The following is a 57,671-nucleotide window of genomic DNA, read 5'->3' on the forward strand; positions in this document are numbered from 1 at the left end:
CCTGCCTATAGCCATAGGAATATTAATGGCTTCTGGACAGATAAAATATAAAGAATTAGATGATTTTATAATATTTGGTGAGCTTTCTTTAAGTGGTGATTTAAAAGGAATAAAAGGTGCACTACCTATAATATTAGAAGGTGTTAATAAAGAAAAGAGAAATTTTATTTTCCCCTTAGAAAACTTAAGAGAAATTGCTGAAAATGGAGAAGGAAATTTTTATCCATTTAATAATTTAAAGCAAGTAATAACTTACATAACTAATGATGATTTATTACCTTATAAAGAAAATATACATAAAGAAAAGGTAGGTAAATGCAAAATAAATTATAGCGAAATTATAGGTCAGTTAGAAGCTAAGAGAGCAATGGAAATAGCTGCAGCTGGTAGACACAATATCTATATGTTTGGTTCACCAGGTGTAGGTAAGACCATGCTAGCAAATGCAATTACTTCAATCCTACCACCTTTAACTAAGAATGAAGAGATGGAAGTTGCTAAAATATATAGTATAGCAGGGTTTAGTAGGGAAATGGAAACATTAGATATTCCTTTTAGAGCACCTCATCATACCATAACAAAATCTGCACTGATTGGTGGAGGAAGAGAATTAACCTTAGGAGAAATAACTTTAGCCCATAACGGAGTACTATTTTTAGATGAAATTTTAGAATATAAAAGAGAAATTTTAGAACTGTTGAGAAAGCCTATGGAAGAAGGTTATATCAGCATAACTCGTCAACATGAAAGGTTTATCTTGCCAAGTAAGTTTCTTTTAATATCTGCTAGTAATCCATGTCCTTGTGGAAACTGGATGAGCACTGAAGGAAAAAAATGCAAATGTACAGAAATGGAAATTCATAAATATATAAATAAGCTATCTAGTGCAATAATAGATAGAATGGATTTATTATGCTTTATTCCAAGAGTACGACCAGAGGAACTTTTAAATGGCAATGAAAAATATACCTCAGAAAAAATGAAAGAAAGGATTCTTTCAGCAATAGAGAGAGCAAGTTATCGCTTGAAGGATACAGATTATAGATATAATTCAGAAATAGTTGGAAAGGATATCTATAGATTATGTAGTATTACAAGCAAAGCAAGAAGAATTTTAGAAAAGTGTTATATGAGTTATGGCATTTCTTTAAGAGCTTATGGAAAGATTATTAAGGTAGCAAGAACCATGGCAGATTTGCAAGAAGAAGAAAAGATAACTGAAGATAATATAATTGAAGCCCTTGGGTATAGAAAAAATATTTTTGGAGAAATCGTATAGAGGTAGATATGAATAAATATGAAATACGCTTTGCATTAGCAAATATAAGCAATAAAATTAAGCTTAAATTATTACAAATGTATAATAATGAAGAAAATATTTATAATAATATTAATGAAATTCTTAAATCAGATATGATGAGCCTTAAAGATAAGGTAAAATTTAAAGAGCACTCATATGAAGATGAAATGAATTTTCTAAAAGCTTTAAATGACAATTCTATTGAAATTGTAAAAATAACAGAAAAACACTATCCAGAAAAACTAAGAAATATAGATAATCCACCTTATATATTGTTTTATAAAGGTAAGCTTTCTTTAGCTTACGATAATATGATTGCTGTTGTAGGTTCAAGAAAGAGTAGTATATATGGATTAGATGTTACAAAATATCTGGCAAGAGAAATTTGTCGGGTAGGTTATGGAGTAGTAAGTGGGGTAGCTTATGGCATAGATACGGCAGCTCATAAAGAAGTGCTTATAAGTGGTGGGAAAACCATTGGAGTCCTAGGTTGTGGATTAGATATAATATATCCTAAAAGTAATAAAAAGCTTTATGAGGAAATATATAATAATGGATTGTTAATTTCAGAATTTCCTATGGGAGTGCAGCCGATGCCTTATAATTTTCCACGTAGAAATAGGATAATTAGCGGCCTGAGTAGTGGTGTTATCGTTGTTGAAGCATCAGTGAAAAGCGGTTCTTTAATTACAGCAAATTTAGCTTTAGAACAAGGAAAAGATGTGATGGCTATTCCAGGATCAATTTTTAGTAACACAAGTAGGGGGTGTCATCAATTGTTGAGAGATGGCGCGAGAATTTTTACTGGTTTAGAGGATTTACATTCCTTTCTTAATGTAACTAAAAAAGAAAGTGAAAAAACAATAAAAAACCACAGTAGAAATTTAATAATGACAGTTATAAAAAATGAACCAATACATTTTGATAAAATATTTGAAAGTGTAAATATTGACAGGATAGCTTTATATGAGTTATTATTTGAAATGCAAAATAAAAATGAAATTATTTGCCTTCCAGGCAATTATTATGCAAAGTTAAGTTAGGATTTAAGGGGGTGCAAACTCCTAGTAATTTTTTTAGGAGTATTAAATATGGGACAAAATCTTGTTATAGTAGAATCACCTGCAAAGGCAAAGACTATCAGTAAATATTTAGGCAAGAATTACATAGTCGAAGCTTCTATGGGACATGTAAGAGATTTACCTAAGAGTAAATTAGGTGTTGATATAGAAGACAATTTTACGCCAAAGTATATAACAATTAGGGGAAAAGGTGAATTAATAGATAAATTAAGAAAAGCTGCTAAAAAAGCAGATAAGATATATCTGGCAACGGACCCTGATCGTGAAGGGGAAGCAATTTCCTGGCATTTAGCATATATATTAAAAATATCAGAAGAGGAAAATTGTAGAATAGTATTTAATGAAATTACCAAGTCCGCTGTTAAAGCTTCTATTAAAGAGGCTAGAAAGATAAATGTAAATCTTGTTGATGCACAGCAGGCAAGAAGAATTTTAGATAGATTGGTAGGTTATGAAATAAGCCCAATTTTATGGAAAAATGTAAAGTGGGGATTAAGTGCAGGTAGAGTGCAATCAGCTGCTTTAAAGCTTATATGTGATAGAGAAGAAGAAATAAAAGCGTTTATTCCTAAGGAATACTGGACTGTTGATTGTTCATTAAAGAAGGAAAGAAAGAAATTCCCTATTAGACTTACACAGCATGAAGGAAAGAAAATTGAGATAAAAAATGAAGAAGAAGCTAAAAAGATTATTAATGACTTAGAACAAGGAAACTTTGTAGTTAAGACAGTTAAGAAAGGGAAGAGGATGAAGAATCCATTACCTCCATTTACAACTAGTACACTACAACAAGATGCTTCTAAAAAATTAAATTTTATAACTAAGAGAACCATGTCTATAGCACAAGCATTATATGAAGGTGTAGAAGTTAAGGGATATGGAACTGTAGGGCTTATAACTTACATGAGAACAGACTCTGTAAGAATATCTGAGGAAGCTCAAGGAAAGGCCGTAAATTTCATAAAGGATAATTATGGTGATGAATATGTGCCAGAGCAGCTTAGAGTATATAAAAGCAAAAAGAATATACAAGATGCCCACGAAGCTATTAGACCATCATATATAGAAATAACTCCTGAAATAGCTAAAGTTAGCTTGACACCAGAGCAATATAAATTGTATTCATTAATATGGAAGAGATTTGTAGCAAGCCAAATGTCTTCATGTGAATTAAGTACAAATAGCATAGACATAATGAATGGAAGCTATAAATTTAAGGCTTCAGGTAATACAATAAAGTTTGATGGATTTATGAAGATATATGATTACTTAACAGAAGCTGATGAAGAAGATGTTGTTTTACCAGAATTACAGGAGGGTGAGGAATTAAAACCTGCTAGCATAGAAGGGAAACAACACTTTACACAACCACCAGCAAGATATACTGAAGCATCATTTGTAAAGCTACTTGAAGAAAAGGGAATAGGAAGACCAAGTACTTATGTTCCAACAATTTCTACATTATTAAGTAGAGAATATATAGTAAGAGAAAAGAAAAATCTTATGGCAACGGAGCTTGGATTTATAGTAAATAATATTCTTTCTGAATACTTTAAGCAAATAGTTGATGTTGATTTTACAGCTGCTATGGAAGGTAAATTAGATAATATTGAAGAAGGTAGCGAATATTGGACTAATGTTGTTGAAGAGTTCTTTGCTCCTTTAAAAGTTGCCATAGATAAAGCTGAAAAGGAAGTATCTAAAGTAGTAATTGAAGATAAAGTAAGTGATATTCCATGTGATAAATGTGGTAAAATGATGGTGATTAAACATGGAAGATACGGTGATTTTCTTGCTTGTCCTGGATATCCAGAATGTAAGAATGCAAAACCCATAGTTGAAGAGCTTGATGTAGATTGTCCTAAATGTGGAGGAAAAGTTCTTGTAAAGAGAAGTAAGAAAGGTAAAAAGTTCTTTGGATGTTCTAATTATCCTGAGTGTGATTTTGTAAGTTGGAATGAGCCAGTTAAAGATAAATGTGAAGAATGTGGTAGTTACATGGTATTGAAATATAGCAAAACAAAAGGTAAATATGCACAATGTTCTAATTCAGATTGTGGTAATATAAAGATAGTAGAAGAAAAAGAAAATTAGTAAAAAGTCGATGACATAAAATCATATCCAAAATGTCGAATATGTATTAAAAATGTTGAAATAGATTTTTGAATGTGATAGTATCAAAGAAGTAAGATAGTGGTGGATGAGGAGGATGATTAAATGTCATCGTTATTAAGTAAAACTAGAAGATTGAATCAGATTCTTCAAAAAAAAGGAACGGATCCAGTCTCATTTGATGATATATGTGCACTTTTAAGTGATGTATTATCATGTAATGTTTATATACTTGAAAAGTATGGTAGAGTTTTAGGGCATACGTTTTGTAAAGATTTTGAATGTGATATAATGAAAACATATGTTTTATCAGATAATAGATTACCAGTTGAGTATAATGACAAAATTTTAGATGTTACTGAAACAGTAGCAAATTCAAAGTCAAAAGGCACTTGTGTTTTTAAAGATGCTGGTGAATGTCCTATGGAAGAAAAGATATCAACAATAGTCCCTATACTAGGAAATAGAGAAAGATTAGGAGCTCTACTTTTAGCTAGATTTGGTGAAGAGTTTAATGATGATGATTTAGTAATCGCTGAATATAGTGCAACAGTAGTTGGTATGGAAATATTAAGAGGACAACAAAATGAAATTGAAGAAGAAGCTAGAAGTAAGGCAGTGGTTCAATTAGCAATAGGTACATTATCATATTCAGAGCTAGAAGCAGTAGAACATATCTTTAATGAATTAGGAGGCACAGAAGGATTATTAGTTGCGTCTAAAATTGCAGATAAAGTTGGAATAACTAGAAGTGTTATTGTAAATGCATTAAGAAAGTTTGAAAGTGCTGGAGTAATTGAATCAAGATCTTTAGGAATGAAGGGAACTCATATAAAGATATTAAATCCTAAATTATTAGATGAGTTAAAGAAAATAAGATAATGTTAAAATGCAGTTGACTTTAGTAGCAACTGTATTTTTTTTAAAAGAAAAAATGTAAAATGTCATATTAAGTAGAAAAACAGTATAAAATATAATGAAAACTTTTATTTAAAAAGATGTTGCCACAAATATGTAGCTGTGATATACTATCAGAGGTAACAAAATACACACACTATTGTAGTTAAAAAGTCGGTGCTTGTTTTAACAAGTAGCTTTTTAGCAATGCGAGTAGTGGAGGTAAAAACCAGGAGGTAGAAAAATGTCAGTAATATCAATGAAACAATTATTAGAAGCTGGTGTACACTTTGGTCACCAAACAAGAAGATGGAACCCTAAAATGGCTCCTTATATATTTACAGAAAGAAACGGAATATATATAATAGATCTTCAAAAAACAGTTAAAAAAGTAGAAGAAGCTTACAACTTCATAAGAGAAGTATCTTTAGAAGGAAAAGACATTCTTTTCGTTGGAACTAAGAAACAAGCTCAAGAAGCTATTCAAGAAGAAGCTATAAGATCAAACATGCACTTTGTAAACAATAGATGGTTAGGTGGAATGTTAACAAACTTCAAAACTATCAAAACTAGAATTGCTAGATTAGAAGCTTTAGAAACTATGGAACAAGATGGAACTTTCGATGTATTACCTAAGAAAGAAGTTATAAAATTAAAAGGTGAAATGGAAAAATTACAAAAAAACCTTGGTGGTATAACTAACTTAGACGTTAACAATATTGGAGCAATGTTCGTTGTTGACCCAAGAAAAGAAAAGAATGCTATTTCAGAAGCTAAAATATTAGGAATCCCAGTTGTAGCTATAGTTGATACAAACTGTGATCCAGAAGAAGTTGATTACGTAATACCAGGAAATGATGATGCAATTAGAGCTGTTAAATTAATAACTGCTAAACTTGCTGATGGTATAATAGAAGGAAGACAAGGCGAACAATTAGCTGAGTAATTTTTTGAAAAAAGGTAGGTGAAGTTAACTTCATTTACCTTTTACCCTAAGAAAAATGGTTTACATTTAATGTTTTAAGGAGGAATTGATTATGATAACTGCAAAATCAGTTAAAGAATTAAGAGAAATGACTGGAGCAGGGATGATGGACTGCAAAAAAGCTTTAGTACAAACAGAAGGAGATATAGAAAAAGCTGTTGAGTACTTAAGAGAAAAAGGATTAGCTGCTGCTGCTAAAAAAGCTGGTAGAGTTGCTGCTGAAGGTATAGTTAAAACTTTCGTTTCAGCTGATAAGAAAACTGCTGGTATGGTAGAAGTTAACTGTGAAACTGACTTCGTTGCTGCTAACGAAGAGTTTGTTTCTTTCGCTGACAAAGTTGCAGAAATGGTAGCTAACACTTCAGCTGCAAACGTTGAAGAATTATTAGCTGAAAAATTCGATGGAGAAGCTACAGTTCAAGAAACTTTAACTGCTTTAATAGCTAAGTTAGGTGAAAACATGACTGTAAGAAGATTTGCTAAATTCAACATCGAAAAAGGAGCTGTTGCTAGCTACATCCACGGTGGTGGAAGAATCGGTGTTATGGTAGAAGTTGCTTGTGACACTGAAAGCGAAATATTAGAAGAAGTTGCAAGAGAAGTTTGTATGCAAGTTGCTGCTGCAAACCCATTATTCTTAAGCAAAGAAGAAGTAGATAGCGAATCATTAGAAAAAGAAAAAGAAATCTACAGAGTTCAAGCATTAAATGAAGGAAAACCAGAAAATATCGTTGAAAAAATGGTAAATGGAAGAATTCAAAAATACTACAAAGAAGTTTGTCTTTTAGATCAAGCATGGGTTAAAGATGGAGATAAGAGCATAACTAAATATCTTCAAGAAAAATCTAAAGAAGTTGGTTCTCCAATAACAGTAACTAGATACTCTAGATTTGAAAGAGGAGAAGGAATCGAAAAGGTTGAAGAAGACTTTGCTGCTGAAGTAGCTAAGACTATGGGATTACAATAATGCCAAGAGAGAACACTTTAGTGTTCTCTCTTTTTTAAAGATATAAATTGAGGAATGCAGGAGGAATTAGAATGGAAAAGTGTACCTATAAAAGAGTTATGTTAAAGATTTCAGGTGAAGCATTATCAGGTACAAATGGATTTGGATTTGATTTTGATACTATTAGTAGAATAGCTAAAGAAGTTAAAGAGATAGTTGATATGGACATAGAAGTTGGTCTTGTTGTAGGAGGGGGAAATATCTGGCGTGGTAGAAGCAGTGAAGGAATGGACAGAACTACAGCTGACCATATGGGAATGTTAGCTACTTGTATTAATGCTTTAGCACTTCAAGATGCTCTAGAAGGTATAGGAGTTAAAACAAGAGTTCAGACTGCAATAGAAATGAAGGAAATTGCTGAACCATTTATAAGAAGAAGGGCAGTAAGACATTTAGAAAAAGGTAGAGTTGTAATTTTTGGAGCTGGTTCAGGAAATCCATATTTCTCAACTGATACTGCAGCGGCATTAAGAGCAGCAGAAATTGAAGCTGATGTAATTTTATTAGCTAAAAATGTTGATGGTGTATATGACAAAGATCCAAATAAGTTTTCAGATGCAAAAAAATATGATACACTAACATATATGGAAGTGATTGAACAAGGATTACAAGTTATGGATACAACAGCTACAACTTTATGCATGGATAATAATATTCCAATATTAGTATTCGGTATTGAAGCTGATGGAAATATTAAAAGAGCCATGTTAGGTGAAAATATTGGTACAATAGTATCTAAAAAATAGGAGGTTAATATGATTAAAGATGTTATTAAAGTAGCAGAAGAAAAGATGCAAAAAACTATTTCAGTTTTACATTCAGATTTATCAACTATGAAAGCTGGTAGAGCAAACCCAACAATGCTTGATAGAATTCAAGTAGATTATTATGGAAGCCAATGTCCATTAAATCAAGTTGCTAATGTATCAGCACCAGAACCAAGAATGTTAGTAATAACACCATGGGAAAAATCTTTATTAAAAGAAATAGAAAAAGCAATATTAAAATCAGATTTAGGAATAAACCCTTCAAATGATGGTGCTATTATCAGATTATTAGTTCCAGAACTAACAGAAGAAACAAGAAAAAATATTGTGAAAAATGTAAAAAAAGCTGGAGAAGATGCTAAAGTTGCATTAAGATCTATTAGAAGAGATGCTAACGAAAAAATAAAGGCTTTAAAGAAAGATGGGCATATTTCTGAAGATGAAGTAAAGAAAGCTGAAGAAAATGTTCAAAAAGTTACAGATAAATTTGTAAAAGAAATAGATACAGTAATAGCAGCTAAAGAAAAGGAAGTTATGTCAGTATAAAAAAACCTGCTTTGCAGGTTTTTTTCCTATATAACATAAAATTGGAGGAAATTATGATTAATTTATTTAAGCCTAAGAAAAATGGAAATGATTTAGAGTTAAAGATAGATAAAGATAATCTTCCAGAACATATTGCAATAATAATGGATGGCAATGGGAGATGGGCAAAGAAAAGAAATCTTCCAAGAACAATGGGACACAAGGCTGGAGTAGAAACAATTAGAAAAGTTATTAAAGAAGCCGATAGAATTGGAATTAAATATATAACTTTATATGCTTTTTCTACTGAGAATTGGAGACGTCCAGAGGAAGAAGTAACAGCTCTAATGAAGCTATTGGTACAATACTTAAAATCAGAAGTTAAAGAACTTCATAAAAATGATGTAGTTTTAAGAGTTTTAGGTGAAATAGATAAGTTACCAAAGGAATGTGAAAGAGAAATAAAAGAGGCTATTGAGCTTACAAAAAATAATAAAGGCTTGATTCTAAATATTGCTTTTAATTATGGTGGTAGAGATGAGATAGTAAGAGCAATAAGATTAATTGCTGAAGAATATAAGGATAATAACATTAATATTGAAGATATTAATAATGAGTTAGTAAATAATTATCTATATACAAAAGATTCACCAGATCCTGATTTAATTATAAGACCTTCAGGAGAGCAGAGATTGAGCAATTTCTTATTATGGCAATGTGCTTATTCAGAATTTTGGTATTCTAATGTCTGCTGGCCAGATTTTACAGAGTTAGATTTACAAAAAGCTATATACGACTACCAAAATAGAGATAGAAGATTTGGAGGAGTATAAATAAGAGGTGAAAAGATGAATATAAACAGTAGGTATATAGGAGCCTTAGTCATAGCTCCATTATTAATATTTATATTATTAGGAGGATTACCACTAAAAATATTCACAATTGCATTATCTATTTGTGGGCTATATGAGTTTTATAATGCTTTAAGAGCTAAAAAGATTAATGTAATATCAGTAATAGGATATGGATTATTGGTAGTGTATTATCTTATTGATAATAACTTTGAAATAATGATGCATGTACTAGTACTGGCAACAGTATTGGCTTTAATTATTCCAATAGTTACTTTAAAATACTCTTTTATTGATGTAGCAATATCAATTTTAGGATTTATTTATGTGGCAATACTATTTAGTTTTATACCATTAGTTAGTGAAAAGACGAATGGTAATTTTTTAGTTTGGCTTATATTCTTAGGATCATGGCTAGGAGATACAATGGCTTATTATTCAGGAAGAACATTTGGTAAGAGAAAGATTGCTCCAAAAGTTAGTCCTAAAAAGACTGTTGAAGGATTAATAGGTGGAGTATTAGGTGCAACATTAGGTTGTGGAATATATGGAATAGTCATAAGTAAATATGGAGTAGGAATAAATGTTATGCATTTCTTCTTGATTGGCGCTATTTGTGGAATGATGGGATTATTTGGTGACTTAGTTGCATCATCAATTAAAAGATATGTAGGAATAAAGGATTATAGTAATTTAATACCTGGACATGGTGGTATTTTAGATAGATTTGATTCTATTTTATTTAACGCTGTAGTAGTATTTTACTATTTAACATTTATTGTGGGAATATAAGAAAGCAGTAGGTTTACTACTGCTTTTTTACATGGGAAAATATCATTAATGTTCTTTCTAAATAATATAATTTTAATATAAATGTTAAAGGAGAATGTTATGAAAACTATAGAAAAATATAATAAAATACTTCTTCTTATAGAACTATTTGCAATTTTTACAGTAATAACATTAGGTATTAAATATTATTTTAAGCCATTTATAATAATAATTATTATGCTGATTATAGGAAGGTCTTTTTATGATTTTTTTCTAAAGTTTAATATTTCAAAGCGAATTTCTGGTGCATTAAGTATATTGTTGATAAATGTAATGTTTTTTTGTTTTGCATTTTACTTTGGCAACGAATTTATAGATATATTAAAGAAGATATATAATAATCATGCTGAAGGCTTAATAATATTAGAAAAAAATATTAAGTTGCTTTTTGGCATAGATATTGAAAAAATATTACAAAGAGCTCTAAAGAACATAACAAGTAATATATTAACAGCTGGTGCTAGCATAACAGGTGAAGGGCTTCTTGCATATATAATTGGAAATATTACTGTGTATTTTTTGTTGGTGGATAGAGAAAATGTAAGAGAACTACTATTGAAGGTAGTTCCAATCAATATTTTTTCTAAGATTTCAGAAAAGAAAAATAATTTAAGGCAGGTAATAAAAATTGAACTTATCCTAGTATGCGTAACAACTACTATAATAATAACTGGTTTTAGTATCTTACATATTCCCAGTGGATTTTTTTTAGGAATACTATGTGGAATATTAGATATTTTACCATATGTGGGAACAATAATTGTTTTTATACCAATTATAATATACAATATAGTAGTAAAAAAATATTTAATTGTAATAGGAATGATATCTCTATATATTCTTTCTCAGCTTATAAGAGAGATTTTAGAACTAAAATTTTTAAGCTCTAAATTAGAGATTCATCCGTTAGCTATAATGTTATCTATATATATTGGTGCTGAAATTTTTGGTTTTATAGGGATTTTAGTAGGACCAATATATTGCTTAGTAGCGAAAGATATACTTTATGGTTAGAAACATAGGAGGCAAATATGAAGAATATATCAATTTTAGGGGCTACAGGTTCTATTGGGACACAAACATTAGATGTAATAAGAAAATCATCAGGAACAATAAATTTAGTAGCAGTAAGTGCAAATTCATCTGTAAATAAAATTATCGATATAATCGAAGAATTTTCACCTAAATATGTAGCAATGATGGACAAAAAAGCTTATAAAGAAATTAAGGAATATTGTACTAATAATCAGAAGAGTATAAATGTTTATAGTGGAATTGATGGGCTTATTAAAGTAGCATCTCTAGATGAAATAGACACAGTAGTTACATCTGTAGTAGGTATGATAGGGCTAAAGCCAACCATAGCAGCAATTGAAGCAAAAAAAGATATAGCTTTAGCTAATAAAGAAACCCTTGTAGTAGCAGGTGAAATAGTAATGAAGAAGGCTAAAGAAAATGGAGTTAAAATACTGCCTGTAGATTCAGAACATAGTGCTATCTTCCAAAGCTTAAGCGGATACTGTAATAAGGATATACATAAGATAATATTAACTGCTTCAGGTGGACCATTTAGAGGCAAGAATATAGATGATTTAAAGGATGTTACAGTTCATCAAGCATTAAAACACCCAAAGTGGAATATGGGGCAAAAAATAAGTATAGATTCAGCAACATTGATGAATAAAGGTCTAGAAGTTATTGAGGCACACTATCTATTTGAATGTAGTTATGATAATATTGAAGTTGTAGTACATCCACAAAGTATAATTCATTCTATGGTTGAATATAAAGATGCAAGTATCATAGCACAAATTGGCTCACCAGATATGAGATTACCAATACAATATGCGCTTAATTACCCTAAAAGAGAAGGAAGAATAGCAAATCCAATAAGCTTTTATGAAATAGCACAGCTTACATTTGAAAAACCTGATATGGACACATTTAAATGTCTTAAGCTTGCTTTTAAAGCAGGAAAAACTGGTGGATTAATGCCTACTATTTTAAATGGTGCCAATGAAGAAGCTGTTGCATTATTATTAGAAGAAAAAATTAAATTTTTAGATATTGCTGATTTAATTGAAGAGTGTATGGATAAGTTTAAAGAAAAAAGCAATATGGAGCTTACAATTGATAACATTATAACAGTTGATAAAGAAGTAAGAGAATATTTAAGAAAAAAAGTGAGTTAGGAGTTGAATTAATTGTATATTATAATGGCTATTTTAGGATTTAGCTTACTTGTAATAGTTCATGAACTAGGACATTTTATTATGGCTAAAGCCAATGGAATTAAAGTTGAAGAATTTTCAATAGGAATGGGACCAGAAGTTTTTTCACATAAGGGAAAAGAAACTCAATATTCATTAAGGCTTCTTCCTATTGGAGGATATGTAAAAATGATGGGAGAAGAGGAAGCTGTAGAAGATGAGAGAAGTTTTTCCAGCAAGTCACCTCTTAGAAGAATTTCAGTAATTCTTGCAGGTGCATTTATGAATGTGGTTTTTGCCATACTTATATTTGCTTTATACTTTAGTAATGTTGGATTTTCTAAAAATGTTGTAGATAGTGTTATGGATAATTCTCCAGCACAAGAAGTAGGTCTTCAAAAGGGAGACATCATAACAAAAATTAATGGAGTAAATGTTAGAACGACTGATGACATTCTTTTAGAAGTTCAATTAAGTAAAGGAAAATCTCTAGATTTAGTAGTTAATAGAGATGGAAAGAAATTAGATTTAAATGTAACTCCTAAGCTTGATGAAGCTAGAGGATCATATTTAATGGGATTTTATTACGAAAGAGTAACTAATCCAACTATAGGTGAAAGTTTAAAATACACTTATAATTATACAATAACTATGGTAAAGCAAACTTATAAAAGCTTAAAGCTATTAGTTACTGGTAAGTTAAATTTAAAAACTGATGTAGGTGGACCAGTTACTATCATAAGAATGTCTGGTGAAGCAGCAAAAAGTGGTATTCAGACATTAGCTTATTTCTTAGGTGTAATAAGCATTAACTTAGCAGTATTTAATTTATTACCATTCCCAGCACTTGATGGCGGTTGGGCTATAATATTATTTATTGAATTAATAACAAGAAGAAAAGTACCAGATAAAGTTGTAGGGGTTATCAATTATGTAGGATTTATGATACTTATGGGATTAATGGTTGTAGTTACACTGAAAGATATTATTTTCCCAGTTAAGCTTTAGGAAAGGATAATTAAAATGGAAAGAAAAAAGACAAGACAAGTGAAGGTTGGAGGAGTTTTACTTGGTGGAGATGCCAAGGTATCAATTCAATCTATGACTAATACAGATACAAGAGATGTTGAAGCAACATTAAATCAAATAAGAGAACTGCATATTGCAGGATGTGAAATAATAAGATGTGCAGTACCAGATATGGAAGCAGCTGAAGCTTTAAAAGAAATTTGTAAATACTCACCAATGCCAGTGGTGGCAGATATCCATTTTGATTATAGATTAGCATTAAAGGCTATAGAAAATGGTGTATCAGCTTTAAGATTAAATCCAGGAAATATAGGAAGTATTGACAGAGTGAAGATTGTTGCTAAAGCAGCAAAAGAAAGAAATATACCTATTAGAATTGGAGTAAATTCTGGTTCTTTAGAAAAAGAAATCTTAGAACGTGATGGAAAGCCAACAGCAGAAGGATTAGTTGAATCTGCTATGAATCATGTTAAGATTCTTGAAGAAGTAGGATTTTACGATATAGTAATTTCAATAAAATCTTCAGATGTCCCAATGATGATAAAAGCATATAGACTTATGAGTGAAAAATGTGATTATCCTCTTCATTTAGGAGTTACTGAATCAGGAACTGTTTTCAGAGGTACCATTAAATCAACATTAGGTATAGGTACTTTATTGGCAGAAGGAATAGGTGATACCATAAGGGTATCACTTACCAGTGATCCAATTGAAGAAATAAAGGTTGCAAAGGAAATGCTTATTGCATTGGGCTTAAGAAAGCAAGGAATGCAGTTTGTTTCATGTCCTACATGTGGAAGAACACAAATAAACCTTATTAAAATTGCAGAAGAAGTGGAAAAGCGTTTAGAGAATTGCAATAAGAATATAAAGGTTGCTGTAATGGGATGTGTTGTAAATGGACCTGGAGAAGCTAGAGAAGCAGATATTGGTATAGCTGGAGGCAATGGAGTTGGATTAATCTTTAAAAAGGGAGAAATCCTAAGAAAAGTTAAAGAAGAGGATCTTGTTGAAGAGTTGCTTAAGGAAATAGAAAATTTATAGAAAGAAGAGGCATATATGACAATATGCCTTTTTTCTATAAATAATGACAGTAATAAGCTAAATTATGTTGACTTACATATATATTGAATGTAAAATTACTTTGTTAATAAAATAGCGAAAGAAATAGGTGAAATTGTTATGATTAATTTAATTGCAGGATGTACAGATAATAAATTTGTACAGATAATAGGTATATTATGTGCCTTTTTTGGAACGTTCCTAGCATTAAAGTATTTAAGTAGCATGCTTCCTAAAGATGCAGGAAGAGAATTTGCACATGATGGAAAGAAATCAGCAGGAAAACCAAGAGGTGCAGGACTTATATTTATCTTGGCTTTTGGTATAGTAGCTATGCTATTTGGAAAGCTTAATTGGGAAATTTTGATATACCTTGTGCTTACCATAGCTTCTATGTTAACTGGATATTTGGACGATGCATCAAAAAATCCTTGGGGAGAGTTTAAAAAAGGAGCATTAGATTTATTAATTGCATGTTTAGTTGCTGGAACTTACTTAGCATTTAATGGAAGTGAAATATTTATTAATATTTTAGGTGAAAGTATTGTTTTAAATCCAATAGTATTCTTTATATTAGCAGTTATACTTGTGTGGGTATCTATAAATGTAACCAATTGTACTGATGGTGTAGATGGATTATCAGGAACTTTATCAGTTATTACTTTATTCACTATTTATTTATTAGAGAGTGTTAAAGGAACAAATTCAGCTATTAATTACATTACATTGATTCTAATAGTTTGCGTACTTGCATATCTTTGGTTTAACGCTACACCTAGTAAGCTAATGATGGGTGATGCTGGTTCTCGTGCATTAGGTATATTTATTAGTATTGCAATACTTAAAACAGGAAGTCCTCTATTATATATTCCAGTGGCTTTAATGCTTATAATCGATGGAGGATTAGGGCTAATTAAAATATCATTTAGAAGATTTTTAAAAATTGAAATATTAAATAATATAAGAACTCCAATACATGACCAGGTACGTAAGAGAAATGACTGGTCAAATACACAGGTAGTTTTTAGATTTGCAATAATACAAATAATAATCTCATTTTGCGTTATTTATTTGATAAAATAGTAATAAAAGCTTGGCGTATTTTAGCCAGGCTTTTATTTATAAATTCATTGTATATGATATTTTTTTATTTTCCAGATAAGACTTATATTGTTTATAAATATTTTAGAGGAAAAGCTTAAGAGAAGTGATATAATAGATAGTTGAAATGAGTTTAACAAAAGAGAGTGGAGTAAATATGATAGTTAATACTTTTATACCTAAATATATGGGGAAATTTAAATGTATCGGATCAGAATGTACGGATACATGTTGTGCTGGATGGGATATCAATATAGATGAAAATAGTTTAGAGAGATATAAAAATAGTACAGGCGTTTTAAAAAGATTAGTTGATGGTAAATTTTTAGTTGGTGATACAAATGATGATTTCTTTAATGCTGGATATATGATATTAAAGGATGGTAGTATGTGTCCATTTTTAAATGAGAATATGTTATGTGATATTCATGGAGGTGTAGGTGAAGAGAATTTATGTATAACTTGTAAAAGCTATCCGAGAATTTTTAATATTGTTGATGGAATTTATGAAAAAAGTGCCTTGGCTTCTTGTGAAGAAATATGCCGTTTAGCCTTAATGAGTAAAGAAAAGATGGAGTTTATTGAAGTGGATGAAAACTTAGATGAAGATAATATTGAAATTAGAAGGATAATTGATACAGAAGCCTTTGCAGGAACAGAGAGCATGATTCAATACTTCTGGGAAATGAGGATATCATCAATAAATATAATTCAATGCAGAGAATATTCTATAGAGGAAAGATTAAATATATTAAAAGGCTTTTATGGTGAAATAGAAAAGTTAAGATTGGAAGATGACTTTGAGAGTATTGAAGATATTTTTGATGAGTCTACCAATGGAACTTTAAACTATCAAAAGTATCTACAAGAAAGCATCAAAGCAGATAAGAAGTTTAGTTTTACTATTGGAGATGATAATTTAATTGCTATGATTAGAAGCCCTAGGTTGAAAAAATATGCAGAGGACTATAAAAACAATATATTATTAAATATTGAGGAAGAGGCATTTAGGGATTTATCTGAAAAAGTAGATGCAATATTAAAAGAAAATGATTATATAGTAGAAAACTATTTGGTAAATCAGATATTTAAAGATTTAATTCCTTTTAATAAGGGAGAAGATATGATGGCAAGTGTCAACGTACTAATTAATACATATAAGCTTATAAAGGAATATCTGAAGGGAAGAATATATAAGAGCAAAGAAAGGATTATGGCAGAAGATGTTGTTAGTGTCATACAGGCCATTAGCAAGGACTTAGAACATAATAAAGTTTTAAATAAAATAATAAATTATAAAGCTTAATATTAATCAGCATTGTTTTTTTATGCTGATTTTACTTAAATTAAAAGCAATAGTAATGTACAAGTAAAGAAATGCATAGAGTTATAAAGGAAGAAAAAATAATGGTGTTTAAGAGATTAAAAAGAACAAATATATTTAAAATCATTACTTCTCTTTATTTTTTCCTATAGTATTAACGATTATCCTAAAAGAAGAATAAAATATTAATAATAAGTTAGATATGTTTATTTAAAAGAAATAAGAATTATACTTAATGAAAGCTTTAAATAATAAAAGGAATTTTACAATTTCTTTATTTAAGTTAGTTGAAAATAAGGAGTGAATAAAGAAATTAAGGGTTTAAAATGGAAAGTTTAATAGACTTTAATATTTTGAAAAATTCACATTTATTTAGAAAAATGGAACCTTTAGAAAAAGGATGGTCAAATGATAGGAAATATATTATATACACAAGTGATAATAAAAAATTATTGCTGAGGATTTCAGAAATATCAAAATTTGATGAAAAATTAAAAGAAAGTGAAATTATCAGAACAATTTCAAGAGTATGCCAAAATACACCAAAGTTTATTGATTTAAAAATTAGTGGAAATAAGATATTGCAGCTATATACCTTTATAGAAGGAGAAGATGCATTAGAATCTATAGGTAGATACTCAAAGGAAGAACAGTTTAACCTTGGAATAGAGGTAGGAAAAACTTTAAAGAAGATACATGAAGCTGAGAAAATAACTGATGCTAAGAGAATTATAGAGATGCAAAAAGAAAGAATAATAGAAAGAACAAAGGCTTATGAAAATTCAATATATTATAGCTATGAAGACCAAGGACTTATAAAATATATTAAAGAAAATATTGAAATTTTAAATTCAGCCAAAATAGCTCTATGTCATGGTGATTATCATTTAGGCAATATGATAATTAATAATAATATATACATTATTGATTTTAATAGATTTAATTATGAAGATATATATAAGGATTTTATCCCCATGTGTGCTTTTACCAGGGGAGAAAGTATTGAATTTGCAAAAGGCCAACTTAAAGGCTATTTTGAAGAGTATATCCCAGTAGATTTCTGGCAGAGATTAAAGCTTTATCTAGCATATTCAAGCCTATATTCAATTTTATGGGCTGAAAATTGTTCAAATGAAGAAGTTGAAGCAATGATAAAGAGAAAGAAAATGGTTTATAATGATTTTACAAAATCATCTTTTGATTCTCCTTGTTGGGTGAATAATTAAGAATAGGCAGTTTAAAAAACTGCCTATATTTTTTATATTATTTTATGGTGATTATAATATGCGAAAATGCAATAATTCAATATCTGAAGAAATAAAGTTTTCTTTAACAGGTTCTTTTTTCATTAAATCTGTAGAAACATATTTTTTATTATCATCAGGAAAAACGGTAATAGCTGCTCCTTTAAAATTATTCATTTCTAAGGACTTAACAGCACCTAAAAAGTTAGCACCAGAGGAAATACCTACACCAAGACCAAGAACTTTAGAAAGTTTTTGAGCCATTATTATTGAATCGCCATCATCAACACTTATAATTTCATTTAAAGAGGCAAAATCTAAAATTGGTGGAACAAATTCGTCAGATATACCTTGAATCCTATGGTCACTTATGTGTGTTCCTGTTGATAGTGTTGGAGAATTAGCTGGCTCTAGAGGATAAATTCTAATGTTTTTATTTTTTTCTTTTAAGTATTTACCTATTCCCATAACAGTACCACCTGTACCAACACCAGCAACAAAGATAGATGGAATGATATGTCTTTTTCTTAAGGAAGAATAGATTTCAGGACCAGTTGAGTAGTAATGAGCATAAATATTATCTACGTTGGTAAATTGGCTTGGAAGAAATATATCAGAACAAAGTTTGCTACACTGTTCAATTAATGAAATACATTTTAGAAATCCTCCATCTTCCTTGGAAACTAAATGTAAGGTTGCATTGAAGCTTTCTAATAATTTTATTCGTTCAGTGCTGAGCCAATCAGGCATATAAATATGGACATCATGATTTAGATAGGTACAAATGGCTGCAAAGGATATGCCTGTATTACCACTGGTAGCTTCTGCAACAATATCTTTTTCTTTAATTTTACCAGCTAAATAAGCTTTTTTTATTATATATAAGGCAACTCTATCTTTAATACTTCCAGTATAATTGTAATATTCAATTTTAGAATAAATCTTTAAAGGTCTATCTTTATATTTAAAGGTAATTTCAATTAGTGGAGTGTTGCCTATAAGTTTTTCTAGATTGCTAATTTTATTTAAGATAGATTGCATAAAAAACTCCTTTATTTTAAATAATCTACTATAATAAATATATGCATATGTATAATAGAAAATATTAATGCTTATAAAACAAATTTATTAATATTATAAAAGGAGGAAACTATGTTTTTTATAGGGATTTTTGGCATAGAACATAGGGAAAAGATAATAAAAGAAATAAATAATCTTACATGTAAAAGATGTTTACAAAATGTTACAGGTAAATTGGTAAAGCAATATGATTATTTTCATTTTTTCTTTATACCTATATTTAAGTGGCGTGAAGAATACTACCTTATTTGTGAGAATTGTAGCTGTGTATTTAAAGTTTCTAAGGAAAAGGGAAAAAGTATTGAGCATGACAATGATATAGAAATAAATTATTGGGATTTAAAAGAAGAGGAAAATACATGGAGGGAAAAAATATGCCCAGGCTGTGGAAGAGAGGTTGATTCACAATATAGTTATTGTCCATATTGCGGTAATAGAATTAAATAAAATATTGTAATAGAAAATAAAAGGGCATTATAAATTGCCCTTTTCTTAATTAATCATTTAAAATTGCTGTATTAAGATTGTCATTAAAGATACTTTCATCTAGTTCACCGTATTGTTTAGCAATTATTGTTGTACATACTGCATCACCTGTAACATTGACAGCAGTACGACACATATCTAATATTCTATCAATTCCCATTATAAGACCTATTCCTTCAACAGGTAGTCCTATAGAATTAAAGACCATTGATAGAGTGATCATACCAACGCCAGGAACACCAGCAGTACCTATGGAAGCAAGTGTTGCTGTAAGTATTACAGTAAGGTAATCATTTAATCCTAGGTTGATACCAAAAGCTTGAGCAACAAATACTACAGCTACACCTTGCATTATAGCAGTCCCATCCATGTTAATAGTTGCACCAAGTGGTACAGTAAAAGATGATATGTTTTCAGAAACACCTAATTTTTCATCTAATGTTTCAATGGATAAAGGAATTGAAGCATTAGATGATGCTGTAGAAAATGCAAAGCTCATAACAGGAGCAAATTTGCTTAAGAATTTTATTGGGCTTAGTTTTGTAAAGCCTTTAAGCATAAGCATATATGTTACTAAGCAATGAATAGCTAATGCTAAAAATACTGCAAATATATATTTTAAAAGTGGAGCAAAAGCATTCCATCCCATAGTTGAAAAAGTTGTGGCTATAAGGCAAAATACACCTATTGGAGCAGCCTTCATAACTATTGTTGTCATCTTCATCATAATATCATTAAATTGTGTAAAAAACTTACCAACTGTTTCAGCTTTATCCTTCAATTGTGCTAAAATAAGGCCAATTAAAAGAGCAAATACTATTATTTGAAGCATATTTCCTTCAGCTAATGAATTTATAGGATTAGTTGGAATTATATTTAATATTACATCAGAAACTGCTGTACTTTCTGCTATAGTTGTTTCAGCAATTTCCATAGTAGATAAATCAAGACCTAAACCAGGATTAAGTAATTTTCCTATACCAATGGAAAGAGTTATTGCTATGGCTGTAGTTGCAATATAGAAAGCTATGGTTCTAGCACCTACTTTACCTAGTTTCTTAGTATCTCCAATAGACATACTACCGCAAACAAGTGAACAAAATACTAAAGGTACAACTAGCATTTGCATTGCTCGAACAAATCCCTTACCTATAACTTTAAAAACACCATTAATAATAAAATCATCCTTAATGTATCCACTAGGTAATTGGTATAAAATAATACCTGTAATGGCTCCAAGAATTAAGCATATAAAAATTTTCGCTGTCAAATTTAATTTTTTTCTCATAAGTATCCCCCTTTGTTTTTATAAAATGCAATTTTCGAAAATATAACTTGCAAAATATAAATATATTTATACCATAAAAAGAAGAAAATGACAATAGTGGAAATAAGAAAAAATCTATATTGATCTTGATATGTAAAGCTTTAGAGCTGTTAATTTGAAAAACAAATATAAATATTTACAAAAAATAACTTTCGTTTTTTGCGATTAAAAAAGTTAAATATCAGCAAAGATTGAGACTGTATAGTATATATAAATGAGAGAAGCAAGTTGACAAGAGTTATGATATTTGTAATACTAAAAATATAACTGTAAACGATTACTAAGTTGCATTTAGAGTTTTAAAATTTCTATTTATGTAGGTAATAACAGAAAGTGAGAGTTACTACATAAAACATATGCATTTATGCAATCAATATGTTTTATGTGGTTATTTTTATTTAATATATATTTTGAAAGGATTGGTATAAAAAATGAAAAAGTATGTTATTGCATTAGATCAAGGAACCACAAGTTCAAGAGCTATTATTTTTGATAAGGATCAAAATATATTAGATATAAGTCAAAAGGAATTTACACAAATTTATCCTCATGAAGGATGGGTGGAGCATAATCCAATGGAAATATGGTCCAGTCAATATGGTGTTTTACAAGAAGTGCTGGCTAAATCTAATATAACTCAAGAAGAAATAGCAGCAATTGGTATTACCAATCAGAGAGAAACAACTATTGTATGGGATAAATATACTGGAGAACCTGTATATAATGCCATAGTATGGCAATGTAGAAGGACTGCTGCAATTGTTGATGAATTAAAGAAGGATAAAGAGTTTGCTAAATATGTAAAAGAAAGTACAGGGTTATTATTAGATGCTTATTTCTCAGCAACAAAAATAAAATGGATTTTAGATAATGTGGAGGGAGCTAGAGAGAAAGCTGAAAAAGGAGAATTACTTTTTGGAACTGTAGATACATGGATTGTTTGGAAATTAACTAATGGAAAAGTACATGTTACAGATTATACAAATGCATCTAGGACAATGTTATATAATATCAAAGAACTTAGATGGGATGAGAAGATTATCGGAAGATTAGGTATTCCGATGTCTATGCTTCCAGAAGTGAGAAATTCTTCTGAGGTTTATGGATATACCAATCTAGGAGGAAAAGGTGGTATAAGAGTACCTATCTCTGGAATGGCTGGAGACCAGCAATGTGCACTGTTTGGACAAACTTGCTTTAAAGCTGGAGATGTAAAAAACACATATGGAACAGGATGTTTCCTTTTAATGAATACTGGAGAAAAAATGATTGAAAGTAAAAATGGCCTATTAACCACCATTGCCGTTGGCATAGATGGTAAAGTTCAATATGCTCTAGAAGGTTCCGTATTTGTTGGTGGAGCTGTAATTCAATGGATTAGAGATGAGTTAGAGCTAGTGAATGATGCTGCTGATACAGAATACTTTGCAGGTAAAGTAAAAGATAACGGTGGAGTATATATAGTACCTGCCTTTACAGGACTTGGAGCTCCTTATTGGGATATGTATGCAAGAGGAACTATATTAGGACTTACAAGAGGTGCTAATAGAAATCATATAATAAGAGCTGCATTAGAGTCCATTGCTTATCAATCAAGAGATCTTATGGATGCAATGGAAGAGGATTCAGGTTGTAGACTTAATAGTATTAAGGTTGATGGAGGAGCTAGTAGAAATAATTTCTTAATGCAGTTCCAAGCTGATATAACTGGAACAAAGGTAATTAGACCAATAATTACAGAAACAACCGCATTAGGGGCAGCATATCTTGCAGGATTAGCTGTTGGCTTCTGGAAATCAAAAGAAGAGATAACTACAAAATGGTGTGTAAGCCAAGCGTATGAGCCACAATATGATGAAGATAAGAAAGAAAAGCTTTATAGAGGATGGAAGAAAGCAGTAACAAGAGCTATGGCATGGGAAGAAGATTAAAAAATAATAGAAAATAAAAGAGGGGATATATGTATTTTAATAGGATTAATTAGCAAGAGTAAATTTTTGAAAAGATACTAAAAATAAAGTCTCAATATACTATATATGTAGTATTCAATATTAATAAAGTGGCTGTAAAAAAAGTCCCTTTTTAAATATTATAATTGTGTTATAATGTTATAGTTAATTTTATAAAGATGAGGTGATTTTAATGAGCGAAGATATCTTAAAGAAAATTACCCTTGAAATTAATAAACATGAAAGCTTAGAAGATAAAGAGTTAAATATAATAAGATTTCAGCTTTTAAAAAAGAGTAATATTTTAAAAGTAATTTTAAGAGGAAAAGAAAGATTAGCCATAGAAGAAGAGGAATTAATAAAGAAGATAATATGCAAGACCTTAATGATTAGGATAACTATAGAAATTCTATTTTATAAAGATGCTTCAAATATTTCTTTAGAAGAAGTGGTAGAAAGTCATTGGTTTGAATGTATTTCAGATACCATAAAGAAAACTCCATTATGTAAGACATTGCTTTTAAGTAGTAAAAGAGTTGTTGAAGGAAATAAGGTAATTGTATTAAATGGATATGACAAAGTAACTGAACATTTAAAGTCAAAATATGGCGATAAATCTATTGAAGGTACCATTGAAGCTATATTTGGTCTAAAATGTAAGGTGGAAATAAGATTTGATCCATCTATGGAAGTAATTATAGATTATGCTGAAAAAGAAAAGAATGAAAGAGCTCTTTTAAATAAGGTGCTGCAAGCCAAATCTTTAGAAATACAAAAAGCAGGAAGTAGCTACAAAGAAAGTGGCAAGGCACAAGAAAAGAAATCTACCGAGAAGAAGCCATATGAAAAGAAGGAAAATACATATAAAAGAGAACCTAAGAGTGAAAACTCTATTTATGGAAGAAATATATCTATTGAAGCAATACCAATTAAAGAGGTTAATGAAACTTCTGGATATGTGGCAGTTTTAGGAGAGGTATTCAAGGTTGATACTATGGAAACTAAGACTGGAAAGATAATACTAACATTCTTTATTACAGACTATACTGATTCAATTACAGTAAAATGCTTCTTAAAGCCGCAGGAAAAAGGTGAGGTTCTTGATAATATTAAAACGGGGCTTTATTGTAAGGTAAGAGGGGAAGCAGTATATGATACATATGCTAGAGAAGTTGTTATCATGGGACGTGATATTTTAAGAATGAAAAAGTTAGAGAGAATGGATGGGGCAACAGAGAAAAGAGTTGAACTACATTGTCATACTACCCTGAGTGCCATGGATGGGACTACTCCAGTTGGGAAAATCATTGAAAGAGCTGCTAAGTGGGGACACCCTGCTATAGCTATTACTGACCATGGGGTTGTTCAAGCTTTTCCAGATGCACAAATTGCCGCAAAGAAAAATAAAATTAAAGTTCTTTATGGTGTGGAAGGATATTTAGTTGATGATGGTATTCCTTTAGCAATTAATGAAAAAGGTCAAAATTTAGATGACACATATGTGGTTTTTGACTTAGAAACAACTGGTTTTTCACCAAAGAATGATAAAATTATTGAAATAGGAGCGGTAAAGGTTAAAAATGGGAAAATAATCGATAGCTTCAGTGAGTTTGTCAATCCTAGAAGACCAATTCCTTATAAGATAACAGAACTTACAGGGATAAGTGATGATATGGTAAGATATTCAGATTCAATAGACTTTGTACTACCAAGATTTATGGATTTTATAGGAGATGCAGCAGTAGTAGCACATAATGCCAGCTTTGACTGTAGCTTTATTGAAAAAAATTGCAAAGATTTAGATTTACATTTCAATGCTACTATTCTTGATACTGTACAGATATGTAGATTTTTATATCCTGAATTAAAATCAGTTAAGCTTAATTTAGTGGCTAAACATTTAGGTATAAAGCTTACAAGCCACCATAGGGCTGTAGACGATGCTAAAGCAACAGGTGATATATTTGTAGAGTGTATTAAGAAGATTAAAGAAGAATATGAAGTTTCAGACTTAAGTGAACTTAATAAGATTTTCTTAGAAAAGGTTGATATTAAGAAACTTCCAACATATCATATTATAATTTTAGCAAAGACTCAGGAAGGTATAAGAAATTTATATAAGCTTGTGTCAGAGGCTCATATAGATAATTTCTTTAGACGACCTAGAACTAAAAAATCAAGGCTTGCTGAAATGAGAGGTGGGCTAATTATTGGTGGTGCATGTGAAGCAGGTGAAATTTATAGAGCTGTACTTGGTGGTAAAAATGATGAAGAAGTAAAAGAGATAATGAGCTTTTACGATTATGTTGAAATTCAGCCAGTTGAAAATAATGCTTATCTTATAGAAAAGGGAAATGTAAAAGATGAAGATGAGCTTAAGGATATAAATAGGAAGATTTATAATTTAGCCAAGGAAGTTAACAAGCCAACAGTAGCTACAGGAGATGTACATTTTTTAGAGCCACAGGATGAAGCATTTAGAAGGATTATAATGGCTGGGCAAGGATTTGGAGATGCAGAAAATCAACCACCTTTATACTTTAAAACTACAGAAGAAATGTTAAAAGAATTCTCTTATTTAGGTGAAGATATTGCAAAGGAAGTTGTTATAAAAAATCCACAGGAAATTGCAGCTTCAGTTGATATATTAAAACCTATTCCTGATGAGACATATCCACCTAAGATTGAAGGGGCTGATGACGATATAAGGAATATGACCATGAATAAGGTTCATTCAATATACGGAGAAAACCTACCAGAAGTAGTGCAGAAGAGACTTGATAAAGAGCTAAACTCTATCATAAATAATGGATACGCAGTTCTTTATCTTATAGCACAAAAACTGGTGGCTAAATCATATGCAGATGGATATCTAGTAGGTTCTAGAGGATCTGTTGGATCTTCTTTTGTTGCAACAATGTCAGATATTACAGAAGTTAATGGGCTTCCACCACATTATGTGTGTCCAAAATGTAAGAAGTCACAATTCTTCTTAGATGGATCAGTGAGTTCAGGGGCTGATTTACCAGATAAGGATTGCCCAAATTGTGGAGTACCATATATTAAAGATGGTCATGATATACCATTTGAAACTTTCTTAGGATTTGAAGGAGATAAGGAACCAGATATAGATTTAAATTTCTCAGGGGATAACCAAGCTGATATACATAAGTATACAGAAGTTCTTTTTGGTAAGGGATATGTATTTAAAGCAGGTACAATAGGTACAGTGGCAGAAAAGACTGCCTATGGATTTGTTAAAAAGTATTTAGATCAAAAAGGTGAGATTGCTTCACAAGCAGAAATTGAAAGGTTAACTATTGGATGTACTGGAATAAAAAGAACTACAGGACAGCATCCAGGTGGAATAATGGTTGTACCAAATTATACAGATGTATATAATTTTACGCCTATACAAAGACCAGCAGATGATAACACATCAGATGTAACAACAACCCATTTTGATTACCACTCAATTTCAGGAAGACTTCTTAAGCTTGATATACTAGGACACGACGATCCAACGGTATTAAGGATGCTACAAGATATAACTGGAATAGATCCTAAAACAATACCGTTGAATGATGAGAAAGTATTATCATTATTTACCAGACCTGATGCTCTAGGAGTTACCAAAGAGGAACTTGAATGTGAAGTAGGTTCCTATGGGCTACCGGAATTTGGAACTAAGTTCGTAAGGCAGATGCTTGTTGATACACAGCCTAAAACATTTTCTGACTTAGTGAGAATTTCAGGACTTTCTCATGGTACAGATGTATGGCTTAATAATGCACAATACTTTATTAAGGAAGGATATACTACCTTAAGAGATTGTATAGCCACAAGAGATGATATTATGGTGTACCTTATGTATAAAGGTGTACCGCCTAAAACAGCCTTTACTATTATGGAAAGTGTAAGAAAGGGTAAAGGGTTAACAGAAGAATTTGAAAAAATAATGAGAGAAAATAAAGTTGAAGATTGGTATATAGAATCTTGTAAGAGAATTAAGTACATGTTCCCTAAAGGGCATGCTGTTGCATATTGCATGATGGCTGTGAGAGTTGCCTATTACAAGGTGTATTATCCATTGGCATATTATGCAACATATTTTACGGTAAGAGGTGCAGATGATTTTGATGCAGAGCTTATTTGTAAAGGCGAAAGTGCAGTACATGCTAAATTACAGGAATTATATGCTTTAGGAAATAGTGCAACGGTAAAAGATAAAGGTCTTATTACAGTTCTTGAATTATCATTTGAGATGTATAAAAGAGGTTTTGAAATGCTTAAAGTTGATTTATATGAATCTGATGCAACTAAATTTCAAATAGTAGGTAATGCTTTAAGACCCCCCCTTAGCTCCCTGCAAGGAGTTGGAGTGAATGCAGCCAAAGCAATATTTGAAGCAAGAAAAGATGGGGAATTTATTTCTAAAGAAGACTTAAGAATAAGGTCTAAAGTATCAAAGACTGTTATTGAAACATTAAGTGTACATGGATGCTTAAAAGGAATGTCAGAAACTAACCAACTTTCATTATTCTAATAAAAACTCATGTCAATATTAACTAGCTACTGTCAAAAAGACAAATAGAGTTAATGGGACATGAGTTTTTATGTAAAAAATATATCATTATGGAGAAATTTTCAATATGATAAGGAATGAAGAAATGAACCAATTTATCTTTGTAACATAAAATATAGCAAAAGTAATTTAGAGGTGTATATAGTGACATATAGTTCTATTTATAATATGATTGGCTTCAATAATGAAGTGGATAGATTAAAGGCACAAGTAAAGTTAGGATGGGAAAAAGAATTTAGAACATTAAAATGGCTTGGACTGAAAAATGGAATGGATATATTGGATGTGGGAGGTGGACCGGGGTTTTACAGTGAAAAGCTTCTGGAAAATCTACCAGATTCAAATGTAACTATATTAGATGTAGATGATAAACTCCTTAAGATTGCTCAAAATAGACTTTCTAATAGTTATTATAAAAATAGAGTAGACTTTGAAAAAACAACTATATATAAAACTGGACTAAAAGATAATACTTATGATTTTGTAATATGCAGGTTTGTTTTGCAACATTTAGATAAACCTGTGGAAGCTGTAAGAGAAATATATCGTATTTTGAAGCCAGGAGGAATTATAGCTATTATAGATTCTGATAGTGGACTTATGGGAATAAGTGATCCTTCTTTCTTAATCAAAAGTGGCAGAAGCTTTTTTCAGGAAATAGAAAAGAGGGCTAGATGGAATAGAGAAATAGGAAGAAAGTTAGTTAAGATACTAAGAATATGTGGATATGAGGATTTGGATTTTGAAGCAGTGACCATTCATAGTGATATTATAGGAATGAAAAATATTTTAAAAATACCTAAAATTAATGATGAACAAATAAAGCTTTTAATGAGATATAATCCTACCGTAGGGAAGGTAATGCAGAAAGTTAAAGATGGAAGATTTGAAAATAGTTATACAATCATTTTATTGAATTTAATTGCCAAAGGAGTAAAAAAAATATGAGATTTTTCAAAATCTCATATTTTATGTTTTAAAGTCAAATTTGTTTGAACATCTTCTGCAAGTAACAACAATTTTTCCTTTACCTCTAGGAAGCCTAAGTTTTTGGTGACATTTAGGGCATTTAGTTATTTTATAGTTACGCTTTTCATTTAAAGAATTTTTAGCACTTTCCACTAATGGATAAAGATTGCCAAAGTGAAAATTAGGAATATTTGCAGGTAATGACTTCTTAAAGAGTGCTAAGAATTTATTACAATATGTATAAAATACATTATACTCCTGACGTCTCTTATAATACTTTTTAGAAAATGCTCTATAAAAAGATAAAATTAGTAGAATAAAAGAAAAAATTCTTGTTATTGGAAAGACATTTAATATTAAAGATATGAAGATCATAAAAATGGAAAGAAGATCAAAGCCATATCTATCATTATAATTAGTCATTTAATATCACTCCATTTGTAATTTTAATTACATTATAGTATATGATAGGGGGTAAAACAATTATATTTAAGTTTTAATAAGTAAAGTTTTTGTGAATTTACTGTATAAATTAAATGACTATAGAGATAATAAAGAGTGTAGGCTTCAAGTTATTATGAGTAGAACCTTATAATAACTTGGATTTTATATATGGGGTACTGCAAAATATCATTGCAGTACCTTTTAAAAACAATGTATTAATATTTTAGGGTATATAGGTATAAAATAGATAATATTGGGCTGTCGCACTAAATAATTAGTGCACAGCTCATTTTTGTTAATAAGTTACATAATAAAATACAATATAACCGAACTGGTAAGCATTTGTTTGAGATAAAAAAAGCTTAATAGTTAAATTTTTCAAGTTTTTTCTGTTAGCTTTATTAAAGTGCTTCTATTTTTAAATAATGTCTATCCATATCATAAAATATGCCTTAAATTTTATAAAAGTATAGAAAAGGAGCTATCGCTAACGGATTTTTTTATTTGCTATTGCGACAGCCCCACATATTTTCTGAAGAAATTTAACAAAAAATATATAAAAAATTAAAAGAAACTAATTGACTTAAAAAAGCATATAAACTAAAATTATACAATAAAAGGAATAGGAGGTAATATTATCGTGGAAAAAGGCAATATATCAATACATACAGAAAATATTTTTCCAATAATTAAAAAATGGCTATATTCAGATAAGGATATCTTTGTGAGAGAATTGATTAGTAATGGGTGTGATGCAGTTCATAAGCTTAAAAGACTAACATCATTAGGTGAAGCTAAAGTTGAAGAAGATAATGCTTATAAAATAGTAGTAAAGGTTAATAAAGATAAGAAAATTCTGTCTTTTAGCGACAATGGAATAGGAATGACAGCAGAAGAAATAGAAAAATATATAACACAAGTAGCATTTTCTGGAGCAGAGGATTTTGTTAAGCAGTATAAAGAAAGTGAAGATGAAGGAAAACAAATAATTGGACACTTTGGTTTAGGATTTTATTCAGCTTTTATGGTATCAGATAAGGTGCAAATTGATACTTTATCATATAAAGAAGGAGCAAAAGCTGTTAAATGGATTTGTGATGGTGGAACAGAGTACGAAATAGGTGATTCAAATGAGCAGAAAAGTAGGGGAACTACTATTACCTTATATATAAATGAGGAAAGTAGTGAATTTTTAGATAATTATAAGGTAAGATCTGTAATAGAAAAATATTGTTCTTTTATGCCAGTGGAAATATTCTTTGAAGATGAATGTGCAGAAAAGAAAGATGAGGAAAAAGAGACTCCTATAAATGAAATAAAGCCACTTTGGACTAAAATGCCAAAGGATTGCAGCGATGAAGAATATAAGGAGTTTTATAAGAAGGAATTTAAGGATTATAATGATCCGTTGTTTTGGATCCATCTTAACGTAGATTATCCATTTAATTTAAAAGGTATATTATACTTCCCTAAATTAAAACATGAGCTAGAAGTTACTGAAGGTGAAGTAAAGTTATATAACAATCAAGTTTATGTAGCAGATAATATAAAAGAAGTAATTCCGGAGTTTTTACTATTGCTAAAGGGAGTAATAGATTGTCCAGACTTACCTTTAAATGTGTCAAGAAGCTTTTTACAACAAGATAAAAATGTAATTAAGATTTCTAAACATATTGTTAAGAAGGTTTCAGATAAGCTGGTAAATGTATTTACTAATCAAAGAGAAAATTATGAAAGCTTTTGGGATGATATACAGATATTTATTAAGTATGGCTGTCTAAGAGATGAAAGCTTTTATGAAAAAATAAAGGAAATACTTATATTTAAAGATTTAAATGGTAAGTATTTAACTTTAAAAGAATATATGGAGCAATGTAAAGAGACTCATGAAAATAAGATTTACTATGTAAATAATGAAAATGAGCAAAGTCAATATATAAATATATTTAAAGAAAATAATCTAAATGCAGTTATTCTAAATTGTAGTATAGATAACCACTTTATAACTCTATTAGAAAGAGAAAATCCAAACCTTTCATTTTTAAGAATTGATTCTGATATAAGTGATATCTTAAAAAATACAGAAGATAGTGATGATAATGATGAGAAAATTAAAGAATTATTTAAGGAAATATTAAAAGATAAAATAGAAGAAGTTAAGGTTGAATCTTTAAAGAACGAAGAAATTACAGCACTTATTACAGTTTCAGAACAATCAAGAAGAATGATTGAAATGAGCAGAATGTATGGAAACATGGATATGGCAGCCATGTTTAAGGAAGAAAAAACTTTAGTTATAAATAGAAATAACAAGATTATAAAAAATATATTAACCATGGAAAATGAAGATAATAAAAATCTTATTTGCCATGAGATATTTGATTTAGCTAGGATTTCTAGTGGGGGATTAAGCCCAGAAGAAATTTCTGAATTTATTAAAAGAAGTAACAAGCTTATTGCAAATAATATGAAGATAGATTAAGAATATGAAAAAAGCTGTATCAAAGTTGATATAGCTTTTTTATATGTAATTATCATTAAGAAAAATTAATGTTTTTTTGTTTATTTTTAGTTTACATTTGTTGACGTTTTTGGTTTAAGTTAAAATTATTCATATGTAAAATCTCCAATTTAATTTAATCTAGTTGTATATGATAAGTATTTTATACTAAAAATGTGAGTTTGTTATAATAAATAGTGAAAGTTCATCTTATCTTCATAGAAAAAACAGATTTAAACACTGTTATTTTTTTAATCTAAAAAATATTATGATATTATAAAAATGTTTTAAAAACAAATAATAATTAAATATACAGTGAAAAAAATGATAGTATATAGGAAAAAAAATAATAACTTAGGGAAAAATGAAAATAATAATATAGATTATAATAAAGATATTTGTTATTATAGATGAGTGTGATTTTATCACTAATGATAAGATTGTTAAAATATTCTTGAAAAGGAGATAATTATGGGAAAAGAAAATAAACAAATGAGTAAATTAACATTAGTTGCGCTTATTTTAATGATTTTCACATCAGTTTTTGGATTTAACAATATTCCAAGAGCGTTTTACTTAATGGGATACTCTGCTATTCTATGGTATTTATTTGGTGCAATTGCATTTTTCATTCCATATGCATTCATGATGGCTGAATATGGTGCAGCATTTAAAGAAGAAAAAGGTATATATGCTTGGATGGAGAGAGCAGTGGGAGCAAAATTTGCTTTCGTTGGAACGTTCATGTGGTTTGCTTCATACATAGTATGGATGGTAAGTGTATCTTCATCAATTTGGGTTCCACTTTCTAATTTAATTTTTGGATCAGATGTTACATCAACGTGGTCATTATTTGGCTTAAATGCACCTAAGACATTAGCTATTCTAGGTGTAGTGTTAATAGTAGTAATTACATATTTATCAACAAAAGGTTTGAAAAGCATTTCAAAAATTGCTTCTGTTGGAGGATTTTTCGTTACAAGTGCAAACATAGTTCTTTTAGTAGGTGCATTAATAGTATTTGGAGGAAATGGATTTAAAGCTGCTGAACCAATAAGCTTTTCAGCCTTCTTTAATTCCCCAAATCCATCATATACATCTATATTAGCAATATTCTCATTCTTAGTATATGCAATATTTGCATATGGTGGGTTAGAAGCTGTTGGTGGATTAGTTGATCAAACTGAGAATTCAGAAAAGACATTCCCGACAGGAATTAAGATTTCAGCTATAGTAATAGCTATAGGATATTCATTAGGAATACTTATGATAGGTCTATTTACAAATTGGCAAGAAATATTAAGTTCACCAGAAGTAAGTAGAGCTAACGTTTCATATGTAGTAATCAAGAATCTTGGAGTTCAACTTGGAAATGTATTTGGACTTTCACCTAAAGGTGCTGCAATAATGGGTACTTGGTTTGCAAGATATATAGGTCTTGCCATGTTCCTTGCTTTAATAGGTGCATTCTTTACATTAATATATTCGCCATTAAAGCAATTAATAGAAGGAACACCAAAGGAAATATGGCCTGAAAGCTGGACTAAAGTTAATAAAAACAATATGCCAGTTAAGGCTTTATGGATACAATGTTTAATAGTAGTTGCTATAATAGTAGTAGCATCATTTGGTGGTGATACTGCAGCGGCATTCCTTGATTTATTAATTTTAATGAGTAACGTTGCAATGACAATACCAACTATTTTCTTAGCTATAGCATTTATAGCATTTAAGAAAAATGATAATATAGATAAGCCTTTTATAATATTTAAGAGTAAAAGTTTTGCAACTATCTGTGCAGTGATAGTAATCATAACTGTTGGTTTCGCTAATGTATTTACAATAATTCAACCAGCCATAGAAGCAAGTAAATATGTTGATACAATAGCACAAATAGCTGGACCAGTTATATTTAGCGTTGTTGCCTTAAGTTTATTTAATGTTTATGAAAATAAAATGAAGAAAAACAAGTTATAGATTAAAATACAATAAGATAGTATAAATTGCGATGATTTATACTATCTTATTATTTAATATAAAAAATAAAATACAATGTAAAATAAGCATTAATGGTAATCCATACTTAAATTTAAAATGATTAGTTTTGTGTCTAAAAAATATCATTGCTAAATATGAACCTAAAGATCCACCAATAAATGATACAGATAGTAGAGTTTTTTCTGTAATACGCCATTTCCTTCTAATAGCCTTTATTTTATCAATAAACATTAAGGCAAATGAAAGGATATTTATAAATAATATATATAATAAAAGAATTTTCATAAATAAAATCATCTCCATCAATTTATTTAATTTTAGATTAAGGAAAATTAATAATCAATTAAAAAAAAGTACATACTAAAAATAAATTAAACTAAGTAAGCTATAATGAATTTTTATGAAAGAAAGTGAAATGAAGTGAAAGAAAATGAAAGAAATGTATTGACAGTGAAAGTAAAGTATCATATTATTTAATTAAATAAAACCTTAACAGAAGTTTTTTTGGAAGCTATGTAAAGGATTAAACAAATGTTGGTAATAGGAGTGAATAAAATGATTAATACCATTACATTAAACCCTTCATTAGATTATATAGTAAAAGTTGACGATTTTAAGGTAGGGCATGTAAATAGAACTTCTAAGGAGGATATTTATCCAGGTGGAAAAGGTATAAATGTATCAATTGTATTAAAGAACCTGGGAGTTAAAAACAGAGCGTTAGGATTTACTGCTGGATTTACTGGAGAAGAAATTGAAAAGCTTGTAGCAAATCATGGAGTGGATAATGAATTCATAAGATTAGAAAAGGGAATGTCAAGAATAAATGTTAAATTAAAGAGCAAAGAAGAAAGTGAAATTAATGGTATGGGGCCAGATATTTCTAAAAATGATATAGAAAAGCTATACGAAAAGCTTGAAGCTCTTAAAGCGGGAGACTTTGTTGTTCTTGCTGGAAGTATACCAAATACTCTTCCTGATGATATATATGAAACTATCATGAAGGACTTTAAAGATAAAGAAATAAATTTTGTGGTAGATGCAACAAAAGATTTACTACTTAATGTATTAAAATATAAGCCGTTTTTAATTAAGCCTAATCATCATGAACTTGGAGAAATGTTCAATGTAAAGCTAAATAGTAAAGATGAAATAATAACATATGCTAAAAAGTTACAAGAAATTGGTGCAAGAAATGTAATTATATCTATGGCTGGTGATGGAGCAATATTAATTGAAGAAAATGGTGAAATAACTATCAGTGATACACCGAAAGGAACGCTAGTTAATTCAGTTGGAGCTGGTGACTCAATGGTTGGTGGATTTTTAGCTGGTATAGCTGAAAATAAAAATATTAAGGAAGCTTTCAAAATAGGAGTAGCTACAGGTAGTGCTTCGGCATTTTCTGAAGGTTTAGCAACAAGAGATAAAGTTGAAGAATTGTTAAAACAATTATAGAAGGAGATATGAAAATGAGAATCGTTGATTTATTGCATGAGCAAGGAATAGATTTAAACTTTGCTCCTAAAAATAAAGCAGAAGCTATTGATATGCTCGTGGAATTAATGGATAAGACAGGAAACTTAAATGATAAAGATGGATATAAAGAGGCTATATTAGCTAGAGAAGATTTAAGTACTACAGGAATTGGTGATGGTATTGCTATACCTCATGGTAAGACTAAAGCTGTAAAGAATGCTTCACTGGCAGCAGCAGTGAGCAAAGAAGGTGTTGATTATGATGCACTTGATGGAATGCCTTCACATTTATTTTTTATGATAGCAGCACCAGAAGGTGAAAATGAAGTTCACTTAGAGGTATTAGCAAGGCTTTCAACTATATTAATGGATGAAGAGTTTAGAAAGTCATTAATTAATGCAAAGGATAAAAAAGAGTTTTTAAATCTTATTGATAAAAAAGAAAAAGAAAAATTCCCAGATGAGAAAGAGGGAGAAGCAGAAGTTAATGCTGATGTAAGAACAGGTTATAGAGTATTAGCTGTAACAGCATGTCCAACTGGTATTGCTCATACATATATGGCAGCAGAAAGCTTAAATGGTAAAGCTGAAGAAATGGGTATATCTATAAAAGTTGAAACTAATGGTTCTGGTGGAGCTAAAAATGTTTTAACAAAAGAAGATATTGAAAATTGTGAAGCTATCATTGTGGCAGCAGATAAAAAAGTTGATATGGCTAGATTTGATGGTAAAAAAGTAATTCAAACTAAAGTTGCTGATGGAATTCATAAAGCAGAGGAGCTAATAAGTAGGGCTGCTAAAGGAGATGCGCCTATTTATCATCATGCTGGTGGTGGCGATGAAGATGAAGCTTCAGCGGAAAAAGAAAGCTTTGGACGTCAAATTTATAAACATTTAATGAATGGTGTTTCACATATGCTTCCATTTGTTATTGGAGGAGGTATCTTAATAGCTTTAGCATTCTTATTTGATGATTATAATATCAATCCAGCTAATTTTGGAAAAAATACACCTTTAGCAGCAGTTCTTAAAACAATAGGAGAGACAGCATTTAACTTTATGCTACCTGTTCTAGCAGGGTATATAGCAATGAGTATTGCAGATAGACCAGGGCTAGCAGCTGGTTTTGTTGGTGGAGCATTAGCAAATTCAGGTATTACTATAGCAAGTGCATTTGATGCTAATATATCTGTTGTTAGTGGTGGGTTTTTAGGTGCTTTATTTGCAGGGTTCTTAGCAGGATATCTTGTACTTGGAATTAAGAAAGTATTAAGTTTCTTACCACAATCTTTAGAAGGATTAAAACCTACACTATTATATCCTTTATTAGGAATTGGTTTAGTTGGTGCAATTTTATTATTTGTAAATCCATTCTTTGGAACAATTAATACTGGCATAACAAATGTATTAAACTCAATGGGTGGAACAAGCAGAGTTATGTTAGGTATGGTTGTAGCTGGTATGATGGCTGTAGATATGGGTGGACCATTCAATAAAGCAGCATATGTTTTTGGTACAGCGTCACTAGCATCAGGAAACTTTGAAGTTATGGCAGCAGTTATGGCAGGAGGAATGGTTCCACCATTAGCAATTGCAGTAGCATCATTAGTTTTCAAAAATAAATTTACTAAAAAAGATAGAGAGGCAGCGGTAACTAATTTTGTAATGGGATTATCATTTATTACAGAAGGTGCAATACCGTTTGCAGCAGCAGATCCATTAAGAGTTATACCTTCAGCAGTAATTGGTTCAGCAACAGCGGGAGCATTATCTATGTTCTTTAATTGTACACTTAGAGCTCCTCATGGTGGTATATTTGTATTACCTGTAATAGGAGAACCATTTATGTATTTATTATCAGTGGTAATAGGAACAATAGTAGGTGCTATACTTCTTGGAATATTAAGAAAAACAGTTGAAGAAAAAGTAAAATAATATATAAAAAAGACAGAAAATATAAAAAGGATTTTCTGTCTTTTTTATATATTTTAATATTTATTAAAAATAATAAGAATAAAACTTAGCAAATCTTCTAATAATATATTTAGATTTTATTTTAGGAGGAATATTATGGATTTAAAGGATAGCAATACAAAGATAAATTTAATGAGGGCTTTTGCAGGTGAAAGTCAAGCAAGAAATAGATATACTATTGCTGGAGAAGCTGCAAAAAGGCAAGGAATGTATATAATAAAGGATTTATTCACTTATACTGCTAATCAAGAGAAAGCTCATGCAGAAGTGTTTTATAGGGCACTTAAGAGCTGTAACAGCGATAATATTAATATAGATGGTGGATATCCGGTTTCATATTATGATGATGTAGCAAAGCTTTTAAGAGCTGCAGAACATGGAGAATTTCAAGAATATGATGATGTCTATCCCAACTTTGCAAAAGTGGCAAAAGAAGAAGGTTTTATAGCAATAAGCAACATTTTTAACAATATTGCAGAAATTGAAAAGAAGCATGGCGAAAGATTTGGTAAATATGCTGATATGATTGAAAAAGATACTTTATATAATAGAGAAGAAGAAACAATTTGGATGTGTACAAACTGCGGATATATATATGAGGGGAAGTCAGCACCTAATACGTGTCCTGTATGTACTTATCCTAAAGGTTATTTTATTGAATTTGAAGAAAGTCCATTTGAATAATAATCAGTAAATAATGATTAAAATGATAGATTAATCTATGTAAAAATAAAAATAGCTAGATTATCTAGCTATTTTTCAGTACCATCAATTAATCTTTTGATATTAGCTCTATGTCTCCAAAATACTAAAAGACATGCAAATAATGTTGCATACACTAAATACTTATCATAACCAAAAAGTAAGGTTGTAAAAAATAATGTAACACCAGCAATTAGTGAACGGATAGATACTACTTTTGTAAATAACTTTAGTCCAAAGAATACTATTGCTGTTACAATAAAGGCCTTTGGTACTATAAACATAAAAGCAGCAGCAGAAGTTGCAACTCCTTTTCCACCTTTGAATTTTAAAAATAAAGTATAGTTATGTCCCAGTATTGCTGAGATAGCTACTAAAGCTAAAGCAATACTTTTATTGCTTTTTAAAAGTCCTAAATATAAGAATAAATATGTTACTAATACAGGTATTATTGCTTTAAGCATATCACATATAGCTGTGATTTTAGATAGTTTTTTACCTGCTATTCTTCCAACATTAGTAGCGCCTATGTTTCCGCTACCAAATTTCCTAATATCCTTGTTAAATTTCTTTTTAACTATTATATATCCTGTAGGTATAGAACCCATTAGATAAGAAAAAATAACCAATAAAGCTAACATAAATATCTCCTTTTTATATATTACATACATTATAATATTTTACATTTGAAAATTATGCAAGAGATATTTATTGTAAAGTGATATATGTATTACTTATGTATTGTTAAAATAAATATTAAATTTATGTTAAGAAATATACTACAAGCGAAATATGTCATATAAAATGCGAAAATAAGTTGACATTTGGTAGAAAAATATCGTATTCTGAATAGGATACGAAAGATTATTGGTGGTTAATAAAAAATTCGTACAAGTAACTTAAAAAGTAAATAAAGCATGAGGTGAATTATCAATGGGAATAAGACTAGAAAATCTAGTTGTAAAATTTGGTGACTTTACGGCTATTAATGACGTTACATTACAAATTCCAAAGGGAAAGTTAGTGTCGTTACTAGGTCCATCAGGTTCAGGAAAATCAACAACACTTTTTACTATTTCAGGAATTCATAAAGTACATAGTGGAAAGATATTCTTTGGAGATAAGGATGTTACAGGATTAGAACCAGAACAATTGGGAATAGGATTAGTTTTTCAAAACTATGCACTTTATCCACACATGACTGTTAGAGAAAACATCATGTTCCCTTTAAAGAATCTTAAGTGGGATAAGAAAGAAGCATCTGAAAGAGTTGAAGAAGTTGCAAGAATAGTTAAAATTGCAGACCAGTTAGATAAAAAGCCAGCACAACTTTCAGGTGGACAGCAACAAAGAGTTGCTATTGCAAGAGCTTTAGCTAAAAAGCCAGACATATTATTATTGGACGAGCCTTTATCAAACTTAGATACAAAATTAAGAGTTGAAACAAGACAAGAAATAAGAAGAATCCAAAAAGAAACAGGAGTTACAGCTATATTTGTAACACATGATCAAGAAGAAGCAATGTGTATTTCAGATGAAATTGTCTTAATGAAAGATGGTGATATACAACAAATATCATCACCAAGTGATATCTACATGAATCCTTGTAATAAATTTGTTGCTTCATTCATAGGAAGTCCAGAAATGAACTTCATACCATTAAATGTTGAAAATGGAATTGCAAAGGTAGATTCTCTTGAAGTAAATAACTTACCGTTAGATAAAAAGAATGTTTTAATGGGAGTTAGAGCAGAAGATTTTGAAGTAGCAGAAAGTGGTTTAAAGACAATTGTAAAAACTGTTGAAATATTAGGAAGAGAAAGATTACTTACTCTTACTCATAATCAAACAGAATACAAGATGCTTGTAGAAAAAGAATTTGAAATTGAAGAAGGAAAAGAATTAATAGTTAGACCTAAGCTTGGTAAGAGTTATGTGTTTGATGCTGAAAGTGAGGCGTTTATAACAAAATGCTAAAGAAAAATCGCAAAGGATATATATATTTATTACCAGCGCTTGTATTATTAGGGATATTTGTATTTTATCCAATAATATATACTATAATCTTCAGTTTTGATGAAACAAAAGCAGCAGGATTCCAATTTGGATTTGGTACATATCAATACTTGTTTAATGATAAGAGATTTATTCAGTCGCTATTAAACACTGTAATTTATGCGGTAGTTGTTCCATTTTCATCAGTATTTATTTCTTTAATTCTTGCTAATGCGTTAGCAAATATAAAGAATAAAACTGTAAGGGGATTTTTCCAAAGTGTTTATTTCTTACCGTATGTAACTTCAGTAGTAGCTATTGGATTAGTATGGTCATGGTTATTTAATAGTGAATATGGAATAATTAACTACTTATTAGGATTATTAGGAGTTGATAAAATAAATTGGCTTAATGATCCAAAGTATGCAATGACAGCATTAATTATTTTTGCTGTATGGAAGAGTTTAGCATTCAATACATTAATATTAACTACTGGTATTGCGTCAATTAATCCACAATACTATCAAGCTGCTAAAATTGATCAAGCTAAGGGAAGTACAATTTTTAGAAAGATAACAATTCCTCTAGTATCGCCGATGATAGCATATACGTACATGATTAGTTTAATAGCTTCATTTAAGGTTTATACTGAAGTGTATGTTTTATTTGGAGGAAGAACGCTAGATGGAAAGGTATCTACAGTTGTAAGATATATAATCGATAGATTTTACGGAGATCAAGATTTCCCACTTGCATTTGCAGCGTCAGTTATATTATTACTGATTATATTAACAGTTACGATGGTACAAAAAGTAATAACACGTAATAAGATTCACTATTAAGGAGTGCAGAAATGAACCAAAAAAATAATTTCAGAGTAGCTATAAAATATTTTCTACTAGTTATTTTTGCTATAATAACTGTATTTCCGTTTTATTGGATGATTTCATCATCATTAAAGTCAGGATTTGAAGTTATTCAGACACCACCAACAATGCTACCGGAGAATGTAATGTGGTCTAATTATAGCACAGCATTTAGCATGGCTCCATTTGGAAGATATTTTATAAATACAATTATAGTAACAGTATTAAGTATAGTAAGTACAGTTGTAATTTCTATCTTATCAGCATTTGCATTCTCTCACTTAGAGTTTAAAGGTAGAGATTTAATATTTTCAATATTTATTGCATCAATGATGATTCCAGGAGAAGTTTTAATAGTTAATAACTTTAAAACTATATCTAACTTAGGAATGATTGATACATATACATCATTATTTATACCTTATGCGGCAAGTGTATTATATATATATATGTTAAGAGAGTTTTTCTTAACAGTACCAAAGCCACTTTATTATGCAGCTAAAATCGATGGAGCAGGAGACTGGAAATTCTTATGGAAAGTTTTAGTTCCAATAGCAAAACCATCAATAATAACTATATCAATTTTGGTTGGAATCAATTCTTGGAATGCTTTCCTATGGCCGTTATTAGTAACTAATAATGAAAATATGAGAGTACTTGCCACAGGTCTTACAGCTTTCCAATCAGATGCAGGTAATCAATATGAGTTATTAATGGCAGCATCATCTATAATAACAGTTCCAATTGTAGGTGTTTATGTATTCTTACATAAGAAAATTATGAATGGTATTTCATTAGGTGGAACAAAGGGTTAAGATATTTAGAGTGAGGTTCATAGCCTATCTCTTTATATAAATATATATAAATATTATTACAGAGGTGACTTTAATGAAAAAAAGACTTTTAGCAACTTTACTTTCTAGTACACTAGTGATGACATCATTAGCTGGATGTTCTAGTAAATCAGAAAATGGTGATATGGTTACAGAATTAACTAAACCAATTACAATTGAAATGTGGCATTATATGAATGGGGGACAAGCTGAGGTATTAAATGAAATAATTGAAGATTTTAATGCAACAAATGATAAAGGAATTACAGTAAACGCCATTAGCCAAGGATCTATTGTAGACCTTAACAAAAAAGTAATTTCAGCAGCACAATCAAATAGTTTACCAGCTATTATAAATGTTTATCCAGACGTAGCTACTGGATTGATAGAAGACAAGAAGTTAGTTAATTTATCTTCATTTATCAATGATAAAAATGTTGGTATGGCTGATGAAATGGATGATTTTGTAGATGCATTCATTCAAGAAACATCTCAATGGAATAACGGAGAAGTTTATGGACTTCCAATGACTAAATCAACAGAAGTATTATATGTTAATAAAAACATGTTAGAAAGTTTAGGGTATACTTTAGAAGATCTAGAAGACTTAACTTTTGAAAAGTTAGCAGAAATATCTAATAAAGCTGTTACAGAATTAGGTGTAGCAGGATTTGGTTTTGACTCTTCTTCAAATGCTTTTATTTCATCATTAAAAATGGATGGACTTGATTTTGTTGACTCAAAAGGTACTATTAATGTTGATAATGAATGGGTTAGAGAATATATGACATTCTTCCAAAAACAAGCAGAAAGTGGAGCTTTCAGAATTGCTGGGGAAGATAAATTCCTTTCAAATCCTTTTGTTAATCAAAAAATGTTATGTTACCAAGGTTCTTCAGCAGGATATGCATACTTAAACAATGATGGAGCTTTTGAAATTGCGGTTGTAGAAGTACCTGTATTTGAAGGAAAAGATAAAGCAGTTATGCAACAAGGAGCTTCATTATTTGTAACTAACAATGTAAGTGCAGAAGCTCAATATGCTGCTTACGAGTTTGTAAAGTTTGCAACAAATGCAGAAAATACTGCTAAATTTGCAACTGCTACAGGATATCTTCCAGTAAGAAAATCAGCAGTTGAAACAGAAATAGTTAAAAATATTTTAAATGATGAAACTTCATTATACAGCCAAGTATACAATGTAGCTCAAAAATCACTTCCATATGCATACTATACACCAGCTATAAACAATGCTCAATCAGCAAGAACAGTAGCTCAAGAAAAGTATGAAGCGTTTATGTCAGGAAGTATTAAAGATGTTGAAGTTTTAGTTGATGATATAGTATCACAAGTTCAAACATCAATAGGACGTAACTAATAATATTTATATAAAATATTACCTACCTAGTTTGCTAGGTAGGTTTTTTCTTGAATTTAAATAGAAATTTGATATAATAATATGTTAAGTATTATAATAATGCTTAACATAAAATAATAATGGAGAGTATAGCTTATGAAAAAAATATTAATCAAGAATATTTTAGAAAAAATAGAAGAATTTGATAAAATAGCGATATTTAGACATGTATTTCCTGATCCAGATTCATATGGTTCACAAAATGGATTAAAAAGTATAATAGAAAGTACATATCCAGATAAGAAGGTATATTTGTTAGGAGAACATTTAGAAAAATTAGGATATATTGGAACTATGGATGAAAGTGTTGTATGTGATAAAGATACTTTGGCTATTATTGTGGATGTGTCTAATAAAGAAAGAGTAGATAATCAAAGCTTTATGGATTGTGGTTATATAATAAAAATTGATCATCATAAACCTTTTGATGCTCCTTTTGAAGATTTAACATGGGTAGATACTGAATATTCATCATGCAGTGAAATGATATTAGATTTTTACTTAGCAAATAGTGATAGATTAAAGATTGAATATAATGGTAGAAAAGCATTATATACAGGTATTATTGGCGATACAGGAAGATTTGCCTATGTAGATAATCCAACAGAGCTGTTTAAAAAACTGCCAACAATAACTTTTGATTTACAAACAAAAGATATTTACGCTAATCTCTATAGAAGAAAAGAAGAAGAACTAAAATTCTTAGGTTTTATCTATAGCAATTATGAAAAAACAGAAAATGGAGTAGCTTATTTAAAAATTACTTATGATAACGTGGTCAAATATGGATTAACTCCTATAAAAGCAGTAAGAATGGTTAATGCACTTCAAGATACAGCAGGGATAATAAATTGGCATTTCTTTGCTGAAAAAGAAGATGGAAGCATCTTTTGTGAATTTAGATCTAATGGACCTAGAGTAAATGATATTGCTTTTAAATATGGCGGTGGTGGACATATGTTAGCTGCTGGTGCTTCAGTTGCATCTTGGGATGTTATAAACAATATAATAAAAGATATGGATGATAACTGTAGGGAATTTAATAAATAATTTAAAGTTAAGAAGTTTTATGTATAAAAAAGCATAAAACTTCTTTTTTTTAAAATAATTTTGGTATATTATGTAATTAATACTAAAAATAAACTTTAGTATTAAAGTTAGTAAAAATATATGAATATAGGGGAGGAAAGAAATATTATGAGAAGATTTACATTACCAAGAGATATTTATCATGGAAAAGGTTCATTAGAAGTTTTAAAGACTCTTAAGGCTAAAAAGGCTATAGTTGTAGTTGGTGGAGGCTCAATGAAGAGGTTTGGCTTCTTAGATAAGGTAGAAAGCTATTTAAAAGAAGCTGGAATGGAAGTTGTTTTATTTGAAGGTGTTGAACCAGATCCTTCAGTGGAAACAGTTATGAAGGGTGCAGAAATGATGAGAGATTTTGAACCGGATTTAATTGTTGCTATGGGAGGGGGATCTCCAATAGATGCAGCCAAAGCAATGTGGATTTTTTATGAATATCCTGAATTTACATTTGAAGAAGCAGTGGTACCTTTTGGACTTCCTGAACTTAGACAAAAGGCTAAATTTGTGGCAATACCATCAACTTCAGGTACAGCTACAGAAGTAACAGCGTTTTCTGTAATCACTGATTATAAGGCTAAAATAAAATATCCTATAGCTGATTTTAATATAACTCCAGATATTGCAATTATTGATCCAGATTTAGCACAGACAATGCCACCTAAATTAGTGGCGCATACAGGAATGGATGCACTTACTCATGCAATAGAAGCTTATACTGCATCTTTAAGATCTAATTTTACTGATCCTTTAGCTCTAAAAGCTATATCAATGATTGATGAAAATTTAATAAAGTCTTATAAAGGAAATGAAGAATGTAGAGCATTAATGCATGAAGCACAATGTCTTGCAGGAATGGCATTCAGTAATGCATTACTTGGAATAGTTCATTCAATGGCACATAAAGTTGGTGCAGTATTCCACATACCTCACGGATGTGCTAATGCTATTTTCTTACCGTATGTAATCCAATATAATAGAAAAACTTGTGAAGATAGATATGCAGATATTGCAGAAGTATTAGGAGTAAAAGGAAAAGATAATAAAGAATCTACAGATTTATTGATAAATAAGATAAGGGAATTTAATAAAAAGTTAAGTATACCTGCATCTATGGAAGAATATGGAATTACTGAAGATGAGTTTACTTCAAATGTTAAGTTTATAGCTCATAATGCTGTTCTTGATGCATGTACATCATCAAATCCTAGAACAATTGATGATAAGACAATGGAAAAACTGTTAGTCTGCACATACTATGGAAATGATGTTGAACTATAATTTTATTTAAAAATTGTTAAGGAAGTGAAGTAATGTATAAAATAACAGACAAAAGATATCTTACCTCCAATATATACTTAATGGATATAGAAGCACCTAGGGTTGCAAAATCAGCAAAACCAGGTCAATTTATAATCATAAGAAATGATAAAAAAGGAGAAAGAATTCCATTAACCATTGCAGATTATGATAGGGATAAAGGTACTATAACTATTGTGTTTCAAACTGTAGGTGCTGCCACAAGGGAATTGGCACAATATGAAATAGGAGATTATGTAGAGGATTTTGCAGGGCCTTTAGGGCAACCAAGTGAGCTAATATATGAAGCTGTTGATAATCTTAAAGGAAAGAATATTTTATTTGTTGCTGGAGGTGTAGGAGCAGCTCCGGTATATCCGCAAGTTAAGTGGCTTTATGAGCAAGGAATAAAAGCAGATGTGATTATTGGAGCAAGAACAAAAGATCTTATTATTTTAGAAGACGAAATGAAAAAGGTTGCAGGAAATCTTTATGTATCCACTGATGATGGTAGTTATGGATTTAATGGAAGAGTTACAGATATGCTAAATCATTTAGTGAATAATGAAAATAAAAAATATGATCATGCCATAGTAATTGGGCCAATGATTATGATGAAGTTTATGGCCAAGCTTACTAAGGAGTTAAATATTAAGACTACAGTAAGCTTAAACCCAATAATGGTGGATGGGACAGGTATGTGTGGAGCTTGCAGAGTAACTGTTGGAGGCAAAGTAAAATTTGCTTGTGTTGATGGACCAGAATTTGATGGGCATTTAGTGGATTTTGATGAATCTATGAGAAGACAAACTTTATATAAGACAGAAGAAGGAAGAGCGCTTTTAAGAATGGAAGAAGGAATTATTCATAAGCATGGCGGCTGTGGTTGTGGAGGTGGAAATTAATGGCGATGTCAGATAGAATGAAAAGAGTGGCAGTTAATGAACAAGAACCGGGAAAAAGAGCTAAAAATTTTATGGAAGTATGCTTGGGATATGATAATGAGAGAGCTGTTAAAGAAGCATTGAGATGCCTTCATTGTAAAAATCCTCAATGTATAGAAGGATGTCCTGTATCAATAAATATACCGGAATTTATAAATTATATTAAGGATAATGATATTGAAGGAGCAGCTAAAGAAATTGCTAAATATAGTTCTCTTCCTGCTGTCTGTGGAAGAGTATGTCCTCAAGAAAGTCAATGTGAAGGAAAATGTGTATTAGGAATTAAAGGGGAACCATTGGCCATAGGAAAGCTAGAAAAGTATGCAGCAGATTGGGCTAGGGAAAATTATGTTGATGTATCTTTTAAAGAAGAGTCAAATAATATAAAGGTAGCTATAATTGGATCTGGGCCTGCAGGGCTTACTTGTGCTGGTGATTTAGCTAAAAAAGGGTATGATGTTACCATATTTGAAGCGCTTCACGAACCAGGTGGAGTGCTTGTATATGGAATTCCAGAATTTAGACTTCCTAAGGAAGAAGTTGTTAAGGCTGAAATTGATAATATCAGAAAATTAGGTGTTAATATAGAAACAAATGTTATTGTAGGTAGGACAATAACTATTGATGAAATAATGAATGAAGAGGGATTTAAGGCTGTATTTATCGGTTCAGGTGCAGGACTGCCAAAATTTATGGGTATACCTGGAGAAAGTGCCAATGGAGTATTTTCTGCCAATGAATTTTTAACGAGAGTAAATTTAATGAAAGCTTTTAGAGAGGATTATGATACTCCTGTGAAAATTGGTAAAAGGGTTGCAATAGTAGGTGGTGGAAATGTTGCCATGGATGCAGCAAGGACAGCGTTAAGATTAGGAGCTGAATCACATATAGTCTATAGAAGAAGTGAGTCAGAACTTCCAGCAAGAAAAGAAGAAGTACATCATGCAAAGGAAGAAGGAGTAATTTTTCATATACTTACTAACCCGGTAGAAATATTAAGTGATGAAAACGGATGGGTAAAGGGAATAAAATGTGTAAAGATGGTTCTAGGAGAAGCAGATGATTCAGGAAGAAGAAGACCTATGCCCATTGAAGGTTCAGAGTTTGTTATTGAAGTAGATACAGTGATAATGTCTCTTGGAACATCACCAAACCCACTTATTGCTTCTACGACTGATGGATTAGAAATTAATAAGTGGAAATGTCTTGTTGCTGACGAAGAAACAGGTCTCACTACTAAAGAAGGAGTTTATGCAGGTGGAGATGCTGTTACAGGTGCAGCTACAGTTATACTGGCTATGGGTGCAGGTAAAAAGGCAGCAAAAGCCATAGACAAATACCTACAAGAAAAAATAACTAAATAATTGACAAGCTACCGTTAAATCAATAGAATTATAATATAGCCCCAAAGGTTCTTTGGGGTTTTTATCATACATATGAGATTAAAGAAGGTGAGAAAATGAAGAATTTGAAAAGAACAATTCTTATTTTTTATTTTCAATTGAAGAAAAACGAGTGAAAATTTTATATCTTACCAAAATAGTATCTATGTATGCTAAAGGCTATTATAATGTAAAAATTAAGCTTATTACTGATGAAGAAGCTTTTAAAATACTAAAAGTGGAAAGTTTTAACAGTTTGATGAGAAGGAAACAGTTAGATATATGAATGAATATAAATATTTAAATTTAAAGAATAAAAATATTCTAGAGTTTAAAATAGATGATAACTATATAGAAAAAGAAATATATTTAAATGAAGAAAATATATCAGGAAAGAATTTAAGAGAAATACCAGTATTTAATGAAATAGCTGCAGGAAATCCTATTGAAATAAATGATGAAAAGCAGGAAAACTTCTATTTACCTAAAGAATGGGTAGATAGAAATAATGATAATTTCATACTACAAATAAAAGGGGGTTAAAAATGATAACTGAGCATATGAGAGCTTTAATAAAAAACGGAGCTACAATAAGAGCTATGTTTGAAGAAGGAAAGGAACTATCTAGAAAGTATGGCAAGGAAAATGTTTATGATTTTAGTCTTGGAAATCCTAATGTAGAGACACCAGAAGAAATAAAGAATATTATAGGTGAAATTATCTCTGATGAAAATTCATTAAGTCTTCATGGATATATGAGTAATTCAGGATATGAGGATGTAAGAAAAACAATTGCAAATGATATAAATAGAAAATATCATTTGTCTCTTGATGAAAGCAGTATAGTAATGACTTGTGGTGCTGCAGGAGGGCTTAATATAATATTAAAGAGCATTTTAGAAGATGATGATGAAGTTATATTATTTGCACCTTTTTTTGGTGAATATAGTAATTACATCAAAAACTTTAATGGTAAGGAAGTTGTTGTTGATACAGATGAAAGGACGTTTTTTCCTAATATTGAAAGCTTAAAAAGAAGTATCACTAAAAGAACAAAGGCTGTAATTATAAATTCACCAAATAATCCTACAGGAGTAATTTATAGTGGTAAGGTGATACAAGACATATGTTCTGTACTAAAAGAAAAGGAGCTAGAATACCATAAGGAGATTTATCTAATTGCTGATGAACCTTATAGAGAACTTGTCTATGATGATATAGATGTGCCTTATATATTAAATTATTATGATAATTCATTTGTATGTTATTCTTATAGTAAGTCTCTCTCATTACCAGGAGAAAGAATAGGGTATGTAGTAATAAATGACAAGATGATGAATTTTAAAGAAGTGACGGTGGCTTTAAGTATTGCTAATAGAATTTTAGGATTTGTTAATGCACCATCATTATTTCAAAAGGTAGTTAAAAGATCTTTAAATTTAGAAGTTGATATAAATATTTATAAAAAGAATAGAGATTTAATTTATAGTCATTTAACAAGTCTAGGAATAGAGTGTGAAAAGCCTAAAGGGGCATTTTATTTATTTCCTAAATGTCCAATAGAAAATGATAAGAAGTTTTGTGAAGAAGCAAAGAGATTTAATATATTATTAGTGCCAGGATCAGTATTTAAAAAAGAAGGATATTTTAGATTAGCTTATTGTGTATCTTATGAAACAATAGTAAATTCATTGCCAGCCTTTAGTAAACTTATTGAGCAATATAGATAATTAATATTCTTTAGAATAGTGATCTAATATAATGTATGGGTACATTTTGCCGCTAGCTAAATTATATGTTATATTTTTCATATAATAATTTTGGCAGGTGAGGAAAATGATAAAAGATATAAAAAAAGTTGTTGCAATACACGATATCTCAGGTCTTGGTAGATGCTCTCTTACTGCGGTGATACCAATATTATCTGTATTAGGAGTGCAACCTTGTCCTTTTCCAACAGCAATACTATCATGTCAAACAGGTTATTCAAATTTTTCGTTTTTGGATCTTACGGAAGAAATGATTAACTATAAAAATAGCTGGGATGAAATGGGGTTTGCTTTTGATGGGGTATATAGTGGATTTTTAGGCTCTGAAAAGCAAATTGATATAGTGAAGGAACTTATAGTGAGTCAAAATATCTCCTTTGTATTAATAGATCCTGTAATGGGAGATAATGGGACTATTTATAAGACTTACACAGAAGCTATGTGCAGTAAAATGAAAGAACTTGTATCACTAGCAACTGTAACTACACCTAATATTACTGAAGCATGTATTCTTTTAGGTAAGCAATATAAAAATGGAGAATATTCTTTAGAGGAAATTGAAGAAATAGCTAAAGGAATAGGTGTTTTAGGCCCTAAAAAAGTTGTCATTACAGGTATTATAAAAGGAAGTGAAATAATAAATTTTGCTTATGATATGGATGAAGATAAGAAGTATATTATAGTTAATAATCATTCAGATAGATCATTTGGAGGAACTGGTGATATATTTGCCTCAATAATATGTGGTATGCTGATGAGAGGAAAAGGTTTTGAAGAGTCTGTTAAGAAAGCTTCGGAGTTTGTCTATAAAGCAATAAGCTATTCTGACACAAAGAAAATTGATGTGAAAAATGGTGTTGTATTTGAACCAATTTTAAAGGAGTTGTTTATATGATTAATGGGCATAGCAAAGTAAAAGCATTAGCAATATCAGCTCTTTTAGCAGCTATCATATGCATTACAACTACATCTTTTCATATTCCTGTAGGAGTCAATGGAGGATATGTACATGTGGGAGATGCATTTATATATATGGCAGCATCTATACTACCATTACCTTATGCCATGATGGCGTCAGCTATAGGAGCAGGACTTGCAGATTTGATTAGTGGAGCAGCTGTATGGGTAATACCAACAATTATTATTAAGCCGATATTAGTATTGTTTTTCACAAGGAAAAAAGAAAATATATTATGTAAGAGAAATATTTTAGCAGTTTTTTTAGCAGGTTTTACAGGTGTAATATTGTATTGCTTAGCTGAGTATATAATGTATGGTAATTTTCTAGCTGCTTTTTATATGAGTTTTATTACATTAGTCCAACCTGTGGGAAGTGGATTAGTGTTTGTTATGGCAGCTTTGGCACTAGATAAAGTGAAATTTAAAAGCAAGGTTTTTTTGAAAGAAGTATAAAGGGGGTGAAAAAATGATGAATATATTATATACAATAGGAGATAGCTTATATATAAATATAACTAACAAATGCCCGTGTAGTTGTAGTTTTTGTATTAGAAAAGAAATGGATGGACTTAAAGGCAGTGGAAGTCTTTGGCTTGATAGGGATCCTTCTGTTAGTGAAGTTGTAGATGAGCTTAAGAAACAGGAGCTTAATTCATATAAAGAAGTAGTTTTTTGTGGTTATGGAGAGCCATTAGTTAGGATACATGAAGTGGTGGAAGTAGCTAGGTACATTAAGTCAGTATCAAATGTGAAAGTAAGAATAAATACAACTGGTATTTCTGATTTAATCCATAAGGAGAACAATACAGCAAGATTGCTTGTTGGATGTATTGATGCAGTTTCAATAAGTCTAAATGCACCAACAGCAGATGAATATGTGAAAGTAACAAGACCAAAGTTTGGTACAGAAGCCTTTTATGCCATGATTAAATTTTCCAAGTATGTCAAAGAAAATATTGGTGATGTAGCTTTTTCAGTTGTTAATGTCATAAGTGATGAACAAATTGAAAGATGTAAGAGCTTAGCTGATGAAATGGGGATTCCTTTAAGAGTGAGAGAAAAAGAAGAATAATAGAATTAAAAAAGAGCTATGAATAAAAATACTTGCTTTTGGGTAAAGTTTTAATAGGGGGAAAGGTTGCAAATAATAACCCCTTGTAATTGTTAGTAAAGTGTGATAATATGTTAAAGGAAGTAATTTACTAATAGCTAAAAGATATAGAGTAGGGGTAAACACCTGCTCTTTCTATTTTAACGCAACTACTTTTCTAGTTGCGTTTTTATGTACCTATGTTTAAATTACGAAAAAACTGAATATTGAAAAGGAGGGTAAAAAATGAAAGTTAATGCCTTAGTGGAACAAATAGCTGAAATAGTTAAGCCAATAGCTGAAGAGCTTAGCTATGATATTTATCACATTGAATATGTGAAAGAAAGCGGAGAATATTATTTAAGAATATATATAGAAAAAGATGGAGGCGTTTCATTAAATGATTGTGAAGCACTTTCAAGAAGAGTAAGTGATGTATTAGATGAGAAGGATCCTATTACAGATGCATATTTCTTAGAAGTTTCATCTCCTGGATTAAACAGAACATTATTTACCAACGAACATTATACAAGATTTATAGGAAGTGAAGTCTTAGTAAAACTTGCTAAAGCTGTTGAAGGAACTAAGACAATAAAAGGAATACTTAAGGAAAATAATGAGAGTTCAATAACAGTTGAAGGAGCAGAAGAAATAAATATTCCAAAAGATAAAATTAAGTCCGTAAACTTAGAAGGGGAAATATAACAAGGAGGGGAAATATAAATGAATCAAGAATTTATAGGTGCTCTTAAAGAGATAGTTAAAGATAAAGGGATTAGTGAAGATTTATTATTTGAAACAATTGAAGATGCATTAGTAGCAGCATACAAGAAAAATTATGCTGGGCCAACTTCTTCAGCTCAAAATGTAAAGGTAACAATTGATAGGGAAACAGGAGAAATCCATGTATATTCTCAAAAAATAGTTGTAGAAGAAGTATTTGATGATGTAACTGAAATTGGACTTGAAGAAGCACAAGCTATAAGACCAATCTACGATTTAGATGATGTAGTTGATTTCGAAGTAACACCAAAGAATTTTGGAAGAGTTGCAGCTCAACTTGCTAAAGGTGTTGTAACACAAAGGATAAGAGAAGCAGAAAGAAGTATCATATACAACGAATACAAAGAATTAGAATATGACATCATCGTTGGAACAGTTTTAAGACAAGATAAAGGTATGGTATTTGTTAATATTGGTAAGTTGGAAACTGTAATCGGACCAAACGAACAAATTCCTGGAGAAGAATATAGATTTAACGAAAAGGTAAAATTATATGTAGTTGAAGTTAAAAATACTTCAAAGGGTGCACAAGTTGTTGTATCAAGAACTCATCCAGGATTAGTTAAGAGACTATTTGAACTAGAAGTTCCAGAAATATATGAAGGTGTTGTTGAAATAAAGAGCATTTCAAGAGAAGCTGGTTCAAGAAGTAAGATTGCAGTAGTGTCTCATGATGAAAATGTTGATCCAATGGGAGCTTGTGTTGGTCCTAAGGGTGTTCGTGTACAAAATATAGTAGATGAGTTAAAAGGTGAAAAAATTGACATAATCAAATGGAGTAAAGATCCAGCTGAATTTTTAGCAAGCGCATTAAGCCCAGCAAAAGTATTAAGCGTTACAGTGGATGAAGAAACTAAATCTGCTAAAGTTATCGTTGATGACAACCAACTTTCACTTGCTATAGGTAAAGAAGGACAAAATGTAAGATTAGCTGCAAAACTTACTAACTGGAAAATCGACATTAAGAGTAAATCACAAGCAGAGGCATTAGAAAACTAAAGGAGGATTTACTATGAAAGTAAAGAAGATACCTTTAAGAATGTGCACTGGATGCATGGAAATGAAGCCTAAGAAAGAGCTTATAAGAGTAGTTAAAACTCCAGAAGGAGAAGTAACAGTGGATCTTACAGGTAAGAAATCTGGAAGAGGGGCATATATTTGTAGAAATATAGAATGTCTTGAAAAAGCCTTTAAAGCTAAAAGGCTAAGTAGAAATCTCGATATAGCCATTGATGAAGAAATCTATAACAGATTAAGGAATGAGATATTAAATGGATAAATTTTTTAATTTTTTAGGATTAGCTAAAAGAGCTGGGAATATAGTTGAAGGCTATAGCAGATGCGATGAACAAAGAAATAAGAAAGATTTTTTCTTAATTATAATATCTGATGATGCTTCAAATAGCACCAAAAAGAAATTTAAAAACCATTGCATAGCAAAGAATATAAGATTAATAGAAGATTTTTCAAAAGAAGAATTAGGTTTTGCTATTGGAAGAGAAGAAGTTAAAATTTTAGCAATAACTGACAAGAATATGGCTGAAAAGTTAATGTTTTTATACAGAGAGAATTCAGGAACAAATTAACCGGGGGTGATTTTATTGTCAAAAATCAGAGTATATGAATTGGCAAAAGAGTTAAATGTAAGTTCAAAAGACTTAATAACTTTATTAATGGAAGAGTTTGGTGTAGAGGTAAAAAATCATATGAGTGTCATAGAAGATGAAGATGCTGCACTAATTCAAGAACTTATAGGTGAAAATGGAATACCACAAGAAAAGAAATCTATAGTGGATGAATATGAAGATCAATTAGCTGAAGAAGTTAATAAAGGTGTAAGAAAGAAAAAGAAAACTAAGAAAGAAATTGAGCGTGAAGAAATCGAAAGAAATGCAGAAGCAGCATGTGGAGTAGTTGAAATAGGTGATACTATTACAGTTAAAGAGTTATGCGAAAAGCTTGGAAAACCAACAGCAGATGTTATTAAGAACTTAATATTCTTAGGTGTAATGGCTGGAGTTAACCAAGAAATCGATTTTGCTACAGCAGAAAAGCTTTGTGAAAAATATGAAGTTATAGCTGAAAGAAAAGAAGAAGAAACAGAACTTGAAGCATTTGAAGAAGATACAGATGTAGTAGAAGAAAACTTAGAAAAGAGACCGCCTATAGTAACAATAATGGGTCACGTTGACCACGGTAAAACTTCATTATTAGATGCTATAAGAAAAGCTAAAGTTACTGATACAGAAGCAGGTGGAATCACTCAGCATATAGGTGCTTACACAGTTACTTTAAATGGTGAAAAGATAACATTCTTAGATACACCAGGACACGAAGCTTTCACTGCCATGAGAGCTAGAGGAGCACAAGTAACAGATATCGTTATTTTAGTTGTTGCTGCTGATGATGGTATAATGCCACAAACTAAAGAAGCTATAAGTCACTGTAAAGCAGCTAATGTTCCAATGATAGTTGCAATAAATAAGATTGATAGACCAGGAGCAAATGTTGATAGAGTTAAACAAGAATTAACTGAACATGGTTTAGTAGCAGAAGACTGGGGCGGAGATACAATTTGTGTACCAGTTTCAGCAAAAACTGGTGAAAACTTAGATTCATTACTTGAAATGATTCTTTTAACAGCAGAAATGCAAGAATTAACTGCAGATCCTAATAGAAAATCTAAGGGAACAGTTATTGAAGCTAAGTTAGATAAAGGTAGAGGTGCTGTTGCATCACTATTAATTCAAAATGGTACACTACATGTAGGAGACTCTATTTTAGTTGGATCTACATATGGAAGAATAAGAGCTATGTTTGATGATATGGGTAAAAAGATTAAATCAGCAGGTCCATCTATACCAGTAGAAGTTTTAGGTCTTTCAGAAGTTCCAGCAGCTGGGGACAGATTTGTAGTTGTTAAAGATGAAAAGACTGCAAGAAATATGGCTGAAATCAGAAAAGATAAAATCAAAACTGAAAGCCATCAAGCATCACATAGAGTATCACTTGAAGATTTATATAGCCAAATCCAAGAAGGGAAGGTTAAAGAATTAAGCATTATTGTTAAAGCTGATGTTCAAGGTTCAGTGGAAGCAATAAGACAATCTTTAGAGAAACTTTCAACAGATGATGTTAAGGTTAGGGTTATCCATGGTGCAGTAGGTGCTATAACAGAAACAGATATAACTTTAGCAGCAGCATCAAATGCATTAATGATTGGATTCAATGTTAGACCTGATTCAAATGCAGTATCTATGGCAGAAAAAGATGGAGTGGATATCAAAACATATAGAATCATCTATGATGCAATTGAAGATGTTAAGTCTGCTATGATTGGTATGCTTGATCCTGAGTACAAAGAAGTTATAAATGGTAAAGCGGAAGTAAGAATGACTTACAAAATATCTAACGTAGGTACTATTGCAGGATGTTACGTAACAGATGGTAAAATAGTAAGAAACTCTGAAGTAAGAGTAATAAGAGATGGAATAGTTATCTTTGAATCTGTCTTAGCTTCATTAAAGAGATTTAAAGATGATGCTAAAGAAGTTAATAAAGGATACGAATGTGGCTTAAGTGTTGAAAGATTCAATGATCTTAAAGAGGGAGATATAATCGAATCATTTACAATGGAAGCTGTAAAAAGAAAAGAGCTTTAAGAGGTGATTTAAATGGCTAACTATAGAGGCGGAAGAATAAACGAAGAAGTCAGAAGAGAAGTTAGTAATATAATCCAAAATGAAATCAAAGATCCAAGACTTACTGCAATGGTTTCTGTAACAGCAGTAAAAGTTACTAAGGATCTAAGATATGCAAAGGTATTTGTAAGTATATTTGGAAAAGATGAAGAAGAAAAGAATAATACTTTCACTGCATTAAAAAATGCAAGTGGATATATAAGAAAAGAAATTGGCATAAGAATTAATTTAAGACATAATCCTCAAATAATTTTTGAATTAGATGACTCAATAAGCTATGGAATGCATATTGAAGAACTTATTCATAAGGTTAATAAGGGTAAATAATTGTCAATTAAAACAATTAAAGATATTTTATTAAGTGCAAAGAAGATAGGCATTACCTACCATGTATCACCAGATGGTGATGCAGTAGGTAGTGTTCTTGCACTTTATAATGGATTAAAATACTTAAATAAAGATTGCTATGTACTTTCTAAGGAGTCACTATCAGAAAATTTAAGATTTCTTTTAGGTGCTGAAGATGTAACTGGTGAAGTGTATGAACCAATAGATGATACAGATGTAGTTATAGTCTTAGATTGTGGTAATTATGAAAGAATATGTGCCAATTTAGAAAATTATAATAAAGTATTATTAAATGTAGACCATCATTTATCAAATGATATGTATGGTAATGAAAATTACGTAGATATATATGCTGCAGCTACAGCAGAAATAGTTTATGAATTACTGTTGGAGCTAGGATTTGTTTTTAAAGAAGATGATGAAATAAGTAAAGAAATAGGAACATGTTTATATACATCGTTAGTAACAGATACAGGAGCTTTTAGACATTCTAATGTTACATATAGAACTTTAGAAATTGCTGCTAAACTGAAGAGAATTGGTGTAAATAATACATTTATTTATCAAAGTCTTTTTGATAATAAGGATTTTAATAGAGTGAGATTTGTAGGAAAAGTTCTTACAAATATGCAGCTTGTTTGTGATGATAAAGTTGCCTTAATAGAACTACCTAAAGATGCTGGAAAAGAGTTTGGTATAGAAGTAGGAGATACTTCAGATATTATATCTTATGGAGTGCAGATAAAAGGTGTAGAAGTAACTTTATTAGTAAAAGAAGCTGATGATAAGATTAAAGCTAGTCTTAGATCAAAAAATGATGTTGATGTAAGAAAGATTGCTGAATACTTCGGTGGAGGTGGACATACTAAGGCCGCAGGTTTAGCTATAAAATATTCAACGTTAGAAGAAGCTAGAGATAAAATATTAAGCAAAATAGAGGAAGAGTTATAAGATATGAATGGAGTTATAAATATCTTTAAACCTAAAGGAATGACATCTTTTGATGTTGTTAGAGAAGTAAAAAAAGTTTGTTCCACTGGAAAGGTTGGTCATACAGGAACCCTTGATCCAGAAGCTACAGGTGTTTTGCCAGTATGTATTGGAAGAGCAACAAAGATAATAGACTATATCATGGATTCAAGAAAAGTATATGAAGTAGAGTTTAAGCTTGGAATTAAGACTACAACATATGACGATGAAGGTGAGATTCTTGAAACACGTGAAACCAAGCATTTAACTGATGATGAAATACTTCAGGCAATAAAGGGATTTTTAGGTGAATATTCTCAAGTGCCACCTATGTATTCAGCACTTAAACAAAATGGTGTTAGACTATACACTTTAGCAAGACAAGGAATTGAAGTTAAAAGAGAAGGACGAAAT

53 protein-coding genes (1 of these 53 running past the window's edge) are annotated in these 57,671 nt (G+C 30.4%); 48 read left to right on the top strand and 5 right to left on the bottom strand.

All coding sequences use genetic code 11. The features are described 5' to 3' along the window. The 17 genes from Q5O29_RS07430 to Q5O29_RS07510 form a co-directional block, all read left to right on the top strand. Positions 1–1,279 (top strand): YifB family Mg chelatase-like AAA ATPase (locus tag Q5O29_RS07430; protein ID WP_302631902.1); only part of this gene is annotated, 1,279 nt, incomplete at its 5' end. Positions 1,280–1,287: 8 nt separating this feature from the next. Next, complete coding sequence (gene dprA / locus Q5O29_RS07435; RefSeq protein ID WP_022212329.1) at positions 1,288–2,343, top strand: DNA-processing protein DprA; 1,056 nt, start codon at positions 1,288–1,290, stop codon at positions 2,341–2,343. Positions 2,344–2,391: 48 nt separating this feature from the next. After that, positions 2,392–4,476 carry a type I DNA topoisomerase gene (topA, locus tag Q5O29_RS07440; protein ID WP_022212330.1) on the top strand — a complete coding sequence of 695 codons (2,085 nt, stop codon included), beginning with the start codon at positions 2,392–2,394 and terminating at the stop codon, positions 4,474–4,476. Positions 4,477–4,599: 123 nt separating this feature from the next. Then, on the top strand, positions 4,600–5,376 hold the full coding sequence (gene codY / locus Q5O29_RS07445; protein ID WP_022212331.1) for a GTP-sensing pleiotropic transcriptional regulator CodY: 777 nt from the start codon (positions 4,600–4,602) through the stop codon (positions 5,374–5,376). A 259-nt stretch (positions 5,377–5,635) separates the two neighbouring features. Then, a complete protein-coding gene (gene rpsB / locus Q5O29_RS07450) occupies positions 5,636–6,337 on the top strand; it encodes a 30S ribosomal protein S2 (RefSeq protein ID WP_022212332.1) in 702 nt (233 codons plus the stop codon). 91 nt (positions 6,338–6,428) lie between these two features. Then, positions 6,429–7,343 (top strand): translation elongation factor Ts, encoded by a 915-nt coding sequence (tsf, locus tag Q5O29_RS07455; RefSeq protein ID WP_022212333.1) that lies wholly within the window; start codon positions 6,429–6,431, stop codon positions 7,341–7,343. Between the two features lie 71 nt (positions 7,344–7,414). Next, positions 7,415–8,128, top strand: coding sequence for a UMP kinase (gene pyrH / locus Q5O29_RS07460; RefSeq protein WP_022212334.1), 714 nt, complete (start codon positions 7,415–7,417; stop codon positions 8,126–8,128). Between the two features lie 9 nt (positions 8,129–8,137). Continuing rightward, positions 8,138–8,695: a ribosome recycling factor gene (gene frr, locus Q5O29_RS07465; RefSeq protein WP_022212335.1), complete on the top strand. Its 558-nt coding sequence runs from the start codon at positions 8,138–8,140 to the stop codon at positions 8,693–8,695. A 53-nt stretch (positions 8,696–8,748) separates the two neighbouring features. Next, on the top strand, positions 8,749–9,507 hold the full coding sequence (locus tag Q5O29_RS07470) for an isoprenyl transferase (protein WP_022212336.1): 759 nt from the start codon (positions 8,749–8,751) through the stop codon (positions 9,505–9,507). A gap of 15 nt (positions 9,508–9,522) precedes the next feature. Next, entirely contained in the window at positions 9,523–10,317 is a 795-nt protein-coding gene (locus tag Q5O29_RS07475; protein WP_022212337.1) for a phosphatidate cytidylyltransferase, read from the top strand. Positions 10,318–10,416: 99 nt separating this feature from the next. Further along, complete coding sequence (locus Q5O29_RS07480; protein WP_022212338.1) at positions 10,417–11,370, top strand: AI-2E family transporter; 954 nt, start codon at positions 10,417–10,419, stop codon at positions 11,368–11,370. Between the two features lie 17 nt (positions 11,371–11,387). Further along, entirely contained in the window at positions 11,388–12,548 is a 1,161-nt protein-coding gene (gene dxr, locus Q5O29_RS07485) for a 1-deoxy-D-xylulose-5-phosphate reductoisomerase (RefSeq protein WP_022212339.1), read from the top strand. A gap of 12 nt (positions 12,549–12,560) precedes the next feature. Next, entirely contained in the window at positions 12,561–13,574 is a 1,014-nt protein-coding gene (gene rseP, locus Q5O29_RS07490; protein ID WP_022212340.1) for an RIP metalloprotease RseP, read from the top strand. A 15-nt stretch (positions 13,575–13,589) separates the two neighbouring features. Continuing rightward, positions 13,590–14,639 carry a flavodoxin-dependent (E)-4-hydroxy-3-methylbut-2-enyl-diphosphate synthase gene (ispG, locus tag Q5O29_RS07495; protein WP_022212341.1) on the top strand — a complete coding sequence of 350 codons (1,050 nt, stop codon included), beginning with the start codon at positions 13,590–13,592 and terminating at the stop codon, positions 14,637–14,639. Between the two features lie 138 nt (positions 14,640–14,777). Continuing rightward, positions 14,778–15,740: a hypothetical protein gene (locus tag Q5O29_RS07500; RefSeq protein ID WP_022212342.1), complete on the top strand. Its 963-nt coding sequence runs from the start codon at positions 14,778–14,780 to the stop codon at positions 15,738–15,740. 175 nt (positions 15,741–15,915) lie between these two features. Beyond that, positions 15,916–17,064: a flagellin lysine-N-methylase gene (gene fliB, locus Q5O29_RS07505; protein ID WP_022212343.1), complete on the top strand. Its 1,149-nt coding sequence runs from the start codon at positions 15,916–15,918 to the stop codon at positions 17,062–17,064. 344 nt (positions 17,065–17,408) lie between these two features. After that, entirely contained in the window at positions 17,409–18,308 is a 900-nt protein-coding gene (locus tag Q5O29_RS07510; protein WP_022212344.1) for an aminoglycoside phosphotransferase family protein, read from the top strand. Positions 18,309–18,359: 51 nt separating this feature from the next. On the opposite strand, the gene Q5O29_RS07515 is transcribed toward Q5O29_RS07510, so the two are convergent. Then, positions 18,360–19,367, bottom strand: coding sequence for a PLP-dependent cysteine synthase family protein (locus Q5O29_RS07515; protein WP_022212345.1), 1,008 nt, complete (start codon positions 19,365–19,367; stop codon positions 18,360–18,362). A gap of 111 nt (positions 19,368–19,478) precedes the next feature. Here Q5O29_RS07515 and Q5O29_RS07520 point away from each other — a divergent pair, with 111 nt between their 5' ends. Continuing rightward, positions 19,479–19,853 (top strand): zinc ribbon domain-containing protein, encoded by a 375-nt coding sequence (locus tag Q5O29_RS07520; protein ID WP_022212346.1) that lies wholly within the window; start codon positions 19,479–19,481, stop codon positions 19,851–19,853. Positions 19,854–19,902: 49 nt separating this feature from the next. On the opposite strand, the gene Q5O29_RS07525 is transcribed toward Q5O29_RS07520, so the two are convergent. Continuing rightward, positions 19,903–21,180: a dicarboxylate/amino acid:cation symporter gene (locus Q5O29_RS07525; protein ID WP_022212347.1), complete on the bottom strand. Its 1,278-nt coding sequence runs from the start codon at positions 21,178–21,180 to the stop codon at positions 19,903–19,905. Positions 21,181–21,650: 470 nt separating this feature from the next. Here Q5O29_RS07525 and glpK point away from each other — a divergent pair, with 470 nt between their 5' ends. The 3 genes from glpK to Q5O29_RS07540 all read left to right on the top strand — a co-directional run bounded on the left by glpK (position 21,651) and on the right by Q5O29_RS07540 (position 28,701). After that, positions 21,651–23,150, top strand: coding sequence for a glycerol kinase GlpK (glpK, locus tag Q5O29_RS07530; protein ID WP_022212348.1), 1,500 nt, complete (start codon positions 21,651–21,653; stop codon positions 23,148–23,150). A gap of 211 nt (positions 23,151–23,361) precedes the next feature. Then, complete coding sequence (locus tag Q5O29_RS07535; RefSeq protein ID WP_022212349.1) at positions 23,362–27,714, top strand: PolC-type DNA polymerase III; 4,353 nt, start codon at positions 23,362–23,364, stop codon at positions 27,712–27,714. A 183-nt stretch (positions 27,715–27,897) separates the two neighbouring features. Then, positions 27,898–28,701, top strand: a complete 804-nt coding sequence (locus Q5O29_RS07540) for a class I SAM-dependent methyltransferase (RefSeq protein ID WP_022212350.1) — start codon at positions 27,898–27,900, stop codon at positions 28,699–28,701. A gap of 21 nt (positions 28,702–28,722) precedes the next feature. Here Q5O29_RS07540 and Q5O29_RS07545 read toward each other — a convergent pair whose 3' ends face one another. Continuing rightward, the gene (locus tag Q5O29_RS07545; protein ID WP_022212351.1) at positions 28,723–29,145 is read right to left on the bottom strand and encodes a hypothetical protein; all 423 of its coding nucleotides are present in this window, start codon (positions 29,143–29,145) and stop codon (positions 28,723–28,725) included. Between the two features lie 655 nt (positions 29,146–29,800). On the opposite strand from Q5O29_RS07545, the gene htpG reads away from it, so the two are divergent. Beyond that, the gene (htpG, locus tag Q5O29_RS07550; RefSeq protein WP_186835290.1) at positions 29,801–31,648 is read left to right on the top strand and encodes a molecular chaperone HtpG; all 1,848 of its coding nucleotides are present in this window, start codon (positions 29,801–29,803) and stop codon (positions 31,646–31,648) included. Positions 31,649–32,137: 489 nt separating this feature from the next. Further along, positions 32,138–33,643, top strand: coding sequence for a glutamate/gamma-aminobutyrate family transporter YjeM (gene yjeM / locus Q5O29_RS07555; protein WP_022212353.1), 1,506 nt, complete (start codon positions 32,138–32,140; stop codon positions 33,641–33,643). A gap of 36 nt (positions 33,644–33,679) precedes the next feature. On the opposite strand, the gene Q5O29_RS07560 is transcribed toward yjeM, so the two are convergent. Further along, positions 33,680–33,949, bottom strand: coding sequence for a DUF1294 domain-containing protein (locus Q5O29_RS07560; protein WP_022212354.1), 270 nt, complete (start codon positions 33,947–33,949; stop codon positions 33,680–33,682). Positions 33,950–34,219: 270 nt separating this feature from the next. Here Q5O29_RS07560 and pfkB point away from each other — a divergent pair, with 270 nt between their 5' ends. From pfkB to rbr, 3 genes are all read left to right on the top strand, one after another. After that, a complete protein-coding gene (gene pfkB, locus Q5O29_RS07565) occupies positions 34,220–35,122 on the top strand; it encodes a 1-phosphofructokinase (protein ID WP_022212355.1) in 903 nt (300 codons plus the stop codon). A 14-nt stretch (positions 35,123–35,136) separates the two neighbouring features. Beyond that, positions 35,137–37,077 carry a fructose-specific PTS transporter subunit EIIC gene (locus Q5O29_RS07570; RefSeq protein ID WP_022212356.1) on the top strand — a complete coding sequence of 647 codons (1,941 nt, stop codon included), beginning with the start codon at positions 35,137–35,139 and terminating at the stop codon, positions 37,075–37,077. 135 nt (positions 37,078–37,212) lie between these two features. Further along, a complete protein-coding gene (rbr, locus tag Q5O29_RS07575) occupies positions 37,213–37,800 on the top strand; it encodes a rubrerythrin (RefSeq protein WP_022212357.1) in 588 nt (195 codons plus the stop codon). Positions 37,801–37,868: 68 nt separating this feature from the next. Here the strand turns inward: rbr and plsY are convergent, their stop codons facing one another. Continuing rightward, positions 37,869–38,459, bottom strand: a complete 591-nt coding sequence (gene plsY, locus Q5O29_RS07580) for a glycerol-3-phosphate 1-O-acyltransferase PlsY (protein ID WP_022212358.1) — start codon at positions 38,457–38,459, stop codon at positions 37,869–37,871. Positions 38,460–38,751: 292 nt separating this feature from the next. Between plsY and Q5O29_RS07585 the strand changes: the two genes are divergently transcribed. The 22 genes from Q5O29_RS07585 to truB all read left to right on the top strand — a co-directional run. Continuing rightward, complete coding sequence (locus Q5O29_RS07585) at positions 38,752–39,795, top strand: ABC transporter ATP-binding protein (RefSeq protein ID WP_022212359.1); 1,044 nt, start codon at positions 38,752–38,754, stop codon at positions 39,793–39,795. Further along, positions 39,789–40,655, top strand: coding sequence for a carbohydrate ABC transporter permease (locus tag Q5O29_RS07590; protein ID WP_022212360.1), 867 nt, complete (start codon positions 39,789–39,791; stop codon positions 40,653–40,655). The genes Q5O29_RS07585 and Q5O29_RS07590 overlap by 7 nt, the downstream gene beginning before the upstream one ends. An 11-nt stretch (positions 40,656–40,666) precedes the next feature. Then, positions 40,667–41,494, top strand: a complete 828-nt coding sequence (locus Q5O29_RS07595) for a carbohydrate ABC transporter permease (RefSeq protein WP_022212361.1) — start codon at positions 40,667–40,669, stop codon at positions 41,492–41,494. Between the two features lie 73 nt (positions 41,495–41,567). Further along, positions 41,568–42,890: an extracellular solute-binding protein gene (locus Q5O29_RS07600; RefSeq protein ID WP_022212362.1), complete on the top strand. Its 1,323-nt coding sequence runs from the start codon at positions 41,568–41,570 to the stop codon at positions 42,888–42,890. A gap of 135 nt (positions 42,891–43,025) precedes the next feature. Beyond that, positions 43,026–43,979 carry a bifunctional oligoribonuclease/PAP phosphatase NrnA gene (locus Q5O29_RS07605; protein WP_022212363.1) on the top strand — a complete coding sequence of 318 codons (954 nt, stop codon included), beginning with the start codon at positions 43,026–43,028 and terminating at the stop codon, positions 43,977–43,979. A gap of 147 nt (positions 43,980–44,126) precedes the next feature. Next, a complete protein-coding gene (locus Q5O29_RS07610; protein ID WP_022212364.1) occupies positions 44,127–45,293 on the top strand; it encodes an iron-containing alcohol dehydrogenase in 1,167 nt (388 codons plus the stop codon). A 32-nt stretch (positions 45,294–45,325) separates the two neighbouring features. Beyond that, on the top strand, positions 45,326–46,216 hold the full coding sequence (locus Q5O29_RS07615; RefSeq protein WP_022212365.1) for a sulfide/dihydroorotate dehydrogenase-like FAD/NAD-binding protein: 891 nt from the start codon (positions 45,326–45,328) through the stop codon (positions 46,214–46,216). Beyond that, positions 46,216–47,619: an NADPH-dependent glutamate synthase gene (gene gltA, locus Q5O29_RS07620; protein WP_022212366.1), complete on the top strand. Its 1,404-nt coding sequence runs from the start codon at positions 46,216–46,218 to the stop codon at positions 47,617–47,619. The genes Q5O29_RS07615 and gltA overlap by 1 nt, the downstream gene beginning before the upstream one ends. A 151-nt stretch (positions 47,620–47,770) precedes the next feature. Beyond that, entirely contained in the window at positions 47,771–47,923 is a 153-nt protein-coding gene (locus Q5O29_RS07625; protein ID WP_186835278.1) for a hypothetical protein, read from the top strand. After that, on the top strand, positions 47,920–48,180 hold the full coding sequence (locus Q5O29_RS07630; RefSeq protein ID WP_022212367.1) for a LexA family transcriptional regulator: 261 nt from the start codon (positions 47,920–47,922) through the stop codon (positions 48,178–48,180). The genes Q5O29_RS07625 and Q5O29_RS07630 overlap by 4 nt, the downstream gene beginning before the upstream one ends. Positions 48,181–48,182: 2 nt before the next feature. Then, positions 48,183–49,367 (top strand): pyridoxal phosphate-dependent aminotransferase, encoded by a 1,185-nt coding sequence (locus Q5O29_RS07635; RefSeq protein WP_022212368.1) that lies wholly within the window; start codon positions 48,183–48,185, stop codon positions 49,365–49,367. Positions 49,368–49,473: 106 nt separating this feature from the next. Continuing rightward, a complete protein-coding gene (locus Q5O29_RS07640) occupies positions 49,474–50,301 on the top strand; it encodes a pyridoxamine kinase (RefSeq protein ID WP_022212369.1) in 828 nt (275 codons plus the stop codon). Next, entirely contained in the window at positions 50,298–50,819 is a 522-nt protein-coding gene (locus Q5O29_RS07645; RefSeq protein WP_022212370.1) for a TIGR04002 family protein, read from the top strand. Before Q5O29_RS07640 ends, Q5O29_RS07645 begins: the two co-directional genes overlap by 4 nt. A gap of 13 nt (positions 50,820–50,832) precedes the next feature. Beyond that, positions 50,833–51,438 (top strand): TIGR04100 family radical SAM protein, encoded by a 606-nt coding sequence (locus Q5O29_RS07650; RefSeq protein WP_022212371.1) that lies wholly within the window; start codon positions 50,833–50,835, stop codon positions 51,436–51,438. A gap of 264 nt (positions 51,439–51,702) precedes the next feature. After that, on the top strand, positions 51,703–52,161 hold the full coding sequence (rimP, locus tag Q5O29_RS07655) for a ribosome maturation factor RimP (protein WP_022212372.1): 459 nt from the start codon (positions 51,703–51,705) through the stop codon (positions 52,159–52,161). A gap of 18 nt (positions 52,162–52,179) precedes the next feature. Further along, the gene (gene nusA, locus Q5O29_RS07660) at positions 52,180–53,238 is read left to right on the top strand and encodes a transcription termination factor NusA (RefSeq protein WP_022212373.1); all 1,059 of its coding nucleotides are present in this window, start codon (positions 52,180–52,182) and stop codon (positions 53,236–53,238) included. Between the two features lie 13 nt (positions 53,239–53,251). Further along, on the top strand, positions 53,252–53,518 hold the full coding sequence (gene rnpM / locus Q5O29_RS07665) for an RNase P modulator RnpM (protein WP_022168184.1): 267 nt from the start codon (positions 53,252–53,254) through the stop codon (positions 53,516–53,518). Further along, the gene (locus tag Q5O29_RS07670) at positions 53,511–53,825 is read left to right on the top strand and encodes a 50S ribosomal protein L7ae-like protein (protein WP_022212374.1); all 315 of its coding nucleotides are present in this window, start codon (positions 53,511–53,513) and stop codon (positions 53,823–53,825) included. The genes rnpM and Q5O29_RS07670 overlap by 8 nt, the downstream gene beginning before the upstream one ends. A 15-nt stretch (positions 53,826–53,840) precedes the next feature. Next, positions 53,841–55,901, top strand: a complete 2,061-nt coding sequence (infB, locus tag Q5O29_RS07675) for a translation initiation factor IF-2 (protein WP_022212375.1) — start codon at positions 53,841–53,843, stop codon at positions 55,899–55,901. Positions 55,902–55,913: 12 nt separating this feature from the next. Further along, a complete protein-coding gene (gene rbfA, locus Q5O29_RS07680; protein WP_022212376.1) occupies positions 55,914–56,267 on the top strand; it encodes a 30S ribosome-binding factor RbfA in 354 nt (117 codons plus the stop codon). Further along, the gene (locus tag Q5O29_RS07685) at positions 56,268–57,239 is read left to right on the top strand and encodes a bifunctional oligoribonuclease/PAP phosphatase NrnA (RefSeq protein WP_022212377.1); all 972 of its coding nucleotides are present in this window, start codon (positions 56,268–56,270) and stop codon (positions 57,237–57,239) included. It abuts the gene before it with no gap. Positions 57,240–57,242: 3 nt separating this feature from the next. Continuing rightward, on the top strand, positions 57,243–57,671 hold the 5' portion of the coding sequence (truB, locus tag Q5O29_RS07690) for a tRNA pseudouridine(55) synthase TruB (protein ID WP_022212378.1). 447 nt of this gene lie beyond the right edge of the window; only the first 429 of its 876 coding nucleotides appear in the window; the start codon lies at positions 57,243–57,245; its stop codon lies beyond the right edge, outside the window.

It is taken from the genome of Clostridium sp. CAG:265, assembly GCF_000436575.1.
GTDB classification, from domain to species: Bacteria; Bacillota; Clostridia; order Clostridiales; family Clostridiaceae; genus Clostridium; species Clostridium lentum.

Bases quoted from the DNA above. Each gene is read 5' to 3' on its own strand.
- fliB (WP_022212343.1), top strand. From the start codon at position 15,916: ATGATAGTTAATACTTTTATACCTAAATATATGGGGAAATTTAAATGT.
- rbfA (WP_022212376.1), top strand. From the start codon at position 55,914: ATGGCTAACTATAGAGGCGGAAGAATAAACGAAGAAGTCAGAAGAGAA.
- ispG (WP_022212341.1), top strand. From the start codon at position 13,590: ATGGAAAGAAAAAAGACAAGACAAGTGAAGGTTGGAGGAGTTTTACTT.
- dprA (WP_022212329.1), top strand. From the start codon at position 1,288: ATGAATAAATATGAAATACGCTTTGCATTAGCAAATATAAGCAATAAA.
- rimP (WP_022212372.1), top strand. From the start codon at position 51,703: ATGAAAGTTAATGCCTTAGTGGAACAAATAGCTGAAATAGTTAAGCCA.
- pfkB (WP_022212355.1), top strand. From the start codon at position 34,220: ATGATTAATACCATTACATTAAACCCTTCATTAGATTATATAGTAAAA.
- frr (WP_022212335.1), top strand. From the start codon at position 8,138: ATGATTAAAGATGTTATTAAAGTAGCAGAAGAAAAGATGCAAAAAACT.
- rnpM (WP_022168184.1), top strand. From the start codon at position 53,252: ATGAAAGTAAAGAAGATACCTTTAAGAATGTGCACTGGATGCATGGAA.
- plsY (WP_022212358.1), bottom strand. From the start codon at position 38,459: ATGTTAGCTTTATTGGTTATTTTTTCTTATCTAATGGGTTCTATACCT.
- Q5O29_RS07510 (WP_022212344.1), top strand. From the start codon at position 17,409: ATGGAAAGTTTAATAGACTTTAATATTTTGAAAAATTCACATTTATTT.
- Q5O29_RS07670 (WP_022212374.1), top strand. From the start codon at position 53,511: ATGGATAAATTTTTTAATTTTTTAGGATTAGCTAAAAGAGCTGGGAAT.
- tsf (WP_022212333.1), top strand. From the start codon at position 6,429: ATGATAACTGCAAAATCAGTTAAAGAATTAAGAGAAATGACTGGAGCA.
- dxr (WP_022212339.1), top strand. From the start codon at position 11,388: ATGAAGAATATATCAATTTTAGGGGCTACAGGTTCTATTGGGACACAA.
- codY (WP_022212331.1), top strand. From the start codon at position 4,600: ATGTCATCGTTATTAAGTAAAACTAGAAGATTGAATCAGATTCTTCAA.
- Q5O29_RS07650 (WP_022212371.1), top strand. From the start codon at position 50,833: ATGATGAATATATTATATACAATAGGAGATAGCTTATATATAAATATA.
- gltA (WP_022212366.1), top strand. From the start codon at position 46,216: ATGGCGATGTCAGATAGAATGAAAAGAGTGGCAGTTAATGAACAAGAA.
- Q5O29_RS07570 (WP_022212356.1), top strand. From the start codon at position 35,137: ATGAGAATCGTTGATTTATTGCATGAGCAAGGAATAGATTTAAACTTT.
- yjeM (WP_022212353.1), top strand. From the start codon at position 32,138: ATGGGAAAAGAAAATAAACAAATGAGTAAATTAACATTAGTTGCGCTT.
- glpK (WP_022212348.1), top strand. From the start codon at position 21,651: ATGAAAAAGTATGTTATTGCATTAGATCAAGGAACCACAAGTTCAAGA.
- Q5O29_RS07645 (WP_022212370.1), top strand. From the start codon at position 50,298: ATGATTAATGGGCATAGCAAAGTAAAAGCATTAGCAATATCAGCTCTT.
- Q5O29_RS07535 (WP_022212349.1), top strand. From the start codon at position 23,362: ATGAGCGAAGATATCTTAAAGAAAATTACCCTTGAAATTAATAAACAT.
- Q5O29_RS07595 (WP_022212361.1), top strand. From the start codon at position 40,667: ATGAACCAAAAAAATAATTTCAGAGTAGCTATAAAATATTTTCTACTA.
- Q5O29_RS07615 (WP_022212365.1), top strand. From the start codon at position 45,326: ATGTATAAAATAACAGACAAAAGATATCTTACCTCCAATATATACTTA.
- Q5O29_RS07640 (WP_022212369.1), top strand. From the start codon at position 49,474: ATGATAAAAGATATAAAAAAAGTTGTTGCAATACACGATATCTCAGGT.
- Q5O29_RS07525 (WP_022212347.1), bottom strand. From the start codon at position 21,180: ATGAGAAAAAAATTAAATTTGACAGCGAAAATTTTTATATGCTTAATT.
- Q5O29_RS07470 (WP_022212336.1), top strand. From the start codon at position 8,749: ATGATTAATTTATTTAAGCCTAAGAAAAATGGAAATGATTTAGAGTTA.
- Q5O29_RS07585 (WP_022212359.1), top strand. From the start codon at position 38,752: ATGGGAATAAGACTAGAAAATCTAGTTGTAAAATTTGGTGACTTTACG.
- topA (WP_022212330.1), top strand. From the start codon at position 2,392: ATGGGACAAAATCTTGTTATAGTAGAATCACCTGCAAAGGCAAAGACT.
- pyrH (WP_022212334.1), top strand. From the start codon at position 7,415: ATGGAAAAGTGTACCTATAAAAGAGTTATGTTAAAGATTTCAGGTGAA.
- Q5O29_RS07475 (WP_022212337.1), top strand. From the start codon at position 9,523: ATGAATATAAACAGTAGGTATATAGGAGCCTTAGTCATAGCTCCATTA.
- Q5O29_RS07480 (WP_022212338.1), top strand. From the start codon at position 10,417: ATGAAAACTATAGAAAAATATAATAAAATACTTCTTCTTATAGAACTA.
- Q5O29_RS07560 (WP_022212354.1), bottom strand. From the start codon at position 33,949: ATGAAAATTCTTTTATTATATATATTATTTATAAATATCCTTTCATTT.
- Q5O29_RS07545 (WP_022212351.1), bottom strand. From the start codon at position 29,145: ATGACTAATTATAATGATAGATATGGCTTTGATCTTCTTTCCATTTTT.
- Q5O29_RS07520 (WP_022212346.1), top strand. From the start codon at position 19,479: ATGTTTTTTATAGGGATTTTTGGCATAGAACATAGGGAAAAGATAATA.
- rbr (WP_022212357.1), top strand. From the start codon at position 37,213: ATGGATTTAAAGGATAGCAATACAAAGATAAATTTAATGAGGGCTTTT.
- Q5O29_RS07500 (WP_022212342.1), top strand. From the start codon at position 14,778: ATGATTAATTTAATTGCAGGATGTACAGATAATAAATTTGTACAGATA.
- Q5O29_RS07600 (WP_022212362.1), top strand. From the start codon at position 41,568: ATGAAAAAAAGACTTTTAGCAACTTTACTTTCTAGTACACTAGTGATG.
- Q5O29_RS07590 (WP_022212360.1), top strand. From the start codon at position 39,789: ATGCTAAAGAAAAATCGCAAAGGATATATATATTTATTACCAGCGCTT.
- Q5O29_RS07630 (WP_022212367.1), top strand. From the start codon at position 47,920: ATGAATGAATATAAATATTTAAATTTAAAGAATAAAAATATTCTAGAG.
- Q5O29_RS07635 (WP_022212368.1), top strand. From the start codon at position 48,183: ATGATAACTGAGCATATGAGAGCTTTAATAAAAAACGGAGCTACAATA.
- Q5O29_RS07515 (WP_022212345.1), bottom strand. From the start codon at position 19,367: ATGCAATCTATCTTAAATAAAATTAGCAATCTAGAAAAACTTATAGGC.
- nusA (WP_022212373.1), top strand. From the start codon at position 52,180: ATGAATCAAGAATTTATAGGTGCTCTTAAAGAGATAGTTAAAGATAAA.
- Q5O29_RS07610 (WP_022212364.1), top strand. From the start codon at position 44,127: ATGAGAAGATTTACATTACCAAGAGATATTTATCATGGAAAAGGTTCA.
- Q5O29_RS07605 (WP_022212363.1), top strand. From the start codon at position 43,026: ATGAAAAAAATATTAATCAAGAATATTTTAGAAAAAATAGAAGAATTT.
- rpsB (WP_022212332.1), top strand. From the start codon at position 5,636: ATGTCAGTAATATCAATGAAACAATTATTAGAAGCTGGTGTACACTTT.